This is a genomic window from Brevibacillus borstelensis (assembly GCF_036700025.1).
Classification (GTDB): domain Bacteria; phylum Bacillota; class Bacilli; order Brevibacillales; family Brevibacillaceae; genus Brevibacillus; species Brevibacillus borstelensis.
Genome location: NZ_CP144922.1, coordinates 3,822,672 through 3,879,745 on the forward strand (window position 1 = coordinate 3,822,672; position 57,074 = coordinate 3,879,745).

Here is a 57,074-nt window from a genome sequence, read left to right on the forward strand (position 1 = left end):
CCAGTGCCGGAACGATCAAGGAAGGTTCTCCAGCGGCCGGAATAACCAGGCCCATGAAACGTTCGTGCGGCTCGGTCAAAAAGCCTGTCAGGTAGTAAACGTGCTTAGGCAGTGTAATCAAAGCAGCGTCTATCCCTTGCTTTTGCAAATAAGCAAGAATGCGCTGAATGCGTTCTTGATACAAACGGGTCAACCGCCTTTCTTTGGGTATCATACTGCGAGGATACCATTTCCTTGCCAAAAAAAGAAGCGAACGGACGAAAAAACTATGCACAGGTAAGGACAGGATAAAGGGGAGGTGAATGAAAAATGAGCGAAAATACAATCGTTCCAACTGCAAATAGCTCCAGGCTGGCTGTTCAGCTTTACGGCAGCGGCCAGCCGCTTGTATGTATCCATGCACCTGGCATCGGGATGATCAACTTTTCCCGTTTGCACGGGTTGGCCGAGCACTTTCAACTCATCCTGCCTGATCTTCCCGGTCACGGAGCGAGTGAACCGCTCTTTGTCCCCTTTACGATGGCCGATCTTAGCGAGACGCTGGAGGAGATGATTCATGCTCTTGGACATAAACGAGTCGTCGTAATGGGCTATTCCCAAGGTGCTTCTCTCGCACTGGATTGGTGCCTGCGCCATCCAGATTCCATCGCGGGCCTTGTACTTATCAGCGGTTTTTCCGAGGTGAATGAGCTGTACCTGCACTCCCGCTTTTATTTGGCCGAAGCCATTGCCAAGCTGGGAGGAGTGAGCTTGCTAGCCCGCTCGACGGCTTCCTCACACCTGGACAAGCAGGCAGATAAAGAACAGTGGATAAAGCATGCCAGCCGTACGGACGCCAAAACTCTTCATCACCTGTACAGGATCGGACATCACTATCGCTGTACAGAGCGGTTGCATGAGATCAAGCAGCCTGTGCTGCTCGTATACGGCCAGCAGGACAAGCACATGCATCCGTACGGCGAGCTTCTGGAAAAACATCTGCCCAAAGCCAAACTGGTTGCTGTCCCTGGCGTAAAGCACCAGATCGTGACTCGCGCTGCCTCGTCTTTGAGTCGCCTTTGCAGAGAATTTATCGGTTCTCTCCCCGGTTCTTCGGTCTGATTGTCCTACGGGATAACATAACAACGATACGGGATTACACAAACCGGTATGGCTCCCTGCCCTTTATCACCGTCGCCGGCGTCTGTATACTGAGTCAACGCTTATCCGGGCCTAAGCGTCAGGTTCGCCGATAGGAAAAAACCCCGAATCAAGCCTCGCTTATTTCGGGGTTTTTCGTTACCGTGCTCATGGTAGCATCGTCTGCCAACCACAAAAACGATTGCTGCTCCTAGTTTTTCATCCGCGGATCCAGCGCATCGCGCAGCCCGTCTCCGATCAGGTTAAAGCCAAGTACAGTCAGCATGATGGACAAGCCCGGGAAAATAACTGTCCACGGCGCTTTTTGAATATACTGGCGGGAGTCGGAGAGCATCAACCCCCACTCCGGCTGAGGCGCTTGCGCTCCCAAGCCGAGAAAGCCCAAGGCTGCCGCTTCAATGATCGCGGTCGCAATTCCAAGTGTTCCCGTCACGATGATCGGAGCCAAACTGTTAGGGAGAATATGCTGAACGATAATATGTGAATGCTTTGATCCGATCGCCCTGGCGGCCATCACGTATTCTTCTTCCTTCAGACTAAGCACCCGCGAACGGACAAGACGTCCATAGGTGGGCACATTCACGATCGCAATCGCAAGCAAGGCATTCTCCAGAGATGGACCGAGTATAGCTACAATCGCAATCGCCAACAGAATGCTGGGAAACGCAAGCATAATATCAAACAACCGCGAAATGAGCGTATCGATCCATTTGCCGTAGTAGCCGGCTAACAGGCCGAGGAAGGTCCCGGCAACGATGGACCCGATCACGGCAAACAGCCCTACTCGCAGTGAGATCTGCGCGCCGTAAATCACACGGGTAAAGACGTCCCGCCCGTTGTAGTCCGTACCAAACCAGTGTTCAGCAGAGGGAGGCAGGTTTTTATCAACCAGTTCTCCTTTGTCGTATTCGTACGGGGTGATAAACGGTGCCAGGATTGCGAGCAAGACGAAGAAAAGAATGATGCAGAATCCGAGAATGGCCATCTTGTTCTTGCGCAGGATCCTCCAAGCATCGCGCCACGGAGAGGAGATCGGCTCATTTATCTGCTTGACTGGTACCGTTTGCACATGGGTTTCTGCCATCTTACTGCCTCCTCAGCGATATTTGATGCGCGGATCGACGTAAGCGTACAGGAGGTCGACCACCAGGTTAATCAGAACAAAAATCGTTGCGATGACCAAAATTCCTGACTGAATAACGGGATAATCGCGGTTTCCGATTGCCGTATAGATGTATCTCCCAACACCCGGCCACCCGAAAATCGTCTCGGTTAATACCGCCCCCCCGATCAGGAGGCCTACTTGCACCCCCACAATCGTCAGTACGGGAATCAACGCATTTTTCAGGGCGTGCTTGTACACGACAAAAAACTGGCCAAGCCCTTTTGCCCTTGCCGTCCGAATATAGTCGGACCGCATTACTTCGAGCATGCTGGAACGGGTTATCCGTGCAATAATCGCCATCGGAATCGTTCCCAGCGCGATTCCCGGAAGAATCAAGTGCTCCACCACATCTCGAAAATGATCCGAACGACCTGCAAGAATCGAATCAATTATATAAAAATGCGTAATCTCAGCTACTGGATCACGCGGATTGTCACGTCCAATAGAAGGCAGCCACTTCAATTCCTGGGCAAATACCCATTGTTCCATCAAGCCCAGCCAGAATACCGGCATGGAGACTCCAATTAAAGCGATCAGCATGCAAGTGTAGTCAAACCACGAGTTCTGTTTCCAAGCAGAGATGATTCCCGCATTCACTCCGATAAAAACTGCGAACAGCATACTCACCAAAGTCAACTCAATCGTCGCCGCCAAGTACGGGCCCATTTCTACGGTAATTGGCGCTTTGGAGTGCAAGGAGACTCCCAAATCCCCTTTTAGAAGATTCCCCAAGTAATGAAAGTATTGCATATACCAAGGGTTGTTCAGCCCCAGCTGTTCCCGCAAATCCGCAAGAGCCTGCGGACTTGCCTTCTCTCCCAAAATCGTCAGTGCCGGGTCCCCCGGGATGGCGTGAATAATAGCAAAAACAATTAGCGACATTCCTAGTAACACTGGGATCAGCATCAACAATCTTCTAATGGTGTAGGCCAGCAATGCCATCTCCTCGCTTTCCTTGCGTCGTCCATCGTTGAACATAAAAGAGAAGGGCAAGAAGAAAGGGTTCTTCTTACCCTTGCCACACTTTACTGAATGTCTACTTTTTCTACGCTCTCGCTGCCTTTTGGATGCGGCTGATAGCCGGTAACACCCGCTTTGGCCGCAATCGGCGGTGTAGAGTGAGCGATCGGAACGAGAGGCGCGTCGTTAAAGATCAGCTCCTGCGCCTTTTTGTACAGGGTTTCACGCTCTTTCTGGTCAGACGTGGACTGCGCTTTCAAAAGAAGCTGATGAACCTCTTCATTGGAGTAGCGAGGAATATTGTTTCCGTTAATGGTATTCTTGTCGAGCAGCGTGTACAGGAAGTTGTCCGGGTCGCCGTTGTCGCCGTTCCAGCCAAGCAGACACATCTCGTACTCGCCTAACCTTGTCTTTTCGAGATACGTAGCCCACTCCATCGTCACGATTTCCGTTTCGATGCCGATTTTCTTTAAATCCTGCTGAATCGCCTCTGCCATCTTTTTGCCGTCCGGGATATACGGACGAGGAACAGGCATGGCCATGAACTGCACCTTGAAGCCATTCGGGTATCCAGCTTCCGCTAACAGCTTTTTCGCTTGATCCAGGTTGTATTCGCGGTCCTTGATCTGGTCGTTGTAACCCCAAAGACTTGGCGGCATCGGGTTGGTAGCCGGTTCGCCAAGGCCGCTGTAGAATGCTTTCACCATCTCGGGCTTGTTGATCGCGTGGCTGATCGCTTGACGCACCTTTGGATTGTCAAACGGCTTTTTCTCCGTATTGAACGCGAGGTAACCGACGTTCATCGATGGACGCAGGAGCAGCTGCAGGTCCTTGTTTTCTTTTACCGCTTCCGCATCGTCCGGATTCAGTCCATCCATCAGATCGATCTCTCCGGACGTCAGCGCTGTCAGACGCGCTGTATTTTCCGGAATGACCTTGAAGATGACTTTGTCCAGCTTCGGATACCCCTTGTTCCAGTAGTCCGGGTTTTTCTCCAGGGTGATGATGTCATTGCGCTTCCAACCCGCAAACTTGAATGGCCCGGTACCTACAGGCTCATCTCCCAGCTTGCCTCCTTCAATCGCTTTTGGCGAAGCGATGGCAAACGGCGACATGCCCAGGTTTGCCAGGAACGGGGCTTGGGTCCTGTTCAAAACGAATTGAATCGTGTGTGCGTCCACAACCTTGATCTCTTTGATTACGTGATCAGGATCGCCTTTGTATCCCCCAAACATGTCATTATAGTAGGGGAATCCCTCTGGATTGTGGTATTTGTTGCTCTTGTCCATCCAGCGGTCGAAGTTGAACTTGACTGCTTCCGCATTGAAGTCCGTACCATCATGGAACTTTACGCCCTGGCGAAGCTTGAAGGTGTAGGTCAAGCCGTCCTCGGAAATTTCCCAGCTCTCGGCCAGTCCGGGTATAACCGTCGTGTTTGTATCCTCATAGCTCACGAGCGTTTCATAAATGTTTTCAGTCACCCTGAATGTTTCGCCATCCGTTTCCCGGATCGGATCCAGACTTTTCGTGTCAGCCCCACGTCCAATAATCAGCTGCTTCGGCTCGTTCTTTGCGGGCTCTGCTGGCGGCGTCTGCTGCTGCGCTTGTCCCTGGTCGCTCGGCTGTTGAGCCGGTTGCGAGCTTGAGCACCCTGCAAGGACCATGGAGAGTGCGAGCAGGCTCGTCATCGCTGCAGTAAGAACCTTCTTCTTCATGGATGAATTCCCCCTTTTCCATTTTCCGCACATCTCTTCTCTGCTTTTCTCACTCAACGTTGTCTTGCATCCCCCCTTTGAAAGGAATTCGCGAGGCAGCGTCATGCGTTGTACAGATGGCACGCTACGAAGTGGCCACCGCCGACGTCCCGAAAGTCCGGACGAACCTGTCGGCATTCGTCTGTTACATGCGGGCATCGCGTGTGGAAGGTGCATCCTGTCGGGGGGTTGGACGGACTGGGTACATCTCCCTGCAGGATGATACGCTCCCGTACCGCATCCGGATCGGGAGAAGGTACTGCTGAAAGAAGCGCTCGGGTGTACGGATGCAGCGGCTGGCGGTAAAGCTCCTCGCTCCGGCTAAGCTCTACCAGCCTGCCCAAATACATGACTCCGACACGGTCGCTGATATGCCGGACGACACTCAGGTCGTGGGCGATAAACAAATAGGTCAACCCCAAGTCTCTCTGCAAATCCTGCATCAGATTGAGCACCTGGGACTGAATCGAAACATCCAGGGCTGAAACGGGCTCGTCTGCCACGATCAGCTTGGGATTGAGCATCAGAGCCCGGGCGATGCCGATCCGCTGCCGCTGGCCGCCGCTGAACTGATGGGGATATCGCGTCGCATGGTAGCTGGAGAGACCAACCACTTCAAGCAGCTCCCTGACGCGCTCTTTTCGTTCAGCCGGAGAACCGATCCCGTGCACCCGCAAAGGCTCCTCCAGAATCTTTTCAATATTATGACGAGGATTGAGAGAAGCGAACGGATCCTGAAAAACAATTTGCATATTGCGCCGCATCTTGCGCAGCGCTTCTCCCTGCAAGCCGATGATGTCGGTCCCGTCGAACACCACTTCTCCAGAGGTGGGCTCGATCAGCCGCAAAAGGGAACGGCCCGTCGTCGATTTCCCGCATCCGCTCTCTCCTACCAGCCCAAACGTCTCCCCTCTCTTCACGGTAAACGAGACGTCATCTACGGCTTTGACGACGCCTACCTCTTTCCCGAATACGCCGCCTGTGATCGGGTAGTATTTCTTCAGATTCTTGACGATGAGCAGATCTTCAGCCACCTGCATGCTCCTTTCGGGATTTATTTACGTCATCCAGCAGCGGGCACGATGATTGGCTCCCACTGTCTTCAGCTCCGGCATCTGCGTCCGGCACTTGTCGTCTGCCTGTTCGCACCGCGGCGAGAACCTGCACCCCATCTGTATCGAGCCGGGTATCGGGACGTTTCCGGGGATGGAATAAAGCCGTTCCTGCGATACTTCCAGCTTGGGCAAGGAGTTCAGCAGGCCGATGGTGTATGGATGCTTCGGTTCTTTCAGGATCGTCCGAACATCGCCCTCCTCCACCACATTGCCCGCGTACATGACGACAACGCGATGACACATTTCCGCTACCACGCCCAGGTCATGTGTAATCAGCAAAATAGCCGTTCCCGACTCTTTATTCACATGCCTCATCAAATCGAGGATCTGAGCCTGGATCGTCACGTCAAGCGCTGTCGTTGGTTCGTCCGCGATCAAAAGCTCCGGATTGCAGGCCATCGCCATCGCGATCATGACCCTCTGGCGCATCCCGCCCGAAAGCTGGTGCGGATATTCGCGGACAATTCCTTCCGCCCTCGGAATGCCTACTTTTTTCAGCATCTCTACAGCGCGCCCGAGCGCTTCTTTTTTGCCCACTTTCATATGCAAGCGAATGGCTTCCCCGATCTGGTCGCCTATCGTATAAACAGGGTTGAGCGAGGTCATCGGCTCCTGAAAAATCATCGCGATTTCGTTTCCGCGAATCTCTCTCATCCGCTTTTCGCTGGCCAACACGAGGTCCTCCCCTTTAAATTTGATGGAGCCTCCGACAATCTTTCCCGGGGGGTTGGGAACCAGTTTCATGACAGACAGGGAGGTTACGCTTTTTCCGCACCCGGACTCGCCGACGATCCCGAGCACTTCTCCCTTGTTTACGGTAATGGTGACACCATCGACCGCCGGTATTTGCCCGCGGTCTGTAAAAAAGTGCGTTTGCAAGTTTTCGATTTCCAATACTGGCTGTGACATGCAGGTGCACCTCTCTAACCTTTATATTCCATGGGACAAGATGACTAACTGTCAACATTATGCCATTAATCCAATTTTTTGGCAACATATTAAATTTAGAAAATTACAATTAGGCTAAACATATTAAATATTACCTATAACGGAACCAAATGAAGAAAAGCCCGCATGGCGGGCTTGTTTGCATCCTCTTGCTTTTTCGCCAATCTGTTTGTCCGTAAACTACTCTTATGGGTCAAAAATACTGGCTAGCCACTCGATCGCGCCCCGAGCGCCGTCTTTTACGATCTGACCCAAGGATTGCCCTGCATTGCTCATGTAGTTGACCACCTGACCGGGCGCTGTCTGGACTTGCTTGCCCATCACGGCGATTTCCATTTTCCCGTTATCTATCTTTTTGATGGAAAAGGTTTGCGGCGGCTGCTCCGGCATTCCGCTCACCTTCTGGATGCCGCGCTCCGCCGTTTGCAAGCCCAGCACCACTCCGATCAGCAGGACGAATAAAAGTCCTGTCAGCTTTACCGTCACATTCATTCCCACTCACCCTTTCGCGGGCGGCCCTGTTTCGGGCTTCGTTACCTTCTCCGCCTGCCAATAGTACTCCGCGAATACGTCTGCGATCGCTTCTGCCGTATTGAGCGACTCCTGCAGCGTATTTTCCGTGCCTCCGATCTCTATTAACAGACTTCCCGGTGAAATGGACTGATTATACTCGCCGTGATCAGTTTTTGCCCCTTTTTCCAGCTTGCCGCGCGACAATCCCGGATACTTCTTCTCCATAATCTGATGAAGAGCGTCGGCAAAGGCTTCGTTTTTCTCGTAGTTTTTGTTGCGTTTGCCGACGACGAACAGCGTTCTTGCATACGTTTTTCCCTTGATGGTGACGGTCGTTTCCTTTCGCGGAAGCGTATCGCGATGAAGGTCGAAGAAATAGTGGAGCTCCCGGTTTTTTTCGGTTGCTGTCCGTATCGCTTGCAGGGATTCTGCGTAAGAATGCGTATAGTCTCTGCCTTTGTCCAGCAAACGCTGATAAATGTCATCCCGATTTACATCTGCCCCGATCCCGAGGTCGTTCAGCTTTTCGGCGAGATGCTCTCCTACCAGTGAAATATTTCGTTTTGGATGATTGACGGATGTCCCGACCTGCTTTGTCTCGCTCAGCCATGACTCGCGGTTGTGGGAGTGGTACACATAGACGATTTTTTTGTTGCCTGTCGTAGGTCTTGCTGCAGGATCTTTTTTATTGTCTTCTGCTGCCGGGGCAGTCGCTTCTACGGCCGGCTCCACGTTGGCAGCGGGAGGAGATGCATCGATCACCTGCTTTGGAGCAGGCGGGTACTCGGCATAATGTTCGGCGAGCGCCGTTCCCTCTCCCTCATTGCCAAAACGCGGAGCTTCCCCTGTCAACAATCCGGGGATCTCTCGGCCCAGCAAGCTGCGCAAATCGCCCGGATTGATGCTTGTCGCAAGCTGAAACATGAAGCCAGTCACGCTGTTTGCCCCTCTGTCTGTCGAGGCGTGTACAGTATCAGTCAGGGCAGGAATCTCCTGGCCCATCCATTTCAGCATGTGCAAGCTGGACACGTGGGCGGCTGCCTGTTGAACCGCAGTCGAGACGATCATGACGCGATTTCCGCCGAGGGACATCAGTCCAGTCACTACAAAGAGAAAGGCGGTAAGTATGGAAAGGATAATAAATTGACGTTGTATCAGGGGTGCCATCTGTCTCCTCCTCATGCTGCGGCGTTGACAATCCAAGACGACCTGCTCGTCGACCGCTTGTCTATGCTTTAGCCTATGAGCGTCATAGAGACGATAGAACCCCTTCCTAGCTTTTCTCTCAATTGTGTTTTGCTTGCGTTTTTTTGCGGAGGTTGGGACTTGTCTGCTCCGCTTGTGTTCGCCGTTTACGCTCCCTCAATGCGTATATGCGGCACTGTTTTGACCGTCCACAGCACGGTGAAGAGCACGATTCAAACCGGTCGCGATCACGTTGGCGACCCCCTCGATAAAATCGTCTACCTCTTTTGGCGTAACTACCAAATCCTGACCAAGCGGGCGCAGAACTTCATGGATCAGTTGCTGCTTCTCTTGTTCGGGAAGCGAGCCTACCAATCCCATAAAGGTCTTCCTCGACTCCATGTCCGGCAGGTCCTCCTCGGTGTACGGTTCCTTCCGCTCGGGGAGCGAGCTCATCGCCAGCTTGTTGAATGCCCGGCTGCTCTCCTTCATGGATTGACCGAAATGGCCGAGCAGATACGTAATCGCATCGTTCACAATCGTCGAGGCAAAAACGACTGTCGGAACACCGATCGCGATTACCGGAACACCAAGCGTCTGTTTGTCGATTGCCTTCCGCTTGTTGCCGACGCCTGATCCCGGATGAATACCGGTATCGGAGATCTGGATCGTGGTATTTACCCGATGGAGCGCCCGCGAGGCCAAGGCGTCAATGCATATGACGAAGTCAGGCTTGCTCTTTTCCACCACGCCGAAAACAATTTCACTCGTCTCGATGCCGGTAATGCCGAGTACCCCTGGGGACAAGGCGCTTACCTCCCGATACCCTTCCTCTACCGACTCTGGTGCAAGCGTAAACAGATGGCGAGTCACCAGGAGGTTCTCCACGACCATTGGTCCCAGAGCGTCCGGCGTCACATTCCAGTTTCCCAAACCGACGACGAGCGCCTTTTTGTCCTCCGTAATCCCCAGGCGTTCAAGAAAAGCGGCAAACTCTTTTGTAAAGCGCCGCGCGACCTGCTCTTCGACCGCTGTATCGTTGTCCCGCAGCTTTGGCACTTCGATGGTGATATAGTGGCCTGGCAGTTTCCCGATAGTTCTCCCCGCCTCCTCGGTTTCCACCTGCAGACGGGTAACCTTGATTCCCCGCTCGCTGTCATCCGTTTCAATCCGCACTCCCGGCATGACATCGGAAGCGCTCTGCTGCTCTTGTACCAGCTCATGTGCCTCCAGAGCAAGGTCTGTTCGTATAGCGTACCTTGACAAGTCGATATTGTGTTCCATCACCGTGACACTTCCTTTCCCCATTTTGTTCCTGCTACTAGCTTGCTTGAATCATCATTTTTTATTCCGAATCCTTTCTTGCAAATGGGTGAACTGCATGCTAGAATATGTTTTGTTGTATGTATTGCACGCCCATGGTCGTCTAAGGAGGTGACACACATGCCAAACATTAAATCCGCGATTAAACGCACCAAGCAAATCGAAAAGCGCCGCGCACAACGTGCTTCTCAAAAGTCCGATCTGCGTACTGCTGTGAAAAACTTTGAGAAAGCGGTAGCTGCTCAAGATGTAGATTTGGCGAAATCCACTCTTCTGGTGGCTGTGAAAAAGCTGGACAAGGCCGCTACGAAAGGTCTCATTCATAAAAACGCAGCAAACCGTCAAAAGTCTCGCTTGATGAAAAAGCTCAACGTTCTGTCTGCTCCTGTAGCGTAACGTTGAACCGGAAAAACCCGCGAACATTTCGTTCACGGGTTTTTTGTTTGAAGCGTGCCCAGCAAGCCGTTAATTGCTAGTTGGTGAAAGTCCAACCGAGGCAGGAGCCAAGTCACCTCGTAGCTGACAGGCAACTGGTGGAGAAATCCTAAGGTTGAAGCCCTGTGACAAAGTAACTCGAAAGAGTGCGAGCAAATCAGCAGGCCGTAACATAAAGTGAATCCTGCAGCCTCGTTAAGAAAGACCACCGAGAGGTGGACAAAGGGAAGCCGAGCTTGTTTCATATGGGCGAAGGCCAAGGACGGTGTGGAGAACTTGGAATACAGCACCTATGAATCCCTCGGGGTATGGGGAGCGGTATGTTGAGAAAGTAGTTAACGGAACTGGGGAGACCCTACTCTGCACGCCCCGTCAGGAGCGTAAAACGGAAACCTATAACCGTAAGGGAAGTGGTGGATGGCAGAGAGGGAGTCGGAGGGGTTCATAGTACCGATGAACATAAGGACAACACAACCTTATGGAGGGAAGGAGCCCTGCTTTGTTCACGGGTCGAAGGAGGTAAGAGTGAGTGAATGCAAGTAAACTTGCTAACTACACCGATGTAAAAGCTCGACAACTTTGGACAACCCTATATCTTTGTGCCAAGGCAAACTCAAAACGGCGATTTCATGCCTTGTATGACAAAATCTACCGCCCGGATATTCTAGCGACAGCTTGGAGGAGAGTAAAAGCAAATAAAGGGAGCGGAGGAATCGACGGACAATCCATCGCACAGATTGTGGAGGAGTATGGGGAGAGCCGTTTTCTTAACGAGATCTATCTAGATTTAAAAGAAAAGCGGTATCGTCCACATCCGGTTCGTCGAACTTACATCCCTAAACCGGATGGCAAGAAACGTCCACTCGGCATCCCGACGATCAAGGATCGGGTGGTCCAAATGGCTACTAAGCTAGTCATTGAACCGATCTTTGAAGCTGATTTTCGGGACTGTTCTTATGGCTTTCGGCCAGGAAGAAATGCTCACCAGGCAATTGCACAGATACGCAAAGCAAGCAAGAGGTGTTATTGGGTCGTAGATGTTGACATTAAAGGGTATTTCGACAACATCAACCATGAGAAGTTGATGAAACTGGTCGAAATGAGAATCAGCGACAGACGTGTTCTGAAACTTATCCGACAATGGCTGCAGGCTGGGGTCATGGAAAATGATCAATTCCATGAAACAGAACTGGGAACTCCGCAAGGAGGGGTAATCTCGCCTCTTCTTTCAAACATCTATCTAAACTACATGGACACCATTTGGGAAAATCAATTCTCCCATCTTGGCACACTTATCCGCTATGCGGATGACTTCGTTATCATGTGCAGAACCAAACAAGAAGCATTGGAAAGCATTCAAGTGCTGATGGCTATTCTAAACAAGCTGGAGCTTAGTCTCAGTAAAGAGAAATCTAGACTCGTTAATATTTGGGACAATTCCACTGGGTTTGACTTTCTTGGGCTGCACCATCGCAAATTCCCCGTGTTCAACAAAGGGGGGAGCAAGGTATTTGCTATGTCTCATGTACCAGCTAAGAAAGCAATGAAGGAAATGAGACGTAAAATTAAGGAATACACTGCACCAAGGAACAAACTGTTTCTGTCTCTAGAAGAGCTAGTGAAAGGGCTAAATCGCAAGCTAAGGGGGTTCAAGAACTACTACTTCATCTCGCCCATCGCCAAACGATGGGCAAGACGGATAGACTGGTATGTGATTGAACGCCTTACAATCTTCTGCAACAAGAAAAGAAGCAAGCGGAATAAACATGCCGGAAAGCTGAAGGTCATACAAAACACGCAGGGTAGTTTATTGAAATTAGCCGGATAAAGTAAGCCGAATGCCAAAGAAAGAAGAACATCGGAAAGCCGTATGAGGGAAAACCTCACGTACGGTTTGATGAGGGGGAGCTGAAATGAGCAAGGCGACCATACGGTCGCCCGAAAGTTTCAGTTCTCTACTCTACAAAATTTGTCGCATCGCTGTTCTGAAGCTCGTTTTTTCTTCTGAAGCGACGCCTTTCTCTAGCAAACAGAAAGGCAGCGTCCTGGACGGACAAAAAGCCAAACGGTCAGGACCGCTTGGCTTTCATCCTTTCCTCAAATACGCGCGTCATAAACAGCTCCAGAGCCAGCCGCTTGTCCACCTGTCCCGACTTCATCCGGAAATCCTCTTCCGCCAAAATGGCAAGAAGCTTGCGAAGCGCCTCTTCTGAAAAATAGCGGGCCTGTTCTCCCGCCTTCTTCACTGCATATGGATGAACCTTCAGCATCCCGGCCAACTGCTGTTGCGAATAGCCCTTGGGCGCCCATTGCCGGACATGCAGCAACAGACGAAATTGTCTGGCCATCAGCGCGAGCAGACGAATCGGCTCTTCTCCCGTCTTCAAACAGTCGTACAGCATGCGCAGCCCCTTGTCCAGCCTGCCTGCGGCGATCTGTTCGATCAGGGCAAAAACGTCTTGCTCCAATGTCCGAGAGGCCAGCTTCTCGATCACTTCGTCTGTAATCACGCCGCCCTTCCCGCCAACGTACAAAGACATTTTTTCCAGCTCTTTGTCAAGCAGGCGCAAATCTCCGCCGATCCGCTCCGCCAGCTTGGCTGCGAGCGATCTCTCCATACTGGTTTCGTATTTCTGGGCTTGACGCTCGATCCATGCGTACAAATCCGAATCTCGCAGGTGCGGAAACGGGATTACCCTCGCTTTTTGCTGCAAGCTTTTCACCAGTTTTTTTCGTTCGTCCAGTTTATCTGCATCCGTGTACAGAATCAGTGTCGTATATGACGGAGGTTGCTCCAGATAAGGAATCAGGACATTCGGATCGCTCTCGTGCTTCGTCTGCGGCTTGCTGCCTGTCAAAAAATACGCTTGCTTGGCGATAACCAGGCGATGCTCCCCCAGAAAAGGCAGCGTCTCCGCATCCTGCAATATGTGAGACAGCGGGGTTTCCGTACAGTCGTACACGCTCAGGTTCAAATCCGCGTATGCCGGATCGATCATTTCCCGCTTTGCTAGAGTCATGAATTCCTCAGCGAGAAAGGACTCGGGTCCGTAAAGTACATAAATCGGAGCGAACTGTTTTTGTCTGATCTCCCGAATTGCCGAAAGAAGCGGCATGATGTCCCCCCCTAAGGTCGTATTCGGTGTAATTATAGCATAGACGTGCACCTGCAAACGAAAAAACCGCAACCCATCAGGTCACGGTTTTCTTCCGTTGGCACCTCTATGTAAACGTTTTGGGGAGAAGCCCCGGGATACCTCCTCCCGAAACGGTAAGCAGGGGGTGCTTGATACTTTACTATACGCATCCCTTGCCGGATCGGTGCCAGTACACTTGTCATCATTTGCTTTCGACACGAGGGATTCCTAGTCAATCCTCATCGTCTTTGTCCTTGTCTTGACGATCATCTTGATCATCGTCGTCATCTTTCTTCTTGTCCTGCTTTTCCTTTTCTTTTTCCTTTTTTTCTTTTTCCTTCTTCTTCTCTTCTTCATCCGGTACTGCTACACCGTACGGAAAGGCAGGCTTCTCGTCCTGACCTTTCACGGCCGGCTTCGGTGGGGGCTTGGGCACGTTTGGATCAGGCTTTTGCGTTTTTGCTGGAACCTGTTTCTGCTGTTGTTTTACTGGCGTTGTCTTTTGTTTTGGAGTCTGTCGTTTAACCGGTTGTTCTTTCTGGGACTGCTCCTTCTCCTCCTCAGGTACGATAGGTTGAGATGGATTATTGCTGGGAGGGGGAGTGGGCGGCCCCACTACAGCCGGTTGGACCTCTTCTGGAGGCTGGACCGACGTTCCTTGCCGGTATTCGTCTTCATCCGGGGAACTTGCGGGATTCCCCATTACTACAAGGCCGATCAACAAACTGGCAGCAACAACACCGCTTCCGATCCGCGCCGTCCACAGGGTGACGCGGTTCCACTTTCGCCGCTCATGCACGGGTGATGTTTTCGCTGTCAACTGCTTTGGCTCCAGCTTCGGCAAAATCTCCTTTTCCGAGCCGGCTGCGGCAGCTGGCCGGACCTTCTCGGACTCCAGCTGCGGCAAAATCGTGTCGACAATACTAAACCTCGGTGTCACAGGGGGAAGCTGTTCCAACTGCTCGGATACTTTTTTCAAACGGTCATACATGAGCTGCATGCTTGGCTTCTTTAGGAGTAAGTCATGAAGCTGCCGCTTCTCTTCCGGTGAGAGATCTCCATCCAGATCCCGCTGCATGCATTCCCAAATTTCTTCGTCGGTCATCAACCTATCCCCCCTTTCTCGTAGTCGTGCAACAGCTCTTGAAGCTGTTGTCTGGCCCGAAACAAGTACGATTTGACAGTGTTTAGCGGCAATTCCAGCGCTTCGGCAATCTCCTGATAAGAGAAGTCCTCCAGATAGCGCAGGACGACTACCATGCGATACTGCTTTGGCAATTTTCCAATTGCCGCTTTTATATCTTGCGACAAACTGTTGAGAAGGATTTCGTCTTCCACGTTGTTACGATCAGGAATGATTAACTCGTGCTCGTCAATCGAGACCGTCTCTTTCTTCGCGCGAAATTTATCCATGCAGACATTGCTCACGACCCGCTGTACCCATGTGGAAAATTTCGCCTTCTCCTGGTACGTATCTATTTTACGATAAATCCTGATCAATGCTTCTTGTGCGGCATCGAGAGCATCCTGTTCATTGCCAAGGATGTAAAAGGCGCTACGGTAGACAGAGGTCTCAATTGTGCGGAGGAGCTCTACAAGCGCTTCATGATCCCCGGATTGCGCTTTCCTGATTAACTCTGCTTCTCCCATATTCTCCTCTCCCTCCTACAGACGGGGCGCTGTTAAAAAAGGTTGCAAGTATTTATGTATCGGAAATTTGCGTCTCCCAATAGATGGAGTCTTTCCGGATCACGAGTGTGATCGCTCCCTGCAAATCGGTTCGAAATACCTTTGCACCCGCTTCATGTAATCTTGTTAGTACCGCAGGCGAGGGATGCCCGTAGCGGTTTTTTTGTCCGGCAGAAATGACGGCGTTTTTCGGTTGTATGGCAGCCAGAAAATCGGCAGTAGTGGATGTGCGACTGCCGTGATGGCCTACTTTCAAAACATCTACAGACGGAGACAGCTTCCCCGCCAGCAGTTGATTTTCCCCTCTTTCCTCCAGATCACCGGTGAAGAGTACGGTCTTACCGTACGCGGTAAGCTGGAGCACAACAGATGCATCGTTGCCCGTCTGTGTGCCGCTCCCATCAGGATGAAGCCAAACCCACTCCACCCCCGGACCATCCGTCCAGGCTAGATCAGGCCTCCCTGTCAGTACCGGGATACGGCGCTCGCGGAAACGCGCAATCAGGCTCTCTTCTTCTTCACGGGGAGATGAGCCATTTACTAGTACGGCACCAATCGAAAAGCGCGATACGAGTGCTCCCATCCCTCCGATGTGGTCGTGATCCCCGTGCGTCATCACCACATAGTCGATCCGTTCTATTCCCCTTGCCCGTAAAAACGGGGATACGATATCTTTACCTACCTCAAACGGATCGCGTTTTTTCCTCCAGGAGTCCCTGTTCCGGTACACAGGTGTCCCTCCCGCATCAATTAAGTATACCTTCTTTTTACCAATCTCGACAACGATAGAATCCCCTTGCCCTACATCCAGGAAGGTAATTCGTACTTCTTCAGTCCCTGAAAACGGCTGCCTGGCTAGGATGAGCAAGAGAAAATAGACCGCTACGTAGAGCCAAAAATCCCTGCGCCGATGGTAGCCGTTTTTCCATAATATCGGGAGCAAAACCAAAAAGACGGCATAGGCAATCATCCACCACAAATCCGGATGCGGCCAATAAGAAAACGGAACATTTGTCTGATGGAGTCGAAATAAGGGATCGTGCAGCCACTCCAGTATCCACGATGCCAAACCTGATGGCAGCACGGCCAGAGCAGGATGAAGCAAGCTGCCGAGCAATGCTGCATACCCTGCGGGAAGCACTACGAGGGATAGGATTGGGACGGCGACGAGATTGACCAGCCAGGATACAGAGTGTGACTGATGAAAGTGATAGAGCAGGAAAGGAAACGAAACAGCTTGTGCGGCAAAGGTGACGCCTAGACTTGCCCGCAGCCAGGAAGGTCCAAACCGTATGCACGCCAGGCTGATCGGGACGTAAACGAGCAAGCCGAGCGTGACGGCAAAGGAAAGTTGAAAGCCGATATGCCACAGTTGATACGGATTGACAGTCAGCATACCGATCAAGGCCCAGCCCCACAGTTCTTTTCCATCCATTTTCCGGCTCATCGCCTGGTACAACAGGCCGATGCCTCCCATGATCCCGGCACGCACGGCAGAAGCGCTGGCTCCGACCAGAAGCACATACCCTGCGAGCATCCCGATCGTGCAAACAAGCGCTGTTTTTCGCGGAACGCCAAGACGTTCGATCCCCCACAGGAACATGCCGCTGACGAGCGTAACATGCAGGCCGGAAATCGCCAGAACATGGCTGATCCCCAGATTGGCGTACATTTCCTGCGTCTCCGGGGAAACGCCGTCAGTTACCCCCAGCAATAGCGAGCTCATATAGCCGGACGTTTCGTCGTCTCTGAATACGCGGTCCAGCCGTTCCTTGGCATCGTTTTGCCATTGATGGAACAGCCTCATCACCCCGGTCCTGGCCTCTCCCCTGACGAGCTCCCCATATTCCGCCTCACCTGTGACGTAAACTCCCTGCCATCTCAGGTAGCGCGCGTAGTCAAATGCGTGCGGATTGCGGGCTCCTGCGGGCAAGCTCAACAGCATCTTGCCCGCAATCCGGTCACCCGGAAGCCATTGCTCGATGGCCATTGCCTCCTGCTCTTGCTCTAATCCAACCCGAAACGCAATCCGCTCTGCGCCGGGCAAATCCTCCATTTGTTCCCTGCTGACCCCGACGCTCTCAACCAGAAGAAAAAAACGTGCCGAATCGCCGTCACGCTTGACAGGTGTCGCAATCTCTCCGCGAAAATGGATCAGCGATTCCTCCGCAGCCGGGACACGCAAATAGGATTGATGCATGCTATCATAGACATGAAAATAAAATCCGCTGCCAATACAGATCAGACTGACGAGGCTCAGCTTCTTTCCAGCCTCCTTGGGAATAAACACGCACACTGCAGCAAGCAGCCCTGCAAAGAGAAACAGCCAGGCAATCGACAAATAAGCTCCGGCAAGTACCCCTGCCAGATACGATAGACTAGCCCCAAAAGCAGTCAAGATATCCCCCTCCCGGATCAAGCATCGGAGCAACCAGTGTACACCGCTTCTCCGGGACAAAAAAAAGACCCTGCTTTTTGTGAGGGCAAAAGCTGCCTGACTGTCGCCCTTCCTTTCATAGAAAAGCGTCTGTTGCCACGGCTGGCACAGCTTCTTGGGCAATTGGAAAGATTGCTTTGACCGTCAATCCGTGATAGAGTTAGCTAGAGCAATCTGAGTGAGAGGAAGAGTCATTTCATATGTGTGGAATCGTATCACTCTACAACAAGCGGCAAGCGCCCGTCCTGCAAGAGACGATTGGCGCCATGACCCGTGTTATCCTGCACCGCGGTCCAGACGATGACGGTTTTCATCTGGAAGACAACATCGCACTGGGCTTTCGTCGTTTAAGCATCATTGACGTGGAAGGCGGCCATCAGCCGCTGTTTAACGAAACACGAGACATTTGGATCATCGGCAACGGCGAAATCTACAACTACAAAGAATTGCAGCAATGGTTGAAGGAGTGCGGTCACGTATTCCATACGGATTCCGACATCGAAACGATCCTGCATCTGTACGAGGAAGTCGGAACCGACGCGCCCAAGCATTTGCGGGGCATGTTTGGCTTCACGATTTATGATTCACGCAATAAACGCCTGTTCGGAGCGCGCGATCAATTCGGGATCAAGCCTCTCTATTATGTTGAGACAGAGGATTCGATTGCTGTTGCAAGTGAAATCAAAAGTCTGTTGGAGCTCCCCGGTGTCAAAAGAGAAGTAAATCCAACCGGCTTTTACCATTATTTGACATTCCAATACGTACCTGACCCGGAAACGATGTACCAGGGCATCTACCGCATCCCGCCTGCTCATTTCTTCATCATCCAGAACGACCGGATTCAGTTGGAACGTTATTGGGACGTGGAATTCAAGCCAGATGAGAGCAAGCCTTTTTCTTACTTTGTCGAAGGCACCCGCAGCATCATGCTGGAGTCTGTTGACAAACACCGGATCAGTGAAGTACCCCGCGGCGCGTTTTTGTCCAGCGGAGTGGATTCCAGCAGTATCGTCGCCATGCTGCGGACTTTCGAGGATGTCAAAACCTTTTCTGTCGGTTCCGACATCCCTGGATACAGCGAGCTGGACTACGCCCGCAGGACCGCACAATTTTTGGGAACCGAACACCACGAGCTGGTGGTAAACGCCCAGCGTTACATGGACGAGTTGCCCAGACTCGTCTGGCATCAGGATGAGCCCGTAGCCGATCCTTCGGCGATCCTGCTTTATTTCGTAGCTCAAATGGCCAGCGAACACGTGACAGTCGTTCTCTCCGGCGAAGGGGCAGACGAGTTTTTCGGGGGTTACAACATCTACCGGGAGCCACATTCCCTGCGCATGTTCTCTCATATGCCCGACTGGATGAGAAGCTCCGTCCGTTTTTTGGCAGAGAAACTGCCTGATCAGGTGAAAGGGAAAAACTTCCTGATCCGCGGCTCCAAAACGGTAGAAGAACGCTTTTTTGGAAATGCCCTGATCTTCAGTGAAGAAATGAAGGAACGCGTGGTCACACAGGATATCCTGCACTCGGAGTCATATCGGACCCCATGGTCGGTCACGGAGGAAATTTACAAGCGTGCGCAATCACTTGACGATGTGACCAAGATGCAGTATCTGGACATCCATACCTGGCTGCGCGGCAACATTTTGATGAAGGCAGACAAGATGACAATGGCCAACTCATTGGAGCTGCGCGTGCCTTTCATCGATACAAAAGTATTTGAATTTGCGGCTACCATCCCGACCAAATACAAAATTGCCAACGGCACGACGAAGCATGTTCTTCGCGAAGCCATGAAAGACTTCCTGCCTCCGGAAATCAAGACGAGGAAGAAGCTGGGCTTCCCAGTCCCTACCCGTCACTGGCTGAAAAATGAATTCTACAAATGGGCCAAGGAGCTTATTTTTGAGTCCAAGGTAGATCATCTGATCAACAAGGCGTACGTTCTCTATATGCTCGATGAACATCGCGAGGGCCATGCCGACTACAGCCGAAAAATCTGGACCATCCTGATCTTCATGCTGTGGCATCAGATCTTTATTGAGCAAAAGCATCAGTTTGGCCCTTACGTCAGTCCGAGTGTGGAGATTCGCCGAAAAAAGGACTCTCTGGAGAGGATCGGCTAACAGACTGAGGCGGATTGGCTAAGCGAAAGGCTTGCAAGTAACACCCGCTTTCGCTGCTGCAGTCGCAGCGTATTCAAAATCATTACAGGCTTCGCTCGTCGTATGACGGGCGGGCCTTTTTCTTTTTCCCGGGAATTCTCCCTTAGCTTTCCTATACTCGCAGCATTTTTCCTATAATCGCTCCAATTTTCCGATACTCGCTTCATTTTTCCGATACTGGCTGCATTTTTCAAAAAATTTGCGTACTCCCGCTGTCATTTCGTAGGATGCCTGTAGATGCAGGCAGTCCATCAAATATGCCTGCATATCACGGAGGTGTTTACATGCTGTATGACTTGTGGGAGCGCTATCGCCGGTACATACTCATAAGTCTCGCGGTTGTCTTTGCAGGAGTAAGTTTTTGGATCTACAGAGCACAACAAAATACGGTGCACGCGGGCAGTCCGTTTCAGGAGGTGGCGTCGGCCAACGAATCGGATATAACGCTTGCTTCATCCGAGTCGTTACTGCCTGCTGCCGTCTCCAATCCCCAACAGCAAGGCGGAGTTGTATCAGAAATGGGGGTGAACCGGGCAGGCAGTCCATACACGGCGTTATCGGGTGCTGGTGCTTCGTCAGAAGGTGTCTCTTTAGGCGGCACCTCTTCAGGGAGCGTTTCTTCTGGCGGTGCTCCTTCAGCAAGTGCTTCCTCCAAAGGCAGCGGGAGGACTGGCGCTTCCCCTCCTCTCCTCTATGTAGATGTCAAAGGAAAAGTAAAGCACCCCGGGCTTTATGCTTTGGAGCCGGGAGCAAGAGTGGCGGACGCGATCGAAAAAGCAGGAGGAACACTTCCCGACGGAGACGTGGAACGAATCAATCTTGCGGAAAAATTGACTGACGGAAGCGCCATTCTCATTCCTGTAAAAGGAGCCGCCTCTGCTTGTTCACAACAAGATGTGGCTTCCGCCGTCTCCCCCTCTGCCTCCGCTTCCGCTTCGGGCTCAAGCTCCGGAAGCGCCTCTCCTTCCGCCGCCGGCAAGGGGGTCAATGTGAATACGGCCACCCTGGAGGAATTGATGACGCTGCCAGGTGTCGGTGAATCTCGCGCAAAGGCCATTTTGGAATACAGAACAAAAAAGGGAGGATTCCGCTCTCCGGATGAGCTCAAGCAAATCAGCGGGATCGGGGCGAAAATCTACGAGCGGATGAAGGATCAGATCCGCATCCAGTAAGAAGGAGCATGAACGGGCTCGTCATCTCATAGAATGGGGGGAGAATGAGTAGAGGGAGGAAATTCCTATGGAAAGGATCGGCATTGTTGGAACGGGCAGCATGGGCAGTCTATTGATCGATGCCCTGATTGCGGCCAAAGCCTTGTCTCCCAGCCAATTTATCGCTTACAACCGGACGGTCGCCAAAGCAGAAAAAATTGCCGACCGTCACCCCGGTCTGGTCGTCGCCACGAGCAATGCCCAAGTGGCAAAGGAAGCCGCCGTGCTGCTGCTGTGCATCAAGCCGTCTGAATACAGCAAGGTCCTTGTTGAACTCCGCGATTGGTTGACTTCGGATCATCTTTTAATCACCATCACGAGCCCTGTTTCATTGGAGCATTTGGAGTCGCTCGTTCCCTGCCCGGTTGCCAGAGTGGTCCCCAGCATTACCAATGCCGCAGGCAGCGGCGTCAGTTTATGCGAATTCGGCATGCGCATTACCCCCGAGTGGCGTGACAAGATCCTTCATCTCTTTTCTAGCATCAGTCAACCGGTAGAGGTGCCAGAGCCATTTTTGCGGGTGGCCTCCGATATTACCAGCTGCGGCCCGGCTTTTGTCAGCTACATTCTTCGCCATATGATTAATGACGCTATGGAAGAGACCGGCATTTCGGAAGAAGCTGCCTCCCATTTGGCCATGCAAATGATCATTGGAATGGGGGAGTTGTTTAAAAAGGAGATGTTCTCCTTCCAGGCTCTCGAAAAGCGTGTTTGTGTACCCGGAGGGATTACAGGCGAAGGTCTTATAGCCCTTCAGAACGGCATTCCCGGCGTTTTTCGCGAGGTATTCCGACGCACCCATTCCAAATTTGCAGAAGACGTGGAAATGGTGAAAATCCAGTTGCGAACGGTACCGCCAGCCAATGGCAACGGCCTCCCTTCGTCTTGAAGCATAGAAAAAGGAACGAAGCCTTTTGAATGGCTCCGTTCCTCTTCCTTGGCACTTTCTTAACGAACGACGATATTTACCAGTTTTCCTGGTACTGCAATTACTTTGACGATTGTCTTGCCTTCGATCAGCTCTTTGATCGTCTCATTGTTTCCAGCCATTTCTTCCATTTGCTCTTTGGTCGCATCAGCTGGAATGAGCAGTTTTTCCCGGTTTTTACCGTTAATTTGCAGGACGATCTCCACTTCATCCTCTATCAGCTTGGACTCATCATATTCTGGCCATGGCTCGTAGGACAGTGTTTCCTTGTGGCCCAGTTTTTCCCACAGCTCTTCACAAATGTGAGGAGCAATCGGAGCCAACATCTTCACGAAGCCTTCCATGTAGGTTTTTGGCAGAGCTTCAGCGCGGTACGCTTCATTGATGAAGACCATCAGCTGCGAAATACCGGTATTGAAACGAAGGTTCTCGTAATCCTCCGTCACTTTTTTCACAGTCTGATGATACACCCGCTCAAGCGGTTGCAGGTCAGCCTTTGGAGAGATTTTCGTGTTCAGCGCGCCATTGTCATCTACGTACAATCTCCAGACGCGGTCAAGGAAGCGGCGTGCGCCGTCGAGCCCTTTTGTCGACCAAGCGATAGAGGCGTCGAGCGGACCCATGAACATTTCGTACAGGCGCAATGTGTCGGCACCGTGGCTGTGAACGATTTCGTCCGGGTTGACGACATTGCCTTTGGATTTGCTCATCTTCTCGTTGTTTTCACCCAGAATCATGCCCTGGTTGAACAGCTTCTGGAACGGCTCCTTCGTCGGCACAACGCCGATATCGTAGAGGAATTTGTGCCAGAAACGAGCATACAGCAGATGAAGAACCGCGTGTTCCGCACCGCCGATGTAAATGTCGATCGGGAGCCATTCCTTCAGCTTTTCCGGATCGGCAAATGCCTTGTCGTTGTGTGGGTCGATAAAGCGCAGGAAGTACCAGCAGCTACCTGCCCACTGTGGCATCGTATTGGTTTCCCGACGGGCTTTCATCCCCGTTTCCGGATCGACGATGTTCACCCACTCGCTGATGTTGGCCAGCGGCGACTCGCCTGTTCCGGAAGGCTTGATTTCCTTCGTCTTCGGCAGGACGACCGGCAGCTCTGCTTCCGGCACTACCTTCATCGTTCCGTCCTCCAGGTGGATGATCGGAATCGGCTCTCCCCAATAACGCTGGCGGCTAAACAGCCAATCGCGCAGGCGGAAGGTTACTTTTCGTTTTCCTTTGTTGTTCTCCTCCAGCCATTCAATCATTTTGCTGATTGCCTGTTCCTTGTTCAATCCATCCAGGAAGCCGGAGTTGATGTGCTCCCCATCGCCCGTATACGCTTGCTTGGATACATCTCCGCCGCGGATTACTTCCTTGATCGGCAGATTGTATGCTTGCGCAAATTCATAGTCGCGCTCATCGTGAGCGGGAACAGCCATTACAGAACCGGTACCGTAACTGATCAGGACGTAGTCGGCAATCCAGATCGGCAGTTTTTCTCCATTTACCGGATTGATTGCGTACGCACCTGTAAACACGCCCGTTTTTTCCTTGGCCAGGTCTGTACGCTCCAAATCGCTTTTCCGTTTGGCTTGCTCCAGGTAGTCTTCAACTGCCTGCTTTTGTTCCGGTGTTGTAATTTTCTCCACCAGCTTGTGCTCCGGAGCAAGCACTGCGAAGGTAGCGCCGTACAAAGTGTCCGGGCGGGTCGTGAAGACAGTGAAGGTCTCGTCGTGGCCGTCAACGGAAAAGACAACCTCAGCGCCTTCAGAGCGGCCAATCCAGTTGCGCTGCATTTCTTTGATGCTTTCCGGCCAATCAAGCTCCTCCAAATCTTCCAGCAGACGATCAGCATACTTGGTGATTTTCAGTACCCACTGTTTCATCGGACGGCGTTCTACCGGATGTCCTCCGCGCTCACTTTTCCCGTCAATTACCTCTTCGTTGGCCAGAACTGTTCCCAATGCTGGGCACCAGTTCACGGCAACTTCGTCGATATACGCCAGGCCATGCTCATACAGCTTGGTAAAAATCCACTGTGTCCATTTGTAATAAGCAGGATCGGTTGTATTGATTTCACGGTCCCAATCGTAAGAAAAACCAAGAGATTTAATTTGACGGCGGAACGTATTGATGTTGCGCTCCGTAAACTCTGCCGGGTCGTTGCCCGTGTCCAGCGCATATTGCTCAGCAGGCAGCCCGAACGCATCCCATCCCATCGGGTGCAGGACATTGTAGCCTTGCATCCGTTTCATCCGGGACAAAATATCCGTCGCGGTATAGCCTTCCGGGTGTCCTACGTGAAGGCCTGCTCCGGATGGATACGGGAACATGTCGAGAGCATAAAACTTCTTCTTGCTCGGATCATCCAGCGTTTTAAAGGTTTTATTCTCTTCCCAATACGTCTGCCATTTCTTTTCGATTTCCTGATGATTGTAAGCCATGATTTGCACTCCTATCGTAGATTCATGAAAACAAACAAATGCTTCGCCCATTAAGAAGAAGAGGGCCACTTCAATAAAAAATAAAAACCTCCCGCCCCCAATCGCGAAACGAAAAGGGACGAGAGGATTATATACGCTCCCGCGGTACCACCCACATTGGTGAACAGACGGCACACCGATCATCGCTTTGCTTCACAGAAAGCAGAAGTCCTGATGCTTGCAATCATAAGCTCACCCGCTTGAAAAATCCGTATCGTGGATAGACGCTCCCCCTTACGCAACCGCTCCTACTGGACGGTCTTCAGGCAGAGTGCTTCGAGGCGAGTTCGGAAAGGGACGGGTTGACTTTCACCTGCCGTCAACTCTCTTTTGCCGTTTCACTTTCGTACTACTCCTCATCAACGCATTCCTTGTTTGTGGTTGTACTTTCGATTATAGACAATCAATGCCAATGCTGTCAATCTCGCGGACGGCAAGCCGAGAAAAACAAACGCTCACTCGTCTCTTGCGGTGGCTGGCCGCTAAAATCGGCCGTTATTTCCACATCGACAAAGCCGGTCTCCATCAGCCAGCGAGCAAGCTCATATGGCTGATACGCCCTCTGCTCATGCACTTCCTCGATACGTTCGTACAAGCCGTTTTCCTGCCGCAGAAAAAAGGTCAGTTCATGCGCTACCTCGAGCCGCAGCGGATCGCAGAAACATTGCCAAATGTACGAAACTTCCTCTTCGGCCAGAGTAAAGGTCTGGTCTCCAAAACCGTGCAGGATTTTGTATGGACTGTGCACGTCGAACAAAAAGGTCCCGCCTGGATGCAGATGCTCGAAGACGAGAGAAAATGTCCGTTTCACGTCCTCTTCTTCCGTCAAGTAGCTGATCGAGTCGCAAAAGGACAAGACACTGTCTGTCTTGGGCAATGCCAGTTCGCGCATGTCCTGTTCGACCCATTTGACTTGGGCCTGCTCCCGCCTCATCTTGTCGTACGCTACTGCAAGCATGTCAGCAGACAGATCAACTCCTGTCACCTGATACCCTCTTTTTGCCAGGGGAATGGCGATGCTTCCGGTCCCGCAGCCGAGGTCAATGACTTGACGCGGCTTCCCTTTCCTGGTCCAGACACCCTCTGCCCAATCGAGCCACTGATCGTAAGGGGAGTCGGTCATCAGCCTGTCGTAGACAGCCGCCATTTGCCCGTACGCCATTTACCTCAGCCTTCCTCTCCAAATTGGACGATAGGGGCTTCGGCCCACAGCCGCTCGAGATTGTAAAACTCGCGGTCTTCGCGATGGAATACGTGGATGACGACATCCTCCAGGTCGACAAGCACCCAGCGTCCTTCGTCTGCTCCCTCAATGCCGCGTACCTTGTAACCGTTCTTGTGAGCCTGATCACGGATCTCGGAAACGATTGCTTGTACTTGCCGTTCATTGTTCCCGTGGCAAATCATGAAATAATCCGCAATGACGGACAGCTTGCTGATGTCCATGATGATCAGATTTTCCGCCTTCTTGTCCTCTGCCGCCTTTGCCACCAGTCTTGCCAGGGCTTCTACTGTTTTAACCATGAAACTCCTCCTTATGTATCCAGTCCGGATACGAGATCGTTATATGCCAACAGTGTCAATGGATACACCGTTTTTTTCTGCTGGATCAAATGTTGAATCGTACTGCCGAGAGCTTGCGCCAAAGCTTTATCCAGATCTTGCGACGCCAAGCTGCGAATCGTTTCAACACCGGGAAAGATTCGGTTTGGTTCTATATAGTCTGCCACACAAACGATTTTTTCTAACAGCGTCATCCCGACCCGGCCCGTTGTATGGTAGCGAACGGCCTGGATGATGTCCGGGTCGGAGACATTCATCTCCGTCTGGATGACGATTGCTCCGGCAAATGAATGCCACAGCTCCTTGTCCCCGTTCAAAAGGTCGGCGGGGAGATCGTGACGAATGAGAACGTCACGCATCCTTTCAACCGGCCAGCATTTGCAGTAGTCGTGCAAAAAACCCGCCAGTTCGGCTTTATCGGGGTCTGCCCCATACTGAAGCGCCAGCTGTCTGGCAGTTTCGGCCACGCCCAGCGTATGCTGATACCGCTTCTCGTGCATTTGGGCGCGGACTTGGCTGAGAAGCGCTTCCCGATCATTCAACCAACTCATATAGTCCGTACTCCTTTATATAACGCTCGACAGCCGGGGGTACGAGGTAACGAATGCTCTTGCCCCGGGCTGCTTTTTCCCGGATCAGTGTCGAAGACAAATCCCACGCCGGCATCTCCACCAAGGTCACAAAATCCCGATATTCACTTTCTATCAGCTCGGCCCCTGGACGCGAAAGGCCGATGAACCGCACCATTTTGACCAAGTCGTCTATCCGATACCATTGCCGAAGTGTTTTTACCATATCTCCGCCAATGATAAAAGAAAACTGGCAATCCGGATACATCTCAACGAGACTTCGCATCGTGTCGTAGGTATAGGATGGACCGCCACGTTTGAGCTCTATGTCGATTGCCCGAAAGGCAGGGTGATCCGCCACAGCAAGCTCTACCATCCGCAGCCGATCGCCGGCTGGGGTCAATCCTGCCCGTTCCTTGTGCGGCGGAATATGTGCCGGCATAAACCAGACCTCATCCAGCCCCGCTTGTTCCCTTGCTTGCTCAGCGGCCAGAAGGTGACCGGCATGGATGGGATCAAATGTGCCTCCCATGATTCCGATTTGGATTTTTGACTGTCCCATCGGTTATGGCAGTTTGATTGTTTTGTTCTCCCTGGACTCCTTGTACAGCACGACCGTATGGCCAATGAGCTGCACCAGCTCCGCTTCTGCTCCCGCCGCCAGAGCTTCGGCTACTTCATGCTTGTCGTCCAGATTGTTTTGCAGAATGGCCACCTTGATGAGTTCGCGGACCTCCAGCGCCTCTTTGATTTGATTCGTCATGTTTTCATTGACGCCGCCTTTGCCCACCTGAAAAATCGGGGTAAGGTGATGGGCTTGTGCCCGTAAAAACCGTTTTTGCTTGCCGGTCAGCATGTACATATCTCCTTTTGTGTATATCTGTTGTTCTTGAAGTGCGCTTTCTTTATTTTAACTCATTTGCAGACGCACGACTGATTCTTCCATTATTTATCTGTGCAGCGTGCTTCAGGTCGCTTTGCTTAGCTGCTGCAGGACAATTTCCCGCATCGTCTCAGTTGGAGCCGCTTCTCCTGTCCATAATTCGAAAGCGAGTGCGCCCTGATTGACAAACATGCCGATACCGGAATGAACCTGAGCGCCTCGGGAGCTCGCCGCTTTTAACAGACGCGTCTCCAGAGGGTTGTAGATCAGGTCGCTTACGATCAGTCCGGCATGGAGCCATTCCTCTTGCACCGGCATCTCATCCACTTGCGGATACATGCCGATGGACGTGGTGTTGATCAGCAGGCTCGCATCCTCAATGGCTTCCTTGCCTTCGGCCGGGTCGATGACAGCCGTAGGGACAATCGTTCCTACGTGTTCCGCCAAAAGCGTCGCCCTTTCGCGGGAACGGTTGATAATCCGGATCTCCTTCACCCCTCGCTCCGCCAGCGTAAAAGCGACTGCACGGGCAGCGCCGCCAGCTCCGAGCATGGTGACTGTCTGTTGTTCCAGCGTAATCCCTGTCGTTTCCACCAGTGAGCGTACGTACCCCAGACCATCTGTGTTGTAGCCGACCAAATAGCCATCGCGGTTTACTACTGTGTTCACGGCACCAATGCGCGCTGCAAGCGGATCGATTTCATCAAGCATGGGCATGATCGCCACCTTGTGCGGGATCGTCACATTTACACCCTTTATTCCAAGTGATCGAATCCCTGCCACCGCTTCAGACAGACGCTCGGGAGCCACATCAAAAGCCATGTATACATAGTCCAATCCCGCTTCTGCAAAAGCGGCGTTGTGCATGAGCGGCGATTGCGAATGCGAGACCGGATGACCGAACAAACCAACCAGATGTGTTTTGCTTGTTATCATGAAGCCGTTCCTTCCCCTCTGCTCTCTCTATCTAGCTTATGGCAAGACAGCCAAAACGCGTCAGATCAACGCTTTTCGCATGCCTACACTGACGCCCTTCGGAGCGTGTACGACGACGGATGCCTCTTCTTTACCCTGAAGGCTCACCCAGCCCAAACCCGAAATGACCAGGTCCGTTGTGCCCGTTGGACGAATTTTAAACGAATGTTTGACAAAAGCGGGCAGCTGTTCTGCGGCTTCACGGCCTGTCGGCGGAGCGAGCATTTCCCCGTGGTGCTTCTGAAACACTTCATCGGCATTCTCCAGCTTCGTGCGGTGGATGTATATATCGTTCGTTACATACACAACAAACGGCTGTCGCGTGCCGCGTACAAAATCAATCCGGGCCAAACCGCCGAGGAAGAGGGACTGGCCATCGTTTAATTGATACACTTTTGGATTGATTCGAGAGGTCGGCGTAATTTTCCGCAAGTCTTGCGGTGTCACCATATGGCCGATCTGATCCCGGTTGATAATTCCTGGCGTATCGAAAATAGAACGGCCGTCCTCCAATGGAATCTCAATCTTGTCCAGTGTCGTCCCCGGAAACGGTGATGTCGTAATTTCCAGATCAGCCGATCCGTAATCGTGCAGAATGCGGTTGATCAACGTGGATTTGCCGACATTCGTCACACCGACGATGTAGACGTCCCGTCCCTTGCGCAGTTCCCCGATACGTCCCAAAAGCTCATCGATGTGCAATCCTTTTTGGGCACTTACCAATACGACATCGGCCGGCCTGAGTCCGCGTTCCTTGGCTTCGTGCTGCATCCAGTTGCGGACGCGATTCAAATTGATATTTTGGGGCAAAAGATCCACTTTGTTGCCCACCAGCAATATCGGGTTGTTCCCGACAAAACGAGGCAATCCCCGCAGCCAGGAGCCATGGAAATCAAAAATGTCGACAACCATGACGACGAGACTTTGCGTCGATCCGATCCCATCCAGGATTCGGAGAAAATCGTCATCTCCCATTCCTACAGGAGCTACTTCATTATAATGTTTAATCCGGAAACAGCGTTGGCAAATCACTGTCTCGCGCTTGAGCGCGGAAGCAGGAGCGTATCCCGGCCGCTTTTGATCCTCTGTCTGGATCGCGATGCCGCATCCTGCACATGTCCCCAAGCTTTGCTCCATCATGCTTTTGTCTTCCACGAAATCATTCCCTTTCTACGCATCCAATAAAGAGCCATACGCTCCATCCTGCGGTTGAACCGCGTCCAAAAACCATCCGTCTGGGCTACCGGAACGACGAGGATCGTATGAAATCCAAGCCGGTTGCCGCCCAGCACATCGGTAAACAACTGATCACCGATGACGACCGTCTCCTGAATCTTTACGTTCATCTCGGCAATCGCTTGCATAAATGCCCGGTTGGTCGGTTTGCGGGCCGCAGAGATAAATCGCACACCCAGAGGCGTGCAAAACTTGTCTACCCTCTCGCGGTTATTATTGGATACAACGGTTACCTGAATCCCTTCATCGCGCAAACGCTTCAACCATTGTTCCACTTCCGGCGTTGCATACGGCCTGTCCCACTCCACCAGAGTGTTGTCCAGATCCGTAATGACAGCCTTGATTTTCTTCTCCCGCAGTTGATCTATATCAATATGGTGGATCGACTCCACGTACTGATCTGGCATCAGCTTTTCAAGAAACACGGGGCACCTCCAAGCAGTGTGTACGAGAACCGCGATTTCGGCACCTACTATACCATAATCAGCCACTCCCTTGCAAAAGAAAAAGAAGAGGCCCGCGGCCCCTTCTCGTTTTGCTGCTGCGAATTGGTCAAACCCGGTTGTTGCGCCGTTTTTTTGCAAGAATGGTGACATCGGCCTGATTCGCCGCCAAAGCATTTCCCGTACGTGATTTTGCTGTTGCCGCCTGCGTGATTTTGACAACAATGACGGTATTCTTGCCCACTTTGTACGAGTACGTCCTGACATTGTTCCGTTGCATAGGTAAGCACCTCCTTCAGGAATAGATGTACCGGTACGAATCTACTTCCTACTCCTTACAGAGGGCCATTCGCCGCTCCCTTGACCTTGATGTGGAAAATGCTTGCATCCGCCTGGTTAATCGCTGCTGCATTTCCGAATTGGGATTTGGCTTTTGCAGCTTGCGCGATGAAAACCTTGCTTTTCCCTTTTTTCGGCCACTTTCCGAAGTTATATGCCGCTTTTGCCATGTCTCGTACCCCCTTTCAATCAAAGGATGGTACATACTATGGCGAACCTGTCTGACCCGAAGCCACGTTTCTCCCCTATCATTCGCGTATTTTGCTAGAAACTCAGGCTCTCGTTTCTCTTTGTATCAACCGCTGTACCTGCTCTTTCGGCTCCCAGCATTGAAATTGATAGGTAGGTTTGGTCTCGTAGGTGAGTCGAGAGCATCGATAGACAATGCCGCCTGCTTCCTTTTCCACGCGAAAGTGAACGCAGGTGGCGCAGCAATGAAACCGGTTTACGCCTGTCATTTTGTATTCTCCTCTCGACTGAACCTCACCATTGCATATTCCATGAAAACAGGCTGAGTTGCTCGTACCTTTCTTCATCGGGCGATGCAAAATTGGAAAAACCGACGCCGACCAGCCGGACACCCGGGCTATAATCAAAGGCATCCAGGAGTTCTTCCAACAGATCTCTCCATGCTGCACCGTACTCTTTTTTCCGCTGCTTGCTTCTGATCGTAAAATCAGCAAACTTGATTTTCAGCGTGATCGTCCGGGGGATGACACCCTCATCTTGTATATCCTGCTCAACCTCCTGCAAAAGCGAGAAGGCTACCGAGGCGATCTCGTCACGCTGGTACAAATCATAGGCGAGTGTCGTCTCCCTGCTTAAAGACTTGGGCGAGCGCTCTGTTACGATTTCCCTGTCGTCCTCTCCGCGTGCTCGAAAATACAAAGCATGACCAAGTTTCCCCAGCATATTCACAGCTTCCTCCAAGGAAAGCCGCCAAAAATCCTCAACCGTGCGAATTTCTTTTTTCGCAAGAAGCTCCTGCGTTTTTTTACCGACACCGTGCAGTGTTCCGATCGGCAAATTCCGGAGAACATCAAGCGATTGCTCGGGACGAATCACCACGAATGCATCCGGCTTCTTCAGATCACTGGCAATTTTGGCGAGTGACATATTATAGGAAAGACCGACACTGCAAGTAAGACCGGTTTCCCGGCGAATCCGCCGTTTGATCTCCTTGGCGATCGGAACGGCATTTTCATATCCGGATACGTCGAGATACGCTTCGTCGAGCCCAACTGTCTGATAGCGGTCCGTAAAGGAGGAAAAGATGGCACGAATCTCTGCCGACTTCTCCACGTACCGCTCGTAGCGGACAGGCAGAAAAATCCCCTGAGGACATTTTTTCCGCGCCAATGCGACCGGCATCGCCGAACGAACACCATATTTTCTGGCTTCATAGCTGCACGTCGAGACAACTCCCCGATTGCTCATGCCGCCTACAATAACCGGCAGGCCGCGATATTCGGGCCTGTCGAGCTGTTCTACACTGGCAAAAAACGCATCGATATCGACATGTAAAATTTTTTTCATCGATATGACCACCAAACATACATTCTCATCCCTATTATCGCCGCTTCTTTGACCGGTTGCAAGCATGCGTTCCTTCCTGCCTTGCTCCCTTAATTGTCAGCGGTTCGGTGTTAACGGGAGTAGCTTTGCTCGATCCGAGTGGCTTTTACTCTATCCGAACGGCGTTCCCTCTATCCTGGCTACTATTCGTGTTGTTCATTATCGCTGTGATCGTTTACGGGATATTGTTCACAACCTGGAGCAGTTCCGTTACTGCAGGATTTCCTTTTCTCGCATAGGCAATCATTCCGTGCTTATCAATGATGTATACAATCCGTTGTTGGAATAAAAATCCGAGAACCTTTCCTACCCCGTATGCTTTTCGTATGGCATGGTCCCCGTCGGCAATCAAGGGAAAATCGTATCCGAACTTGCCTGAAAAAGCCCGGTGGCTCGTCAGGTCGGCCGGATTGATTCCGATAACAACCGCATCAGCCGCTTCCAGATCACTGTACCGATCGCGGATCGCGCATAGCTGCTTTGTGCAGACAGGCGTGTCATCTCCCGGATAAAAAATGAGGACTATTTTTTTCTTTCCGATAAACGTTTGAAGGTCGATCCGCCCCTTTGTGCTCTCGGCAGCAAACAAAGGCGCTTTCGTTCCGACTGTCAGCATCGCGACACCCCCACTCCAGTATACCAGACAAAAAGGACCGCCCCCCATAAAATGGGAGAGCGGTCCTTTTTTACAGCGATTGCATTTTCAATTGCTTGCATTTGCCCACAAAGGCTTCCGCTATTTTCAGCATATTGTCATCATGGGCCCACATCCGCTCTGGATGCCATTGCAGCCCTACATGCAGCCCGTCGAGGCTCTCGATAGCCTCAATCACCCCGTCAGCCGCGACTCCTGTCGCCCGAAACCCGGGAGCTACGTCTTTCACCGCCTGATGGTGGGAAGTATTGACGAGAATCTCTGTTTTGCCCAGCGCCTCTGCGACGACGCCTGGTTGCAGTGTCACTTTGTGCGCTCCGTATTGGCGGGAACCTTTTTGAGCGTGCTGGAACGCGCCCGGCACCTGACTCGGAATATCCTGTATCAAAGTTCCGCCTGCGGCCACATTGAGAATCTGCATGCCGCGGCAAATACCGAGGATAGGCTTTTTCATTTCCAGCGCCAGTCTGATCACTTCCAGCTCTGCCAGGTCCCTCTCGTACTCTACCTCACCCAAACCTTGCAACGGCTCTTCCCCGTACAAATGCGGTGCCGGATCATCTCCACCCGTCAGGATCAAACCGTCCAGCGATTCAATCATGGCCCGAAAAGGAGCATCCTTCACTGTCAAGAGCGGAAAAATGTACGGAACGCCGCCAGTACGGGCTACGCCGTCCACATATCCGGAGCCGACATAGAAATACTGATCAAGGTTGTTGTTTGGAAAGAACATCTTGGTACATGCCACGCCAATAATCGGTTGCACGAAAGTCACTCCCTGCTATTTCTTTTCATTCGATGCGTATTTGAAGTCGATGAAGCCCAATGCGTCAATGACGACATCTTTTACACTGTCCTGCTTTACCCATGTGTACGTGAAGTAGTAGATCGGCAAGGCGGGCATTTCATCCATTACAATGGCATCGGCCCTCTTCAGGCTCACGTTGCGTTTGGCTTCGTCTCCTTCTGTGGCGGACTTAGCCAGCATATCAAGGAACTCCTTGTGTTCCCATTTGGACGTGTTCAGACCGCCTTTGAACACTTCCAGGAAGTTGATCGGATCGTTAAAGTCGCCAATCCAGCTCGCCCGGCCGATATCGAAGTTGCCCGCTTTCATCTGTTCACGGTGAACCTTGTTCTCTTTGTTTACCAGCTTCACTTCGATGCCGAACGCTTTTCTCCACTGATCCTGAATAACCGTCGCAATGCGTTGGTTCACTTCTGTCGTATTGTAGGCGAGGGTCAACTCAGGCAGCTCGCTGATACCGAGCTCCTTCATGCCCTGTGCCAACAGTTCTTTTGCCTTTTCAACATCGTTGTCCTTAAAGTAGCCTTCCGGTTTGAAGGCCATCGTCGGAGGCAGGATGCCCAGGGCAGGCGTGCTCTTGTACGGAACGACGCTGTCGGCAATTTCCTGGCGGTTAACGGCGTAAGCGAACGCCTGACGAATGTGCTTGTTGTTGAACGGAGGCTTCGTCGTGTTGAAGATGTACCAGTACGTTCCAGCGGTCGCCTGCGACTGCATTTTGCCGGAGTCCTTCAAGGAATCGAGCGCGTCGAGCGGCAGGTCGCCCAGCGGAGAACCCGCCCAGTCGAGCTCGCCCTTTTCAAACATCGCCAGTTCGGTATTGGCGTCCTCGATCATGTTGACGGTCAGCTTGGACAGCTTCACACGATCTTTATCCCAATAGTTTTCATTTTTTTCCAATTCGATCAAAGATTTGTGCTCCCACTTCTTGAGGACGAACGGCCCATTCCCTATGTAGGTTTCAGGTTTTGCCGCCCAATCCTTGTTGCCCTCGACAACTTTTTTGTTTACAGGAAAGTAGGTGACGGAGGCCACAAGCTGCGGGAAAAACGGAGCCGGGTTTTCCAGGGTGACTACCAATGTTTTCTCATCCGCAGCTTTGACGCCAACATCCTCCGCTTTTGCCTTTTTGGCATTGTACGCCTCGCCGTTTTTCAGGTAGTACATCTGATAGGCGTAACCGGATGCTGTCTCGGGGTTGAGAACGCGCTTCCAGGCGTACTCGAAGTCATGGGCCGTCACAGGGTCGCCGTTGGACCATTTTGAATCACGCAGATGGAAGGTGTAGGTCAGGCCATCCGGGGAAACCTCGTATTTTTCCGCGACCGATTCCTTGATCTTGCCGTCTACGTCAAGACGAAGCAAACCGTCAAAAGCGGCGCGGGTAATCGACATGGAAGGAATGTCCTCAGCCAAGCCCGGATCGATTGTATTTGGTTCTCCCGTATTCAGGTTGATCCGCATCTCCTGTGGTGCTGCTGCTTGTTCTTGTGCTGCCGGTGTCTCCGCAGGCTTTTGTTCTGCAGGCTGACTCGCTTGTCCCCCACAGCCCGCAAAGGCCAGACTGCTTAGCATCACAAAACAGAGCGACATCTTTTGAAGCGCTTTCATGGAAAACCCCCTCTTGAAACTTTTTTTCTTGATTATACGATGCATGATTAAATAATATTATCTTACGAAAATTTTGTCTACAACTATGTAAAGTGATAAAGGAGCTGGTCATGATGTTAGCGTCATTGGAAAATGCTCTCAGCACATTGCTTGAGAAGAGTGGCGGGCAGTGGGGAATCTACCTCGAAGATTTACAGACAAACGAAATCTGGGGCAAGGGTCATGATGACCGCTTTTACGCCGCCAGCGTAATCAAAGTCCCGATCATGGCCGCTGTGTTTGCTGAAGCCTACGCAGGCAAGTTTGCTCTCGAAGACAAACTGACTCTCAGACAAGAGGATCAGGTCGGCGGAGCAGGCATTCTGCAGCATATGACGCCAGGCACAAAGTGGAGCATTTACGATCTGACAACCCTGATGATCATTCAGAGTGACAACACGGCAACCAATATGCTCATCGATCTTGTCGGGGCTGAGGCGATCCGTTCTGTCATGAACAAAACAGGAATGGTCAACAGCCAGTTTCACAACAAGCTGATGATCGTCCCTGCGGAGCTGGAAGGCTACAATGAGGTGACCGCGGAAGATCTTGGCAGCCACCTTCGCCATTTGGCTACAGGAAAAATCATCTCGTACAACAGTTGCCTCCACATGATCAACATCATGAAAAGACAGCAGCATCGCGACCGCATCCCCTATCACCTGCCTGATCCGGACGGCGATGTGATCGGCATGCTGCCGAAATGGGAGCTGGCCAATAAAACAGGGACAGTCACTCGAACGACTCATGACATCGGAGTGATGTACATCGGCAACCGGGCAGTGACGATCTGCTTGTTATCCAAAAATATCGAGACCGTCGCAGCCAATGACGTGATGGCGCAAATCGGCCGGATGGTATACGATCTGTATACGAAGTAGAAAAAAGGCCTGTCCGTTGTTTTGGACGGGCCTTGCTCATACAGTCGGGTCCTGTACGTTCGGGTCCCATACCTAGGGTCCATGCATTCGGTCCCTTATGAGCTCCATTCACCCGTTTGCACTGAAGTTCGCTGCCTTCCGCTTGACGATTGCAGTGACGATCGGAAGACCCATCAACACGATCCAAAGTGAATTGACTCCTGCAGGTACAACTGCCCAGTAAAAAATAGAGACATCCGGTTTCCCTGTCAGGATGTCCATTCCTGCAGCTCCGACGAGACCGATCAGATTGCCCGCGATTCCCCACAATGCCATCCAGACGTAATGGCTAAGCGAAACTTTTCCATTCCTCAGATCAAATTCCTTATGTAAATAGGCAAAGCCCGAGAACAGCCCGATGACGCCATTGCCAATAATCCAGCTCATCCACAATTGCCCGGAGAGAACATCTGACAGGAGAGTTCCCAAGGCACCGAACAGGAAGCCTGTCAGCGGGCCAAAGCAGGCTCCTATAATCGTAAGAATGACGATGGCCGGCCGCAAACTGCTGCCTGCTATCGGAATATAGTCGGTGATATAACTGAGGAAGCCGTAAAGTACAACTCCCATTCCGATTACTCTGACTTTTTCGCCCTTTCTTGCGGCGGCAGGACAGATGTCCATCTTGGTGGCTCCTTTTTGTAGTCTCTGGACATCCTCAACATAGCATCCGAAAGCCCCGCTGTCAAAACGGAATATTCTGGATATGCTTATTCTATATAGACAAAGGAAAAGGCGTCCTTCCTTTGCAGGAAAAACGCCTTAATGGGCATCGATGCTGTCTCTATTTGGAAAGGATCAGCTTGCTTACTTCGTACGCGCTGGAGAAAGACAGCTCGGACAATTGTCCTTGGCCTTCACACCAGTCACCCGCAAAAAACAGGTTGCGGTAATCTGGCAAGCTGATTGGCAGCGCCTCCTGGTTCATCGTCCACTTGATTTCCTGGACGACGGCACGGGTGGAAACGCGGGGCACCACGAGTTCCTCCCGCCAGCCTGGGAAGTGCTTGTCGTACAGTTGTTCAATCTCTTGCTTGCGCTGCTCGACGACTTCTTTCACGCCGACTTCGGACTGACGCAGATAGGCGGTCGCCTGCAGTAGCTGTCCGCCCTCTGGGACGCAGGTCTTGTCGTAATACGAAATATCCGTAATAAAAATGTTGTTTTGCTTGTCATAAATATAGGTGTAAGGGACATCGATACGCTGCTTGAGACCGATATCATACACGACGACAACCGTCGGCTCGTATGTTGCATACTGTGCGATAGCATGCTCCAGCTTTGTATCCTTAAACACCTTTGTCATTTCTTTTGGAGGGATGCAGCTGATGAATTCATCTCCGGTAAATTCAGCTTCCGGCGTGACAGCGGCAACCACTTTGTCATTTTCGACACGGAAGGATTCGACCTTTGTTTTGGTCATGATCGTGCCGTTGTTGGCTTCGATGACACGGACAAATTCCTCGATCAACGCCTGCCACCCGCCTCCGATGTAGGCAACCGGCTTATTCGTCGTAAAGATCCGACGATAGTAGGTGAAGAACACATCAGACGGAATTTTTTCCGGCTCACGGGTAAAGAAGTTGGAGGATGCCAATGTCAGCATCATTTCCTTTACTTCCTCACTTACATTTTGCTTCTCCATCCACTTCTGGATCGACAGGTGCGGGTGACCCGTCTCCATTTTCAACATGGTTTTCAAGATTTCAAAGGTAAACAGAACTTTGTCAAATCCCTTGACCAGCTTCGTACGGAACAATCCCTGCACATTTGCGGGAACCGCTGTCAAATCGTCCCCCAAATCATAACGGGCTTTATTCGGATTGAAATCCTGCCAATCAATGTTCAAACCCAATTCTTTTTCAAACGTTTTCAAAACCGATGTGTCACGCCCGTAAATGGCATGTGCACCGAAGTTAAAGTTAAAGCCTTTGATCTTCAGCGTGACGGCACGGCCGCCCAGGGCTCCGCGCTCAAGAAGCGCTACCTTTTTGCCCTTGGAAGACAGATAGGCTGCAGCAGAAAGACCGGCGAGCCCCCCGCCAACGATGACGACGTCATAGTGGTTCGTTGTCATAACAATCTCCCTTACATACTCACGATGTATGAAACCTCAATCATCCTATAGGATAAGGGATGTACAAGGTAGAAGTCAACCATAAATGAACTGTGTCTATTGTTATACTGATGATACCATTTTTTGGCTTTTCCGTTTCCCCTCGCTCTTCCTTCTGTTTCCTGTCAACCTATCTTATTATGACCATAAAAGCATGACAATTACCCCTGCCTGCACTCATCGTTCCGTAGTGATCGACAGGGGTAAAAATTCAAGTTCTCGTCTCAGGAGCCTTGTTGTTCGTTTCTTCTCGTCATCTGCTGCCAAACTGTACCGCTCGCCGCTTCTCCGCGCTCGATGCGCTCAACAGCCATTTGAATTTGCAGACGAACCTCAAATTCCGGATCGTCCTGGGCCGCCCGCAGAGCTTCCAGCGCCGAGTCGTCGCCTACCTCGTACAGGAAACGGGCTGCACGCCAGCGTACGAGCTTGTTCGGGTCCTTCAGGGCTTCGCACATCGCTTCACTTGCTCTCGGGTCCCCCAGATCGGACAAAGTATCTCCTGCCGTCCTGCGAACAGATACAGAGGGGTCACGGAGCGCTTCGTAGAGCAAAGGAAACACCTCATCGCCTCCCACCATTCCCAGGTAGACGACTGCCAGCCGACGGATGGAGCCCTTTTCGTCATGAAGCGCCTTTCTCAGAACAGGCAAATCTTCGGCAGTCGGCTCCATGCGATCCAGCGCAGCATACCGCTTTTGCCAATCAGGATCATCGAGCATCTCCAGCGTGACGACTTTCTTGACCCGCTCGGGCTGGGGCGGGGCTTCTCCCACTCCAAGCTGCAGCGCCTGTTGAACAAGCTCTTCCACCCGTTCTGGCGGATACGCCGCATCCACCTCGCTGGCCACTTCTTCCCCGATCTCGCGCAAATCGCCGTAGCGAACGTCTTGCTCTACCCATTTGCGCTCCATGATTACATTCGGTGAAGCGGAACCCGCCTTCATGGCCGCCGCTCCGAATCGTTCGGGCAAGGCGGCGCGTATCTGCTCGGTTCCCATCGTTACTTTTACCTGCATGGGAATGCCGCGGAACATCTGGATGTACACCTGCGCTTCTCCCCACGCTTCCCCGGACTCTTCATTCGTCCAGGCTGGCATGGAGGTCTCCGCCCCCGCTCCGAAAACCTCCCGGGCATGGGTCAAAATTTGCTGCCAGTCTGCTTGCGATTTTCGTTCCAAGGCATAGAAATCAGCCGTATGAAAAATAGAGGTCACGCCTTCAATCGCCAGCAGCTGCTTCACCAATTCCGGCATTTGCGCCCCGGACTGCTTGTTGTATACCCGCTGAACGCCGTCAGGCAAGCGCTCGTCCACATTCAGCTTCATGACATTTGGACTGGGTGTCGGTTCTATCGACAACAGTTTCATGCCGAGTCACTCCTTTTGTTGCCTATTCTCTCGTACCGCTATGGTACCATGTCCGCGGCGTCCATGCCATTTTTGAAGTGCAGCGGGAACCTGTAGTAATCATTGGCCGATTTGACCCGGAATCCGCAAGACTCATAGAGAGACAGGGCATTGCTGTTTTCCGTGGCTACCTCCAGGATCATTTTGGGAAAGCCCTCGTCAGACAACAGGGCAATTGTTTTTGCCAACGCTTCTTTACCATACCCTTTTCGCTGATGATCAGGGTGAACGGCAAACCCGTAGATAAAGGCATGCTTCGGCTGACGGGAAACGCTAATCCTGCCAATCGGCTCGTTTTGGTCATGCGTGATCAAATAATTGGTCTGGGCAGGGTCTTGTCCCATATGCTCGAACATCTCTCTGGCGAGTGTCTCCTCCAACTGAAACCCTGCCATGCTAAGTTGAATCAAAATCTCCTTATCGTCTGGGGTTGAAGCCCTGAGCTGAATTCGCCCATCCTGTTTCGGCAATTCTTCGCCTGACTCCTCCCGCTCCATCCAATACTCGGAATACTCATACCGCGCAGCCACTTTCTCCATATACCCTTTTCCTGTTTTGGACCCGCGCTGGACAATAAACAACAGCTCTGGAATTTTGCGCAACCGGCATTCTTCTTCCATCAGCCACTGCAAATGCCGGAATATCCCCTTTCCCCGGTAATCGGGGTGCACCACGCCGGTTGCCTCCGCTTCTCCCTGATGGAAAACGTGCAGCCCTCCGTATCCGACGAGCTTCCCGCGGTCATAGCAAAAAAAATCGTTGGTGTCGGTACCCGGACGCTTTTCCAGCATGTCGAAATTCAGCTTCAGATTGATCTGTTCGAAGCCATTGCAGACTGCTGCCAATCCCCGGATATGGTCCAATTCCTCGGCTGTCGGTTTTGCTTTGGTGACATATGTAAAGGCTGTCATTCATACTCTCCCTTTCGTTCCTAAAAATAGTGGCGCCGCAGCTCCTGCACGACCTCCTCCAGATTGTTTCCCACCTGAGGAATGCCATAGCCGACATAGAGCGGCGAAGCGACAAAGCGCGGGACAACCTTGACGATTATCTGCCCGTCCCATTGGTAAAAAAACAAATTGTAGCTTTGGCAGATGCGGTTTACGTGATGAAGGATCCAATGTGTCAAAATTTGGATATAGTCCGCCATCCTGTTTAAGCTTCCCGACTCAGACAAAATCACATTGTATTCAAAAAATCCCGCGCGCGGCTTCGTCGAGAGATTGCACGTAACCCCCGCATCCTGATCGATGACAATCCCCTCGAAATGCTCTCCCTCCACATCTTTCAGGTAATCGTAATGTTTCAACCCGACGATTTGCATATGCGGGTGGCGGATGCTCCCCCCGGAATAAGGGCCATGGTTTTTAAAAAACAGTACAGAGCGATAGGAGCCGCTCTCCGTCATCTCCAGCCATTTTTCCACGCCAAATGCAAACAGGGCATACAGGTGGTCCTTTTCATAGACGGACAGTTCGCTGTCACATTGACTCGTCTCGATCACCAGCGTTTGAGTGGCATCCTGCAAAACCGGGTATTTGTTTTTTAGCCAGATCATTTCTCCTCTTTGCTCCAGAATACCGTCCAGCTCATCCGGAAAGCAGAAGGGACAAGCCGCCTGCCGGTTCATGATGTTCTCCGGCTTTTGTCGGCCGATGTGCATATCAAAATGCAGATGCGTCTGCGACATTTACTCGGGTCCTCCTTCAACGATTTGTCCTTCCTGAACAATTCCCTATCGAAAAAGTCCATTCCTTCTTTGCCGGACACTTGCCCTCACTCTACAAAAGTAATTAACTCACTCTACTCTATACGTATTCCAGGTGAGGACCACCGCGCATTCAACGGATAGTATGAAAAGGCAAGGACAACTGCAACTAAACGAAGAGGCCACACTCCAGAAGCGAGATCCAGCCAGACTAACCGAGACGCCCAAGCTTTCACTCACAGCACCTGCGGATACTTTCTTTATGCTCATTGATTTGCCGTAGCCGAACCAGCTTGCAATCTCATTCAGGGAGCAACCCCTTCAAAACAGAAAAAAAGAGCACTTTCCCTCAAAAATGGGTGCAGTGATCTTTTTTTATCTCATTTTAATCCGTTACACTTACGGAAGTGACTTCGAAAAAGGAGTTGGCCGTTCATGGAGAAAGCGCAGTTCATGGAAAAATCGTTTTACTACCCGGTCAGTTGGCTCGAAGCCCAGCAGTATAAATATCAACTGGATCAAGAGGGGATTCCCTACTCGATACAGTCCCCGCTTGACCTTCCTGTGCTCGAGGAAGGCAAACTGGCAATTGTCTTTCCCTCCATTCCTCTGCGGGTTTACGTTTGGGTACGCTCATTGTTTTACCGGGATGGTCTCCGCTATCCAGACTTTTCGTGAAGGCATGGTTTGAGCATCCATACAGAAGCGTGACAGCCCGCCTTGATTTTTTTATGATAGTGGTATGCAGTAAAGGTGGTGAATCCTTTGAAAAGTATAAAACCCGGCCGCGGCCCTTCCGCCATGGGGGCAGCTGGAAGCATTTTCGCCGTAATCTTCGGTATATTTTGGACCATCATGGCATTTGTCATCACGCAGGACTCCCCTTTTCCCGTAGTAGGCATAATCTTCCCTGCCTTTGGCCTTTTATTTATCGGGATGGGAATCGCACAAGCCGTCTACCATTACAAAAACGCGACAGGCAAAGAGCGAATGTCCTTGTTTGACATTACGGATTCCAGAGAAGAAGGCGACCCGTTACACCGCCATTTCAGCTCTACATCCTCTGTATCGGAGCAGAATACTGGACGTTTTTGCCCCTACTGCGGAGAACCAGTCGAAGCCGAGTACCGCTTTTGTCCCAAATGCGGGAAAAGCATGCCTTCCTCCGGTTAATCTTTAGCCCTCTTCCTGATTCCCGAATAACCCCTCTTCCTTCTTGTCATTCTAAGGAAGAAGGAGGGAGCATCCATGGATTCTCACAAGACCCGTCCGGAAGCGGAGCCATCCGTCGCTCCGGGAATGAACACACATGATCAGTTGGAAGAAAAAGCATCTGAGCAAGAGGTAAACAACGGCGATTCCACGACTGTTACCCGTCTCTTCCTCGATCGAACGCCGGATGAGTAGATGCGATATATGCTGGAATGCGACATGTTCGCCCATCAGATTTCGCTTCGCGATCTGCTGTGCTATAATGGATGCGGCGAAGTCTTGGCTCCCTCACGCAGGGAGCTATTTTTTTGTCATTTGACAGCACCTGCCACTCTTCTTGATGAACTTAGCGAAGAATGGATGGTTTTCTCTTTTTTACAAAACAATTATAATGTAACGGATAACTTGTCTACTTCGTCCTATAGTGACAACAGATTTTTCAATGACACAACTGGAGGGTAAACATGAAGAAACTTCTGTCAATCCTACTGATAGCCGTGTTGCTGCAAGGCTGTACTTCTTCCAAAGAAACGCCTTCGACTGGCACACCGGCTCAACCCCCTGCCACAGAACAACCGGCACAGCAGCCTTCTGATCCCGCTCAACCGGAAACACCGCAGCCTGGCACTTCGACTCAGCCAACAGACGACCAAGATAAAAATGACGAAACAAACAAAAACGATAGTTTCCATGTGGCCTCTGTAGAAAAAACGGGCGAAGACACCTTTACGATAAAAGGTAAGGCCCGCGTGTTCGAAGGCAACTTTCAATATGTAGTGGAGGACGGTCACAACGAGCTGACCAAAGGAAACGTCCAAACCTCGGCAGGGGCTCCTGAATGGGGAGATTTTGAATTCACAGTCAAGGTAAAAAAAGACCAACCCAATTCGACCTTGACTCTGGTTTTGTTTGAGTCCAGTCCCAAGGACGGAAGCCGGAGAATGGAATTGCCCATTGCCCTGCCCTAAAGAGATGACCGGATACGACATGATCTGACCTGATGAAAACCCGCCGCGAATCAACGGCGGGTTTTCGTTTATCTGTTTTTTGCCGGGCGTACTGGTGAAACCGTGAACCTTACGAAAACGGTTGTGTTCTTCCGCAAAAAGGCAACTTAATAGTTGCTCCCCCCTCCGGCATATACTAGCTGATGAGGAGTGTGATGATGTTGGAAAACAAATCGGTCTACTACGTAACCAGTTGGGATGATGCCGCTGTCTATACACGGGCGTTGGAAGCCATGAATATTCCGCACGCTGTCGAATCTCCCGGCAGCCCGCTCGATCTCAGTGAAGGCCAGCTGGCGATTGTCTTGCCACATTTGCCTGCCAGGACCCATTCCAAAGTTCGCGAGCTGTTCCAGGGCGAGGGCGAGAGGTATCCGGATTAAGAAGATGACTGGTGTACTCATCGCCGCGGGCATCATCGGCTCATTTCTTTTGTCCGGTTATTTCATGACCAAATGGGAAAACGAGGTGTTCCCGGGCAATCAAGACACACAAGCAGACAACGAAGAAAAGTCCGTCAAATGACAGAAAGCATGGTCACATACGAGACTGCTTCGGACCGAAGTCCTTGCAGACGGCATGCGGACCATGCTTTCCTGTTTCTTGATATTGGCGCAGCTTTGCTACTTGCATTCGCTTCTCTTGCTGCGGTCAGGAAGCCGCGCTTTTTTCGGCGGAGGTGAGATACACATTCTTGCCAGCCCCCAAGCCGACCAGGAATAGCAAGAAGGCTACGATGAGCAGCAGGAAGAGCGGCATCGTCCAGCCTTGTGTCACGTCATGGATAAAGCCAAAAAGAGTCGGGCCGAGCGCAGCCAGCAAGTACCCGACCGATTGGGCCATCCCGGACAGCTCAGCCGCTTCGGCCGCACTGCGTGTACGCAGCGAGAAAAACATGACTGCCAAGCTGAAGCTGCAGCCGCCAGCGATACCGATCAGAATAATCCAGAGCGGCATGAGCACCGTATTTCCAGCCAGCAAACCCGCGTACCCTATGAACATGCATCCTGTCGTAATGGCTACGAGCAGACGCTGATTGGATACTCTCCCTGCAAGCACCGGCATCAGGAAGCTGCCAGGCAGACTGGCGAATTGCATCAGGAACAGCATCCACCCCGCAGCAGAAGGACTTACACCTTGATCCTGAAGAATCTGCGGAATCCATGCTATCCCCACATAAAACACCAAGGACTGCAGCCCCATAAACAGTGTCACTTTCCACGCAAGCGGAGATTTCCAAATTGCCCCTGCAGTCGAACCCGCTCTAACCGAAACTGCCGTTTGTGCGTTTTTGCGCAACTGTGGCACCCATACGGCCAATGCGATAAAAGCCAAAATGGCCCAGCAGATGAGCGAGCCTTGCCACCCGAACGAAAGACCGTGAGCAATCGGGATGCTCACCCCCGAAGCGATGGCAGCGAACAAATTCATCGCCATGGAGTAAGCACCGGTCATCACTCCTACCTTTTGCGGAAAATCCCGCTTGATCAAGCTTGGGATCAGCACATTGCCGAGAGCGATAGCCAAGCCGAGCAAGGCGGCCCCGATAAAAAGCAGCCAGACCGAGTGGAGGGAGCGGAGAACGATTCCTGTCAGCAGGACAAGCAGGCTGTACATAATCGTCTGTTCCATCCCGAACCGCCGCGATATTTTCGGGGCGAGCGGTGAAAGCAGGGCAAACGCGAGCAGCGGCAGGGTGGTCAGCAGACCGGCGACCGTATTGCTAATGCCGGTATGATCGCGTATCTCCCCAATGATAGGACCGACAGCCGTTATCGGTGCCCGCAGATTGGTGGCAACAAGTATAATCCCGAAGGCGAGCAGCCATATGCCGGCCCGTGCTCCTTCACGGGATAAAGCTTGATCTGTATTCATTTTGCATCTCCCCGTTCTTGATCCTCGAAAGCCTGCTGCGCTGCTTCAATATGAGCCCGGACAGCGAGTATTGCCTCTTCCGGTCTGCCCGCGACAATCGCATCTATCAGCTCTCTGTGGATTTTTTTATGCAGGGCGAGTCGCTTGGACGCAGCCGAGAAAACCACTTTGTCTACCGTCTCTCCAATGGACTGCTGGATCGACTCAGTCATGTGCTCATAAAGCTCCAACAGGATGCTGTTGTGCGCTGCTTTTACGATAGACATGTGAAGCTGCACGTCTGCTTCAATATAGGTCTGGGCGTTATCGGCTACCTCGCTTGCTGTCAACCAGGTCTTCATGGCTTCCACGTCTTCCGGCGTTCTCCTGAGCGCAGCAAGGCGGGCGGCATCCTGCTCCAGTGCAGAACGCACCTCCAGCGTTTCTGTCAAGGCAGAGCGCTGAAAACGACGCTGCAGAGCGGCACCCAGTTCACTGGAAGAGCAAACATAGGTGCCGTCTCCCTGTCTTGTTTCCAGCATACCTGTATGCACCAAGGCCCTGACGGCTTCCCGTACCGTGTTGCGGCTGACCCCCAACTGATTGACCAGCTCCGGCTCTGGCGGAATTCGCGTGCCAACCGGCCAGTCCCCTGACTGGATCAGGGAATAGATCTGTGCTACAACCTGCTCCACCAGTGTCATTCTCCCTGCCTGTTTTAATTTCATAATTCTCACTCACCACCAAACGTAGGATGATTGGATGTTTTTGATTATAACATAGGCGAATGGTGTGTCAACCCATCAACTCTTTTGAAAATAGGATTATAGACCCTTGCTCCCGTTATTAAAGATGGGCTTTTTTAAAATTTTTTACAAAAGTTACAGGAAAACAGTAAAAAAGACCTACCCTTCTGACGATAAAGGTAGTAGACGCTTTTTCATTTTTCACCTGACCAATGATTGGTCAGGCTTTTTTTCTGTTCCAATCGAGTAGGAGGGGGCGACTAACCCCCGTCCTCTCACACCACCGTACGTACCGTTCGGTATACGGCGGTTCACCAAGCTTGACGAATTTGAGAATATCGTTGCACTAAGCTTTTCAGCCCTTGTTGTTGCCAGTAGGCAATGCCGAGGGCTTTGTGTATATGCGGAGACTTTGTGGTACGCCATGCACCCTTGCGGGTATTTGCAATTTCAATGGCTTTTACGTGAGATATGCCAAGAGAACGAAGTTCTCGATATCTGGTTCTCACGCGTTTCCACTGCATCCACAAACAAAGACGGAGCCTGCGCCTTGTCCATTCCTCAATGGATTGTAGAATGCCCTTCGCGTCTGCAAGGGCGAAATATCCAATCCAGCCCATGAGGTACTGATTTATTCTTTCAATCCGCTTCTCCATCGAGATGCTCCACACCGGATTCGTGATCGTGCGGATTTTCTCTTTTAGCTTGAGGAGGGATTTGGGGTGGATGCGAATCCTTGTCTGTTTTGCAAAGGTAAAACTAAAGCCCAAGAATTTTCGTTTCCATGGTCGGTCTATCGCGCTTTTCTCCTCATTTACTTTTAGCCTTAGTACCTTCTCCAAGTGGTTTTGAATACTCTTCTTTACTCGTTCCCCTGCCCGTTTTGTTTTCACGTAGATGTTACAATCGTCTGCGTAGCGGCAGAAACGGTGGCCTCTCTTTTCGAGTTCCTTGTCCAAATCATCAAGTAGGATATTTGCCAAAAGTGGGCTTAACGGCCCACCTTGCGGTGTTCCTTCACTTGGTGTTGTACAGACGCCATTTATCATGATCCCCGCATTCAAGTAGGAACGAATCAGTCTTAAAATTCTCTTGTCCTGAACTTTTCGAGCCACACGGCTCATTAGAATATCATGATTTACGCGATCAAAGAATTTCTCTAGATCGATGTCCACCACGAAACGATATCCTTCGGAAATATACGCTTGCGCTTTCCTTACTGCCATGTGAGCGCTACGTTTTGGACGGAACCCATAGCTAGATTCCGAGAAGGTGGGGTCGAAGATCGGCGTTAACACTTGGAGGATGGCCTGCTGAATAAAGCGGTCTACCACGGTGGGAATGCCTAATAACCTTACACCACCGTCAGGTTTCGGGATTTCGACTCTGCGAACAGGTGAAGGTCTATAGGTTCCCCTTTCCATCTTCTCGCGGATGGCTTGCCAGTGTTCACGTAGATAATCGCGTAGTTGTTCGGTTGAAACACCATCGACTCCACCGACACCTTTGTTTTCCTCCACTCGTTGGAGTGCCATCCGTAAGTTTTCCCGTGATAAGACTTTTTCCAGCAAATCCATAATGATGTTCCTTCCTTCGCACATGCGGACTCCGTGCTTGCTGTACGATACTCAGCCCTCTTTTGTACCCTCGGGGCTTCACCCCTGCTCTTCAAAAGTAGTTCCTTGACAGAATTCTGCTTCGACGTACCGTATCAAAAGACATGGATCGCATGCTGACTTGATGTTCGGCCCTTCCCCATTCAAGCGTCCTCTACTCGGGTACTATGGCCTCTGCTGACTTCTGCATGTTCAGCGTCTCCTTACGGAGACGGTTACCAACAGTTGAAGGCGTTTCATGCAGACCTCCCCAGGTAAGAACGATAACTTTCATCCCATGTACCTGCCCAAGTTTACTACTGTATCCCTTGGCTGTATGGGGCTTTGTCTTGTTTGGCAGACTCGCCCGGATACAACAGCCTCAAATTGGGTTCGTGTACCTCAGGTCGGGATTTTGCCGCCGGCTTCCTTCAGATTCGACCTCGCGGTCGACACCCTTGCCTTGAGCTAACGGTTGGTACAGCCAACCCCCGTTCGGGACTTTCACCCTATAGCTATCGCCCATGCTGGGCGCACCAAAAAATCCCCCGTCCATGCATTCGTCCGGGGGCCTATACCTATTCCTTTTAGCTCCTGCTACAAACCAATTCGCGGTTATATCATGCACTCGTTTTCTGATATCACCAAAGGGATTCCGTTCTCCCCAAAAATACGTACTACGCGGATATATTGATGTACAGGGAGGTCCGGGAACATAAATGCAATTTCGCCGCTCGGAAAAGACGTGACGATGTGCGGGATGGAATCGGGTATCTTGGCCAGCTCGCGCCGAAAAGCAGCGGCCTTTCTCCACGGTACTTTAAAATAGAAGGAAGGACGAATCACGGGCAAACACGCTCCTTATTTGTTTCATTTCTGTATCGGAGAGTGCCGGGGCATCGAATATATGAAAAAAGCTGCGATATCGAGCTATAGGCATGATAATTTTGACGGGACTTTTGTATTAGTTTTGCTCTCTGTTTCATTCATGAATAGCTTCTTACACCAATGCTCTGTATCTTCCGTTTACTTTGCAATACCTACAAAATGAGACTCCTCTTTTCCGTTGCGGACCAATTCACAAACGATCGCACTATGATTGGACAAAATTTTCCATGCCAGTAGCAACTCATTTTCGTTTGTCCTGTTGTGGCATTTTTTTACATGCCGATCAACCCTTCGATCAGAGGCCAAATTAACACTATTTGCGTTTCCCTGCAAACGAAATAGAAAAAGCCCCTTCCATTTGCCCGTAAAAGACAATGAAAGAGGCGATTATGTATCGGATAAAAACGTCGATATGGCGAGCATTTGATGAAAAATGATGCCCCCACGCGGAATCGAACCACGAACTGATCATTACGAGTGATCTGTTATACCGTTTAACTATAGGGGCAGGTTCAAGACAGTTTCTCTTTTTCTGCCTGGTAAAATAATACCCAGCCGTTTTACAAAAATTATTCTAGTAAAAAGAAGGCTAAAAATCAAGAGGAAATTTTAATGTTTCCACTCGATTTCAGCCTTCCGCAAAACGTCGCCAATCGGCGCATCTTGTATCAACAGATCGGCAATACCGTCGAGATGGGTAGCATCCCGATTGATAATGACCAGCTTCGCCCCTCTTGCTTTCGCCTGCTCTGGAAACCAGTTGGCCGGACTTACGGCAAGCGATGAGCCCAGTACAAGGAACAGGTCTGCCCGCTCTGTCCATTCCACCGCTTGTGCAAAGGCGGCTTCCGGAAGCGATTCTCCAAACAGCACGACAGAAGGACGCAAAAACCCGCCGCACTCGCACGCGGTCCCCCCCTGATCCAAATAGCGGGCAGACTCGTATTTGTTTGTACAGCGCATGCAGGTAAGCGTGGCTAGTGTCCCGTGGAGCTCCGCAACACGCCGGCTGCCGGCACGCTGATGAAAGCCGTCCACATTTTGCGTAATGATCCCCTTGATCTGTCCCCGCCGTTCCCATTCGGCCAAAATCACACCTGGTGAGGCTTACACGACAGAAGCCCTTCCACTCTCATCCGGTAAAAAGAGACAAATTCCTCCCGATTGTTGCGAAGAGCATCTGTGCTGGCGAGTCTTGCCGGGTCTTTTCCCTGCCACCATCCCGTCCGTGCAGAACGGAAATCAGGCAGTCCGCTTTCCGTTGACATCCCGGCTCCCGTGAAAACGATGGCGTGGCGGGCATCCTTGAGCAGCTTGTTCAATTCGTCCAAAGCCTTCCCCTCCTCTCACGAATGCATACAATTGTTCATATTTTATAGGAAGTCAACGACAAAGTACACGGGGAGGAGCAGTCAAGATGAACATCTATCTCGTCTCAGACATCCACGGTCAGTATCAAGCGCTTCGCGAAGCCTTGCAGCGGGTTTCCTTTTCCCCGGAACGCCAAGACAGCCTCTACGTAATCGGAGACATGGTCGACCGCGGCCCCCAATCAAAAGAGGTACTGGAGTATTTGCTCAGTCTGAAGAATGCTTATCCGGAGCAGATTTTCTTGCTCAAGGGAAATCATGAGCAGATGTTCGAGGACTGGCTGAAGGGGAATATGGATCCCACTTTGTATTTGCTGATGAATGGCGGAGATGCCACCGTGCGCTCGTTTTTGGGGCGACAGGCATTGCGCCGCGCCTTTCTTGGCGAAGTCCCCCCCGTCGAAACGCAAAACGCAGCGCGCGAAGATATTCTTGCCCGTTACACGTACTTGCTCCCCACTCTCGAATCGCTGCCTCTCTACCAAATGCTGCCTGCCAATGAATCCACCGGAGGGCAGCCGCCGCTGCTCGTGCACGCAGGCATTCGGCCGGGCATCCCCCTTTCCAAACAACGTCCCGAGGACCTCCTCTGGATTCGAGAGCCGTTCTACGATCATTACAGGGGAGAAGAAATGGTTATCTTCGGTCACACGCCCGTCCCCAGGCTTCCCGGGTATACCGGACAGGGCCCTTGGCACCACGGGAACCTGATCGGCATCGACGGCGGAGCGGCGTCCCCGCAAGGCGGCATTCTCCTCGTCAACTGGCCTTCCCTCCGGTATGTTTATGTTCCGCTCAGAGGTCTGCAATCGGCTCCCCGGGTACGCCTCACTTAACGAATGATCGGCGGGGGAGTTGCCGAGAGCAGACCCGCCAATATCAAGGCCGCCAAGACAATGATGAGCTCAAGGCGCAGCGTCCAGGACAGCTTCTTCGCCAAGCGGAGAGCGTCTTTTTCCTGCAATCCGGAAAGCACGGTCAGTCTGGGCATTACCCGTCCGCGATGGAATGCGGCGATGAGTAGCGCCAGCAAAAACGCGCCGATCTTGGCGGTCAGGATGAGCCCGTACGAAGTGGTCGCCAGCTGCTGGAGCTGTGAGAAGCGGAGCAGCCCGAGGACAATGCCTGTCCCGGAAATGACTGCGACCGAATACAGTGCCAACTGGGCGAATTGGCTCATCAATTTGTGCATGGCAATCAGCCCATCGGGATTCATGGCGAGCCGGAATGACAATACCGTCAATCCAGACAAGCCCCCCATCCAGATGACTGCCGCCGCCATATGGAGAACGTCAGAGGTCATCGAAGCAAATCTCTCCTGTCCTGCCATGGCGTGACCCGTCAATGGGAACGTGCAAAACAGGGCGATGACTGCTATCGTACTTCCCCACCGGAAATGAGCCGTATAGCGCACTGCCAGAAGAAGCAGGAAGCAGAGCAGGGGCCGAATCCATCCGATCGTGCCTGTCATCGTTTCACGAAGCAGCGTCAGCATGTTTTCCCCAAAGCCTCCCGGCAAGCGAAGCATGTCAGCCAAAAGGCAGATTCTTACGGCACCGCTCACCGCAAAAAAGAGCATGGCCAGCCAGATGATCAGCTTGACCTTTCTGCTGTGGAGCCACTTGGTGTCGATGGCCCGGACAAACCCTTCCCACCTGGAGAGAAACACCAAAATGCCTAAGCCTCCCGCAACGAGCACATCTGCCATCCGCAGCCATCTGTTCCATGCCTCATGAGCCTCGTGGTTATGGTCTTCCGGGGAGGCAAACTTGTCGGCGACAATTTCTACGCCGCTTTCCCCTTTTGTAACCTGGGCATCCGAGGAGCCATTTCCTTTTCCAACGGTTACGGAAGGCTGCTGTCCGTTATTTGCCTGAACCCCCGAAATGGACACCGATGGGGCTTGACCGGCTTCGTCGGCGGGAGATGTCTGTTCCGCTTTTACGGAGTTTTTATCCGCTTCCGCTGAAGAGGACTGCCCTGCTGTACCCGGGGCTGCAAGCTGTGAAGATCCTGTATTTTGCGATTGCCTGGCATCTTGGCTGTCAACGGGAGCTTTTTTCACTTCTTGTTGCGGGCTGGCAGCCTTTGAATCGGCGTAAGGAGCGGCCTTCTCTTCACTTTTTGAGCCTTTTGTTTTTTCCGTCGCTGCCGAAGCGCTCTCGTTTTGTTTAGCCGGTCCGTTTTTTGACTGATTCAAAGCTTCCTGTTCCTGTGCCGGAAGAGCAGTGGGCGGCGGAACAGCAGCTTCAGTCGTCTCGTCCCCGTCCAGGGAGACCGTATCAGCCGGACGATGTTTGGGCAGCGGTACTCCTACAGCGAATCGGAACGAGCCTTCCGTAACATGAGTATCTACCGACAACACTTGCCATTCCACACGGTATATACCGTTTTTCAAGGAAGAGACCGGCATCACGAGCGTCTTTTTTCCCTCTGCCCGAAACGTACCCGGTACGACCTCTCCCTGCTCTGTTTTCAAAACGAGCGAGCTCACATTTGCATTGATTTCCTCCGTGAAGGATATCCGTATCTCCTTCGGCGAGGTTTGCAGCTCTGACTCCTGCTGTGGCGAGGATTGATCCACATTGGCATGAGCGTACACAAATGACGGAACACTGCACACCATGCATACACACAGACAGAAGTAAAGGAGCCATCTTTTCATACGTTGTTCCCCTTTCCATTTGCCAAGCCCTTTCGCCGCCGAGAAATAGCTTCCGGCAGAGAAGACGACTAGAAAGCCGCCGAAAAACTTTCGACGGCTTTTTCCGATTGGCTATCGCTGCTTATTTCTTCGTGATGACAATCGCTTCCGGCAAAGTGCCGATCGGTGCCAATACTTCGACTGTCGCTCCTGCTTCCATTGCGGCTTTCCGCAAATCCACCTGGCCGGTTCCCTGATAAGCAGGATTCAAAGCCGTTTTCACGAATGTAGCTGGTACAGTCGTCTTCCCGTCAGCCGATGTCAGCCCGGACACGTCAGTCAGCTTGCCGTTGATATAGACGAGCGGCTGCGCACCCTTCGCCTTTTGCGCCGGGAGGGAAAACTTCCCGTTCTGGACGGAAAAGGTCATGGTTGCCTCGTAATTGGTTGTATCGTATTGACCTGCCACTTTTTCATCGGTAGCCGGTTTCGCCCGGAGCAGATAATAGTCAGCCGGGCCAGTCGTAAAGGCAATCGTGCCATTTGCATCTGTCTTGTAGATGGCCGCATCACTGGTGCTGCGGCGGATCAGGGTAATTTCCGAGTTTGCAAGCGGCTTCCCTTTTAGCAGCAGTTGAACAGACACCTTCTGATCAGGTGTAACCGCTGCCGGGTTGAACTGCGGCACCAGCTCCGCCCGATCCAGGCTGACCGGACGGCTGAAGCCCTTCAGCTCTTTTACTCTTTCCAAAGAAGGGATATCGCTGACGGCGACGAAGGATTTAGCACTGCGCAATGTCCGGCTGGAGACCTCGGCATTTTGAAAGAGACTGTCTCCTTCCACGGACACGATGTATGCACCCGGGGTGGAAGCGGAAAAAGAAGCTACGTAATAGTTGTTTTTCCCCGGCTCTGTCACTTCTTTCTCTTCTCCCGTATAAAAGAGAGTCGTGGTAATATCTGCTTTGCTTCCATTCGGAGAGGTAACGTATACTTTGGTAGAATCGGTACTCCACTTGCCCTCGATGCGATAGCTGCCATGATGGTTGGAGTGGTTTCCGAACAGCAACTCTACGTACGAAACCTCGCCAGCCGAGACAATCGGTGTATTGGTTTGCGACCAGCCGTCATGTGCCGATGCCGGTACAGCGAGCAGGCACGCCAAAGCGAGAGCAGGAATAAGCGTCATTCGTTTTTTCATGGTTGAGTTCCTCCCGATCGATTGTTTTTCCTTTGATATCCAGTCTCAGTATATGGCTCGTCCGCTGGATTGAGTATGACTCAACAGGGCTATCTTTGAGGGGCCAGGGTTGAACGATATGTGAACGTGGGTGAAAACAGGCAAGTTCAAACAGCGTTCACAAGTTGTTACTTAACATAAGTCACTTCCTTTATGTAATTATGGTAAGATAATGGGCGAGGTGTTGATATGAGACGAGAGAGTATAGTGGAGCAAGCGCTCTTTGCAGCCTGGGTGGTTTCCCTGGTCGCAACCGGGGGCAGCTTGTTCTTCTCGGAAGTGCTGAAGTACATTCCGTGCGAACTGTGCTGGTACCAACGAATTTTTATGTATCCGCTGGTCCTTTTGCTCGGGATCGCTTCCGCAAAAAAAGATTACGGAATTGCGCGATATGCCCTGCCTCTGTCTATTATCGGGGGAGCCATTTCACTCTATCACTATCTGGTACAGAAGGTCCCCGCTCTGCATGAGCTCGGCAACGCGTGCGGAATCATCCCGTGCAACACGGACTACATCAACTGGCTAGGCTTTATCACCATTCCGTTCCTGGCGCTCATCGCTTTTCTTTTGATTACCGTACTGCTTATTTTCATTCGTACCAATGGGAAGGAGAAGTAAAGCATGAAAAAGATCATTATCCTATCCGTCATCGCTGCTGTATTTCTGATCGGAGCCGTCGTGTATTCGGATATGGCCAACAAGCAAGCTGCAGAAGGAAATCCTTTCGGCAAAACAAATCTGAATCCGGCTACGATCGCTCAATTGGATGACCCCAATTACGGAAATCAAATTCTCCCTGACGAATTGAAAGCAAAGCTGGAAGGGAAAGAAGAGCTGTTCATTTACTACTACAGTCCGACTTGCGAACACTGCCAGCGAACGACACCCGTCCTGGTTCCGGTTGCCGATGAGCTGAAAGTGGATGTCAAGAAGCACAACCTGCTCGAATTTGCATCCAGCTGGGATGCGTTTGCCATTGAGTACACCCCTACTCTCGTCCACTACAAAGATGGAAAAGAAGTATCTCGTCTGGTCGGCGAACAGACAGCCGATGAATTGAAACAATGGTTTCAGGAACAGAAAAAATGACTTGCAGCCTCCCAATTTACGGGAGGCTTTCCTGTTCTCGCATAAAAAAGGTGGCGTTTATGTGAACACTCTTGTAAATCAACAGGGAAATAGCCCGTTTGAGTCATCTTTTTCTCCCCCTTTTTGCCTATAATGTTGTGGGAGCAGGAAAAGACTTTTCACACCGCCGGGCAGGATACTTGCCCCAGCGAAAAGAAACCGTCCGCTTTTTGATGCAATTTGACAAAAGCAGGGGTTTCTCGTAATTGTGATGACAGAAAGTGAGGATGTACAAGTGAAACGACATATATGGACAGTGATTGCCTCGCTCGCCCTGATCGTGGGCGCGGGCTGCAGCAAAGAAGAGAATGCCCTCCCCTCTGGGTCTCCTATTGAGGTAGCCTTGACGATTGAGCCGCAGGAGGTCGTAGCCAATGAAGCGGTAACCTTCTCGATAAAAGTGACCCAAGACGGTGCTCCTGTCGACGATGCCAGGGAAACGGAATTCGAAATCTGGAAGGATGGACAGGAACAGCACGAAACCATCCCGGCGACACTCCAAAAAGAAGGAGTCTACACCGCCCAAAAAACGTTTGCCGAGCCAGGAGCATACAACGTGATGTACCACGTGACAGCCCGCGATTTTCACAATATGCAAACACAGACCTTTACGGTAAAAGGCGCCGCTGATCAAGCTGACGGCTCTCATGCAGCGCACGAGCACGATCAGGCTTCCCAGCCGGAACATTCGGCTGCGCATGAACACGGCAGCTCTCACGGGTCAGAGGAACACCATCACGGTGCCGTTGTCAATATGCACTTTCAGCCGGCTGAGTCAATCAAAGCAAATGAAGCTGCTTCCTTGACGGTTCATGTGCAAAAGGACAACCAGGCTTTGACGGAAGCTGCGGTCAAATTTGAAATCTGGCGCGAAGGCGAAGAGAAGCACCAGTATGTGGATGCCAGCGAAAAACAGCCTGGCGAATACACGACGGCAAACGCCGCTTTCCCTGCTTCGGGTACGTACACCGTCAAGGTGCATGTGGAAAAGGGAGAGATCCATGACCATAAGGAATTCTCGGTAACCGTACAATAAGCCTTGCCATTCGAATGTTTGCGACAAGCCCCGCCCACTAGTATGAGCGGGGTTTTTTACGGCTTGGGCAGCCCGGCCGCTTTTCCGTTTTCTCAATATTTTTACATATCCACAGAAACTTTCATCTTGCAGAAATGTCCATGGACTGATATAAGAATCGAGTAGAGAGAAGTTGGGAGAGGATACGATGAAAAAGAACAAACGATCATTTTTGCTTGCACTCGCCTGTTTTGGCATGTTGAACGGACTGGTACCTTCTGCCGAAGCCGCGACAGTTCCGTCCGCCCCCACGATATTGCTGGATGGGTATCCGCTGACCTTTGCCGCTGAACCCAGACTTGTTGAGGGCAGAACCATGGTTCCCTTCCGTGTAATCGCGCAAGCGTTGGGAATTGACGTACAGTGGGACGGCAAAACGCGAACGATTACGGCGGACAAGGACGGGAAGCACATACAAATGCAGCTGGATAATCCGCAGGTTATGGTGAACGGCGTGGCCACGCAGCTCCCCGTCGCCCCCTTTGAGCAAAACGGGCACACCTTGATCCCCCTGCAGTTTTTCAGCACGCAATTCGGTGCGCAAGTAAACTGGGAGCCTGCCACACGGACCGTTTCGATTGCTTCACCGCGCCAGAAGCTGCATACCACGGCGTTTTACGCGATTTCATCTTATTCGCAGCGGCAGTATATCCCGGCGTTTGATGCAGTCGCGTTTGGTTGGGCCCGGATCGACGGCAATGCTCAGCTTACCCTTGAGGGGAAGGATTTTTATTGGCCGAAGCCGGCAAATGACATCACTCCCGAGAAGATCATCGAAGCCACCAAAGAACAAGGGACGGCTCCCTCTCTCATGGTGTTTGCCACAGACGGCACCGGAGAGCTGACGCGCCTGCTGTCTGAACCCGGTCTGCGTGAGCGTGCGA

At 51.7% G+C, this 57,074-nt stretch carries 57 protein-coding genes, 1 tRNA gene, 1 pseudogene and 1 other annotated feature (2 of these 60 cut by a window edge); of the genes and pseudogenes, 18 read left to right on the forward strand and 41 right to left on the reverse strand.

The features are described from left to right. Positions 1–184, reverse strand: partial view of a M24 family metallopeptidase gene (locus V5G20_RS18435; RefSeq protein ID WP_003390701.1) — the 5' end (the start) only. 914 nt of this gene lie to the left of the window's left edge; only the first 184 of its 1,098 coding nucleotides appear in the window; it begins with the start codon at positions 182–184; the stop codon falls past the left edge of the window. 125 nt (positions 185–309) lie between these two features. Between V5G20_RS18435 and V5G20_RS18440 the strand changes: the two genes are divergently transcribed. Then, on the forward strand, positions 310–1,101 hold the full coding sequence (locus V5G20_RS18440; RefSeq protein WP_171506863.1) for an alpha/beta fold hydrolase: 792 nt from the start codon (positions 310–312) through the stop codon (positions 1,099–1,101). Positions 1,102–1,330: 229 nt separating this feature from the next. On the opposite strand, the gene nikC is transcribed toward V5G20_RS18440, so the two are convergent. The 8 genes from nikC to gpr all read right to left on the reverse strand — a co-directional run bounded on the left by nikC (position 1,331) and on the right by gpr (position 10,064). Continuing rightward, a complete protein-coding gene (nikC, locus tag V5G20_RS18445; RefSeq protein WP_003390704.1) occupies positions 1,331–2,224 on the reverse strand; it encodes a nickel transporter permease in 894 nt (297 codons plus the stop codon). 12 nt (positions 2,225–2,236) lie between these two features. Next, the gene (locus V5G20_RS18450; protein WP_338461716.1) at positions 2,237–3,247 is read right to left on the reverse strand and encodes an ABC transporter permease; all 1,011 of its coding nucleotides are present in this window, start codon (positions 3,245–3,247) and stop codon (positions 2,237–2,239) included. A gap of 83 nt (positions 3,248–3,330) precedes the next feature. Further along, positions 3,331–4,980, reverse strand: a complete 1,650-nt coding sequence (locus tag V5G20_RS18455) for an ABC transporter substrate-binding protein (protein WP_003390708.1) — start codon at positions 4,978–4,980, stop codon at positions 3,331–3,333. 101 nt (positions 4,981–5,081) lie between these two features. Beyond that, the gene (locus V5G20_RS18460; protein ID WP_003390710.1) at positions 5,082–6,053 is read right to left on the reverse strand and encodes an ABC transporter ATP-binding protein; all 972 of its coding nucleotides are present in this window, start codon (positions 6,051–6,053) and stop codon (positions 5,082–5,084) included. 24 nt (positions 6,054–6,077) lie between these two features. After that, on the reverse strand, positions 6,078–7,043 hold the full coding sequence (locus tag V5G20_RS18465) for an ABC transporter ATP-binding protein (RefSeq protein ID WP_024984584.1): 966 nt from the start codon (positions 7,041–7,043) through the stop codon (positions 6,078–6,080). Between the two features lie 225 nt (positions 7,044–7,268). Then, the gene (locus V5G20_RS18470; RefSeq protein ID WP_122958859.1) at positions 7,269–7,574 is read right to left on the reverse strand and encodes a DUF3679 domain-containing protein; all 306 of its coding nucleotides are present in this window, start codon (positions 7,572–7,574) and stop codon (positions 7,269–7,271) included. Between the two features lie 6 nt (positions 7,575–7,580). After that, positions 7,581–8,762 (reverse strand): stage II sporulation protein P, encoded by a 1,182-nt coding sequence (gene spoIIP, locus V5G20_RS18475; RefSeq protein ID WP_338461720.1) that lies wholly within the window; start codon positions 8,760–8,762, stop codon positions 7,581–7,583. Positions 8,763–8,957: 195 nt separating this feature from the next. Then, positions 8,958–10,064, reverse strand: a complete 1,107-nt coding sequence (gene gpr, locus V5G20_RS18480) for a GPR endopeptidase (RefSeq protein WP_003390721.1) — start codon at positions 10,062–10,064, stop codon at positions 8,958–8,960. Positions 10,065–10,223: 159 nt separating this feature from the next. On the opposite strand from gpr, the gene rpsT reads away from it, so the two are divergent. Further along, positions 10,224–10,499: a 30S ribosomal protein S20 gene (gene rpsT, locus V5G20_RS18485; protein ID WP_003390724.1), complete on the forward strand. Its 276-nt coding sequence runs from the start codon at positions 10,224–10,226 to the stop codon at positions 10,497–10,499. 568 nt (positions 10,500–11,067) lie between these two features. After that, positions 11,068–12,366 carry a group II intron reverse transcriptase/maturase gene (ltrA, locus tag V5G20_RS18490; RefSeq protein ID WP_024985477.1) on the forward strand — a complete coding sequence of 433 codons (1,299 nt, stop codon included), beginning with the start codon at positions 11,068–11,070 and terminating at the stop codon, positions 12,364–12,366. A gap of 241 nt (positions 12,367–12,607) precedes the next feature. Here ltrA (V5G20_RS18490) and holA read toward each other — a convergent pair whose 3' ends face one another. The 4 genes from holA to V5G20_RS18510 form a co-directional block, all read right to left on the reverse strand. Further along, positions 12,608–13,654, reverse strand: a complete 1,047-nt coding sequence (holA, locus tag V5G20_RS18495) for a DNA polymerase III subunit delta (RefSeq protein ID WP_003390726.1) — start codon at positions 13,652–13,654, stop codon at positions 12,608–12,610. A 253-nt stretch (positions 13,655–13,907) separates the two neighbouring features. Next, positions 13,908–14,780, reverse strand: a complete 873-nt coding sequence (locus V5G20_RS18500) for an anti-sigma factor family protein (protein WP_003390728.1) — start codon at positions 14,778–14,780, stop codon at positions 13,908–13,910. Further along, positions 14,780–15,325, reverse strand: coding sequence for an RNA polymerase sigma factor (locus tag V5G20_RS18505; protein WP_003390730.1), 546 nt, complete (start codon positions 15,323–15,325; stop codon positions 14,780–14,782). The genes V5G20_RS18500 and V5G20_RS18505 overlap by 1 nt, the downstream gene beginning before the upstream one ends. Before the next feature lie 52 nt (positions 15,326–15,377). Next, positions 15,378–17,762 carry a DNA internalization-related competence protein ComEC/Rec2 gene (locus V5G20_RS18510; RefSeq protein ID WP_122958858.1) on the reverse strand — a complete coding sequence of 795 codons (2,385 nt, stop codon included), beginning with the start codon at positions 17,760–17,762 and terminating at the stop codon, positions 15,378–15,380. A gap of 239 nt (positions 17,763–18,001) precedes the next feature. Between V5G20_RS18510 and asnB the strand changes: the two genes are divergently transcribed. The 3 genes from asnB to comER all read left to right on the forward strand — a co-directional run bounded on the left by asnB (position 18,002) and on the right by comER (position 22,066). Further along, positions 18,002–19,927, forward strand: coding sequence for an asparagine synthase (glutamine-hydrolyzing) (gene asnB, locus V5G20_RS18515; RefSeq protein ID WP_024984586.1), 1,926 nt, complete (start codon positions 18,002–18,004; stop codon positions 19,925–19,927). 323 nt (positions 19,928–20,250) lie between these two features. Then, positions 20,251–21,138 carry a helix-hairpin-helix domain-containing protein gene (locus tag V5G20_RS18520; protein ID WP_243014388.1) on the forward strand — a complete coding sequence of 296 codons (888 nt, stop codon included), beginning with the start codon at positions 20,251–20,253 and terminating at the stop codon, positions 21,136–21,138. Positions 21,139–21,205: 67 nt separating this feature from the next. Then, positions 21,206–22,066 (forward strand): late competence protein ComER, encoded by an 861-nt coding sequence (gene comER, locus V5G20_RS18525; RefSeq protein ID WP_024984588.1) that lies wholly within the window; start codon positions 21,206–21,208, stop codon positions 22,064–22,066. A gap of 59 nt (positions 22,067–22,125) precedes the next feature. Here the strand turns inward: comER and leuS are convergent, their stop codons facing one another. The 16 genes from leuS to V5G20_RS18605 form a co-directional block, all read right to left on the reverse strand. Further along, positions 22,126–24,543 carry a leucine--tRNA ligase gene (gene leuS, locus V5G20_RS18530; RefSeq protein ID WP_171506870.1) on the reverse strand — a complete coding sequence of 806 codons (2,418 nt, stop codon included), beginning with the start codon at positions 24,541–24,543 and terminating at the stop codon, positions 22,126–22,128. Between the two features lie 111 nt (positions 24,544–24,654). Next, positions 24,655–24,954: a binding site (T-box leader), on the reverse strand. A 46-nt stretch (positions 24,955–25,000) separates the two neighbouring features. Next, a complete protein-coding gene (locus V5G20_RS18535) occupies positions 25,001–25,744 on the reverse strand; it encodes a class I SAM-dependent methyltransferase (RefSeq protein WP_338461734.1) in 744 nt (247 codons plus the stop codon). Positions 25,745–25,749: 5 nt separating this feature from the next. Further along, a complete protein-coding gene (gene rsfS, locus V5G20_RS18540) occupies positions 25,750–26,106 on the reverse strand; it encodes a ribosome silencing factor (protein ID WP_003390745.1) in 357 nt (118 codons plus the stop codon). 11 nt (positions 26,107–26,117) lie between these two features. Further along, a complete protein-coding gene (yqeK, locus tag V5G20_RS18545) occupies positions 26,118–26,696 on the reverse strand; it encodes a bis(5'-nucleosyl)-tetraphosphatase (symmetrical) YqeK (protein ID WP_024984591.1) in 579 nt (192 codons plus the stop codon). Continuing rightward, the gene (locus V5G20_RS18550; RefSeq protein WP_243014389.1) at positions 26,680–27,276 is read right to left on the reverse strand and encodes a nicotinate-nucleotide adenylyltransferase; all 597 of its coding nucleotides are present in this window, start codon (positions 27,274–27,276) and stop codon (positions 26,680–26,682) included. The genes yqeK and V5G20_RS18550 overlap by 17 nt, the downstream gene beginning before the upstream one ends. A 3-nt stretch (positions 27,277–27,279) precedes the next feature. Further along, on the reverse strand, positions 27,280–27,570 hold the full coding sequence (gene yhbY, locus V5G20_RS18555) for a ribosome assembly RNA-binding protein YhbY (RefSeq protein WP_003390752.1): 291 nt from the start codon (positions 27,568–27,570) through the stop codon (positions 27,280–27,282). A gap of 111 nt (positions 27,571–27,681) precedes the next feature. Continuing rightward, positions 27,682–28,533 (reverse strand): shikimate dehydrogenase, encoded by an 852-nt coding sequence (locus V5G20_RS18560; RefSeq protein WP_003390754.1) that lies wholly within the window; start codon positions 28,531–28,533, stop codon positions 27,682–27,684. A gap of 60 nt (positions 28,534–28,593) precedes the next feature. Next, entirely contained in the window at positions 28,594–29,712 is a 1,119-nt protein-coding gene (yqeH, locus tag V5G20_RS18565) for a ribosome biogenesis GTPase YqeH (protein WP_003390756.1), read from the reverse strand. Continuing rightward, on the reverse strand, positions 29,709–30,233 hold the full coding sequence (locus V5G20_RS18570) for a YqeG family HAD IIIA-type phosphatase (RefSeq protein ID WP_003390758.1): 525 nt from the start codon (positions 30,231–30,233) through the stop codon (positions 29,709–29,711). The genes yqeH and V5G20_RS18570 overlap by 4 nt, the downstream gene beginning before the upstream one ends. A 127-nt stretch (positions 30,234–30,360) precedes the next feature. Further along, a complete protein-coding gene (locus V5G20_RS18575; protein ID WP_003390760.1) occupies positions 30,361–30,531 on the reverse strand; it encodes a hypothetical protein in 171 nt (56 codons plus the stop codon). Between the two features lie 55 nt (positions 30,532–30,586). Then, positions 30,587–30,760 carry a hypothetical protein gene (locus V5G20_RS18580; RefSeq protein ID WP_155808003.1) on the reverse strand — a complete coding sequence of 58 codons (174 nt, stop codon included), beginning with the start codon at positions 30,758–30,760 and terminating at the stop codon, positions 30,587–30,589. A 102-nt stretch (positions 30,761–30,862) separates the two neighbouring features. Continuing rightward, positions 30,863–31,048: a hypothetical protein gene (locus V5G20_RS18585; RefSeq protein ID WP_003390762.1), complete on the reverse strand. Its 186-nt coding sequence runs from the start codon at positions 31,046–31,048 to the stop codon at positions 30,863–30,865. 25 nt (positions 31,049–31,073) lie between these two features. Then, on the reverse strand, positions 31,074–32,126 hold the full coding sequence (locus V5G20_RS18590) for a DNA polymerase IV (RefSeq protein ID WP_003390764.1): 1,053 nt from the start codon (positions 32,124–32,126) through the stop codon (positions 31,074–31,076). 214 nt (positions 32,127–32,340) lie between these two features. Beyond that, positions 32,341–32,781, reverse strand: a complete 441-nt coding sequence (locus V5G20_RS18595) for a peroxiredoxin (protein ID WP_003390766.1) — start codon at positions 32,779–32,781, stop codon at positions 32,341–32,343. Positions 32,782–32,851: 70 nt separating this feature from the next. Next, on the reverse strand, positions 32,852–33,586 hold the full coding sequence (locus V5G20_RS18600; protein WP_003390768.1) for a gamma-glutamyl-gamma-aminobutyrate hydrolase family protein: 735 nt from the start codon (positions 33,584–33,586) through the stop codon (positions 32,852–32,854). Positions 33,587–33,601: 15 nt separating this feature from the next. After that, positions 33,602–35,239, reverse strand: coding sequence for a peptide ABC transporter substrate-binding protein (locus V5G20_RS18605; RefSeq protein WP_003390770.1), 1,638 nt, complete (start codon positions 35,237–35,239; stop codon positions 33,602–33,604). Positions 35,240–35,349: 110 nt separating this feature from the next. Between V5G20_RS18605 and V5G20_RS18610 the strand changes: the two genes are divergently transcribed. Beyond that, positions 35,350–36,159: a serine hydrolase gene (locus V5G20_RS18610; RefSeq protein WP_338461741.1), complete on the forward strand. Its 810-nt coding sequence runs from the start codon at positions 35,350–35,352 to the stop codon at positions 36,157–36,159. 108 nt (positions 36,160–36,267) lie between these two features. Here V5G20_RS18610 and V5G20_RS18615 read toward each other — a convergent pair whose 3' ends face one another. The 5 genes from V5G20_RS18615 to V5G20_RS18635 all read right to left on the reverse strand — a co-directional run bounded on the left by V5G20_RS18615 (position 36,268) and on the right by V5G20_RS18635 (position 41,413). Beyond that, on the reverse strand, positions 36,268–36,822 hold the full coding sequence (locus V5G20_RS18615) for an ECF transporter S component (RefSeq protein WP_003390776.1): 555 nt from the start codon (positions 36,820–36,822) through the stop codon (positions 36,268–36,270). Positions 36,823–36,982: 160 nt separating this feature from the next. Further along, on the reverse strand, positions 36,983–38,305 hold the full coding sequence (locus V5G20_RS18620; protein WP_227278458.1) for a phytoene desaturase family protein: 1,323 nt from the start codon (positions 38,303–38,305) through the stop codon (positions 36,983–36,985). A gap of 233 nt (positions 38,306–38,538) precedes the next feature. Beyond that, on the reverse strand, positions 38,539–39,684 hold the full coding sequence (locus V5G20_RS18625; RefSeq protein WP_003390780.1) for a virulence factor: 1,146 nt from the start codon (positions 39,682–39,684) through the stop codon (positions 38,539–38,541). Between the two features lie 38 nt (positions 39,685–39,722). Beyond that, positions 39,723–40,634: a GNAT family N-acetyltransferase gene (locus V5G20_RS18630; protein ID WP_338461744.1), complete on the reverse strand. Its 912-nt coding sequence runs from the start codon at positions 40,632–40,634 to the stop codon at positions 39,723–39,725. Between the two features lie 20 nt (positions 40,635–40,654). After that, positions 40,655–41,413 (reverse strand): DUF4931 domain-containing protein, encoded by a 759-nt coding sequence (locus V5G20_RS18635; protein ID WP_338461746.1) that lies wholly within the window; start codon positions 41,411–41,413, stop codon positions 40,655–40,657. A 471-nt stretch (positions 41,414–41,884) separates the two neighbouring features. Here V5G20_RS18635 and V5G20_RS18640 point away from each other — a divergent pair, with 471 nt between their 5' ends. The 6 genes from V5G20_RS18640 to V5G20_RS18665 all read left to right on the forward strand — a co-directional run bounded on the left by V5G20_RS18640 (position 41,885) and on the right by V5G20_RS18665 (position 44,175). Then, the gene (locus V5G20_RS18640) at positions 41,885–42,109 is read left to right on the forward strand and encodes a hypothetical protein (protein WP_024983697.1); all 225 of its coding nucleotides are present in this window, start codon (positions 41,885–41,887) and stop codon (positions 42,107–42,109) included. Positions 42,110–42,196: 87 nt separating this feature from the next. After that, on the forward strand, positions 42,197–42,604 hold the full coding sequence (locus V5G20_RS18645; protein ID WP_003390787.1) for a zinc ribbon domain-containing protein: 408 nt from the start codon (positions 42,197–42,199) through the stop codon (positions 42,602–42,604). A gap of 75 nt (positions 42,605–42,679) precedes the next feature. Next, entirely contained in the window at positions 42,680–42,838 is a 159-nt protein-coding gene (locus tag V5G20_RS18650) for a hypothetical protein (protein ID WP_170208371.1), read from the forward strand. 269 nt (positions 42,839–43,107) lie between these two features. Continuing rightward, positions 43,108–43,611 carry a Gmad2 immunoglobulin-like domain-containing protein gene (locus V5G20_RS18655; RefSeq protein WP_172920846.1) on the forward strand — a complete coding sequence of 168 codons (504 nt, stop codon included), beginning with the start codon at positions 43,108–43,110 and terminating at the stop codon, positions 43,609–43,611. A 197-nt stretch (positions 43,612–43,808) separates the two neighbouring features. After that, positions 43,809–44,033 (forward strand): hypothetical protein, encoded by a 225-nt coding sequence (locus V5G20_RS18660; RefSeq protein WP_003390793.1) that lies wholly within the window; start codon positions 43,809–43,811, stop codon positions 44,031–44,033. Positions 44,034–44,037: 4 nt separating this feature from the next. Beyond that, the gene (locus tag V5G20_RS18665; RefSeq protein ID WP_161785207.1) at positions 44,038–44,175 is read left to right on the forward strand and encodes a hypothetical protein; all 138 of its coding nucleotides are present in this window, start codon (positions 44,038–44,040) and stop codon (positions 44,173–44,175) included. A 126-nt stretch (positions 44,176–44,301) separates the two neighbouring features. On the opposite strand, the gene V5G20_RS18670 is transcribed toward V5G20_RS18665, so the two are convergent. The 5 genes and pseudogenes from V5G20_RS18670 to V5G20_RS18690 form a co-directional block, all read right to left on the reverse strand. Then, complete coding sequence (locus V5G20_RS18670; protein WP_251238042.1) at positions 44,302–45,525, reverse strand: CynX/NimT family MFS transporter; 1,224 nt, start codon at positions 45,523–45,525, stop codon at positions 44,302–44,304. Further along, positions 45,522–46,232, reverse strand: coding sequence for a FadR/GntR family transcriptional regulator (locus V5G20_RS18675; RefSeq protein ID WP_024983694.1), 711 nt, complete (start codon positions 46,230–46,232; stop codon positions 45,522–45,524). Before V5G20_RS18675 ends, V5G20_RS18670 begins: the two co-directional genes overlap by 4 nt. Positions 46,233–46,561: 329 nt before the next feature. Beyond that, a complete protein-coding gene (gene ltrA, locus V5G20_RS18680; RefSeq protein WP_338463478.1) occupies positions 46,562–47,827 on the reverse strand; it encodes a group II intron reverse transcriptase/maturase in 1,266 nt (421 codons plus the stop codon). A 1,343-nt stretch (positions 47,828–49,170) separates the two neighbouring features. Further along, a tRNA-Thr gene (locus V5G20_RS18685) sits at positions 49,171–49,241 on the reverse strand. 101 nt (positions 49,242–49,342) lie between these two features. Continuing rightward, positions 49,343–50,064: pseudogene (locus tag V5G20_RS18690) on the reverse strand (NAD-dependent deacylase). 86 nt (positions 50,065–50,150) lie between these two features. Between V5G20_RS18690 and V5G20_RS18695 the strand changes: the two are divergent. Then, the gene (locus tag V5G20_RS18695) at positions 50,151–50,939 is read left to right on the forward strand and encodes a metallophosphoesterase family protein (RefSeq protein ID WP_003390805.1); all 789 of its coding nucleotides are present in this window, start codon (positions 50,151–50,153) and stop codon (positions 50,937–50,939) included. Here the strand turns inward: V5G20_RS18695 and V5G20_RS18700 are convergent. Beyond that, a complete protein-coding gene (locus V5G20_RS18700; protein WP_031932395.1) occupies positions 50,936–52,768 on the reverse strand; it encodes a copper resistance protein CopC in 1,833 nt (610 codons plus the stop codon). The two genes, V5G20_RS18695 and V5G20_RS18700, sit on opposite strands and share 4 nt — an antisense overlap. A gap of 121 nt (positions 52,769–52,889) precedes the next feature. Then, positions 52,890–53,948 carry a DUF4198 domain-containing protein gene (locus V5G20_RS18705; protein ID WP_003390809.1) on the reverse strand — a complete coding sequence of 353 codons (1,059 nt, stop codon included), beginning with the start codon at positions 53,946–53,948 and terminating at the stop codon, positions 52,890–52,892. Between the two features lie 228 nt (positions 53,949–54,176). Here V5G20_RS18705 and V5G20_RS18710 point away from each other — a divergent pair, with 228 nt between their 5' ends. From V5G20_RS18710 to V5G20_RS18725, 4 genes are all read left to right on the forward strand, one after another. Continuing rightward, entirely contained in the window at positions 54,177–54,605 is a 429-nt protein-coding gene (locus tag V5G20_RS18710) for a disulfide oxidoreductase (RefSeq protein ID WP_024985450.1), read from the forward strand. Between the two features lie 3 nt (positions 54,606–54,608). Continuing rightward, the gene (locus tag V5G20_RS18715; protein ID WP_003390813.1) at positions 54,609–55,076 is read left to right on the forward strand and encodes a thioredoxin family protein; all 468 of its coding nucleotides are present in this window, start codon (positions 54,609–54,611) and stop codon (positions 55,074–55,076) included. A gap of 274 nt (positions 55,077–55,350) precedes the next feature. Next, positions 55,351–56,151 (forward strand): FixH family protein, encoded by an 801-nt coding sequence (locus V5G20_RS18720; RefSeq protein WP_024985451.1) that lies wholly within the window; start codon positions 55,351–55,353, stop codon positions 56,149–56,151. Between the two features lie 187 nt (positions 56,152–56,338). Continuing rightward, positions 56,339–57,074, forward strand: partial view of a stalk domain-containing protein gene (locus V5G20_RS18725; RefSeq protein WP_338461757.1) — the 5' portion only. It continues 527 nt past the right edge of the window; only the first 736 of its 1,263 coding nucleotides appear in the window; it begins with the start codon at positions 56,339–56,341; the stop codon falls past the right edge of the window.

Bases quoted from the DNA above. Each gene is read 5' to 3' on its own strand.
- V5G20_RS18470 (WP_122958859.1), bottom strand. From the start codon at position 7,574: ATGAATGTGACGGTAAAGCTGACAGGACTTTTATTCGTCCTGCTGATC.
- V5G20_RS18610 (WP_338461741.1), top strand. From the start codon at position 35,350: ATGATGTTAGCGTCATTGGAAAATGCTCTCAGCACATTGCTTGAGAAG.
- V5G20_RS18580 (WP_155808003.1), bottom strand. From the start codon at position 30,760: ATGGCAAAAGCGGCATATAACTTCGGAAAGTGGCCGAAAAAAGGGAAA.
- V5G20_RS18710 (WP_024985450.1), top strand. From the start codon at position 54,177: ATGAGACGAGAGAGTATAGTGGAGCAAGCGCTCTTTGCAGCCTGGGTG.
- spoIIP (WP_338461720.1), bottom strand. From the start codon at position 8,762: ATGGCACCCCTGATACAACGTCAATTTATTATCCTTTCCATACTTACC.
- ltrA (WP_338463478.1), bottom strand. From the start codon at position 47,827: ATGGATTTGCTGGAAAAAGTCTTATCACGGGAAAACTTACGGATGGCA.
- V5G20_RS18605 (WP_003390770.1), bottom strand. From the start codon at position 35,239: ATGAAAGCGCTTCAAAAGATGTCGCTCTGTTTTGTGATGCTAAGCAGT.
- V5G20_RS18675 (WP_024983694.1), bottom strand. From the start codon at position 46,232: ATGAAATTAAAACAGGCAGGGAGAATGACACTGGTGGAGCAGGTTGTA.
- V5G20_RS18700 (WP_031932395.1), bottom strand. From the start codon at position 52,768: ATGAAAAGATGGCTCCTTTACTTCTGTCTGTGTGTATGCATGGTGTGC.
- V5G20_RS18615 (WP_003390776.1), bottom strand. From the start codon at position 36,822: ATGGACATCTGTCCTGCCGCCGCAAGAAAGGGCGAAAAAGTCAGAGTA.
- yqeH (WP_003390756.1), bottom strand. From the start codon at position 29,712: ATGATGGAGCAAAGCTTGGGGACATGTGCAGGATGCGGCATCGCGATC.
- V5G20_RS18695 (WP_003390805.1), top strand. From the start codon at position 50,151: ATGAACATCTATCTCGTCTCAGACATCCACGGTCAGTATCAAGCGCTT.
- rpsT (WP_003390724.1), top strand. From the start codon at position 10,224: ATGCCAAACATTAAATCCGCGATTAAACGCACCAAGCAAATCGAAAAG.
- V5G20_RS18635 (WP_338461746.1), bottom strand. From the start codon at position 41,413: ATGTCGCAGACGCATCTGCATTTTGATATGCACATCGGCCGACAAAAG.
- V5G20_RS18650 (WP_170208371.1), top strand. From the start codon at position 42,680: ATGGATTCTCACAAGACCCGTCCGGAAGCGGAGCCATCCGTCGCTCCG.
- V5G20_RS18585 (WP_003390762.1), bottom strand. From the start codon at position 31,048: ATGACAGGCGTAAACCGGTTTCATTGCTGCGCCACCTGCGTTCACTTT.
- V5G20_RS18455 (WP_003390708.1), bottom strand. From the start codon at position 4,980: ATGAAGAAGAAGGTTCTTACTGCAGCGATGACGAGCCTGCTCGCACTC.
- leuS (WP_171506870.1), bottom strand. From the start codon at position 24,543: ATGGCTTACAATCATCAGGAAATCGAAAAGAAATGGCAGACGTATTGG.
- V5G20_RS18655 (WP_172920846.1), top strand. From the start codon at position 43,108: ATGAAGAAACTTCTGTCAATCCTACTGATAGCCGTGTTGCTGCAAGGC.
- comER (WP_024984588.1), top strand. From the start codon at position 21,206: ATGGAAAGGATCGGCATTGTTGGAACGGGCAGCATGGGCAGTCTATTG.
- V5G20_RS18505 (WP_003390730.1), bottom strand. From the start codon at position 15,325: ATGGGAGAAGCAGAGTTAATCAGGAAAGCGCAATCCGGGGATCATGAA.
- holA (WP_003390726.1), bottom strand. From the start codon at position 13,654: ATGCCGCTTCTTTCGGCAATTCGGGAGATCAGACAAAAACAGTTCGCT.
- nikC (WP_003390704.1), bottom strand. From the start codon at position 2,224: ATGGCAGAAACCCATGTGCAAACGGTACCAGTCAAGCAGATAAATGAG.
- V5G20_RS18550 (WP_243014389.1), bottom strand. From the start codon at position 27,276: ATGGGACAGTCAAAAATCCAAATCGGAATCATGGGAGGCACATTTGAT.
- V5G20_RS18500 (WP_003390728.1), bottom strand. From the start codon at position 14,780: ATGACCGACGAAGAAATTTGGGAATGCATGCAGCGGGATCTGGATGGA.
- yhbY (WP_003390752.1), bottom strand. From the start codon at position 27,570: ATGCTGACCGGCAAGCAAAAACGGTTTTTACGGGCACAAGCCCATCAC.
- V5G20_RS18625 (WP_003390780.1), bottom strand. From the start codon at position 39,684: ATGAAACTGTTGTCGATAGAACCGACACCCAGTCCAAATGTCATGAAG.
- V5G20_RS18630 (WP_338461744.1), bottom strand. From the start codon at position 40,634: ATGACAGCCTTTACATATGTCACCAAAGCAAAACCGACAGCCGAGGAA.
- V5G20_RS18665 (WP_161785207.1), top strand. From the start codon at position 44,038: ATGACTGGTGTACTCATCGCCGCGGGCATCATCGGCTCATTTCTTTTG.
- V5G20_RS18670 (WP_251238042.1), bottom strand. From the start codon at position 45,525: ATGAATACAGATCAAGCTTTATCCCGTGAAGGAGCACGGGCCGGCATA.
- V5G20_RS18640 (WP_024983697.1), top strand. From the start codon at position 41,885: ATGGAAAAATCGTTTTACTACCCGGTCAGTTGGCTCGAAGCCCAGCAG.
- yqeK (WP_024984591.1), bottom strand. From the start codon at position 26,696: ATGAGTTGGTTGAATGATCGGGAAGCGCTTCTCAGCCAAGTCCGCGCC.
- V5G20_RS18465 (WP_024984584.1), bottom strand. From the start codon at position 7,043: ATGTCACAGCCAGTATTGGAAATCGAAAACTTGCAAACGCACTTTTTT.
- rsfS (WP_003390745.1), bottom strand. From the start codon at position 26,106: ATGGTTAAAACAGTAGAAGCCCTGGCAAGACTGGTGGCAAAGGCGGCA.
- V5G20_RS18575 (WP_003390760.1), bottom strand. From the start codon at position 30,531: ATGCAACGGAACAATGTCAGGACGTACTCGTACAAAGTGGGCAAGAAT.
- gpr (WP_003390721.1), bottom strand. From the start codon at position 10,064: ATGGAACACAATATCGACTTGTCAAGGTACGCTATACGAACAGACCTT.
- V5G20_RS18560 (WP_003390754.1), bottom strand. From the start codon at position 28,533: ATGATAACAAGCAAAACACATCTGGTTGGTTTGTTCGGTCATCCGGTC.
- V5G20_RS18705 (WP_003390809.1), bottom strand. From the start codon at position 53,948: ATGAAAAAACGAATGACGCTTATTCCTGCTCTCGCTTTGGCGTGCCTG.
- V5G20_RS18590 (WP_003390764.1), bottom strand. From the start codon at position 32,126: ATGAAAAAAATTTTACATGTCGATATCGATGCGTTTTTTGCCAGTGTA.
- V5G20_RS18715 (WP_003390813.1), top strand. From the start codon at position 54,609: ATGAAAAAGATCATTATCCTATCCGTCATCGCTGCTGTATTTCTGATC.
- V5G20_RS18520 (WP_243014388.1), top strand. From the start codon at position 20,251: ATGCTGTATGACTTGTGGGAGCGCTATCGCCGGTACATACTCATAAGT.
- V5G20_RS18660 (WP_003390793.1), top strand. From the start codon at position 43,809: ATGTTGGAAAACAAATCGGTCTACTACGTAACCAGTTGGGATGATGCC.
- V5G20_RS18440 (WP_171506863.1), top strand. From the start codon at position 310: ATGAGCGAAAATACAATCGTTCCAACTGCAAATAGCTCCAGGCTGGCT.
- V5G20_RS18450 (WP_338461716.1), bottom strand. From the start codon at position 3,247: ATGGCATTGCTGGCCTACACCATTAGAAGATTGTTGATGCTGATCCCA.
- V5G20_RS18595 (WP_003390766.1), bottom strand. From the start codon at position 32,781: ATGCTGACAGTCGGAACGAAAGCGCCTTTGTTTGCTGCCGAGAGCACA.
- V5G20_RS18535 (WP_338461734.1), bottom strand. From the start codon at position 25,744: ATGGCGTACGGGCAAATGGCGGCTGTCTACGACAGGCTGATGACCGAC.
- asnB (WP_024984586.1), top strand. From the start codon at position 18,002: ATGTGTGGAATCGTATCACTCTACAACAAGCGGCAAGCGCCCGTCCTG.